The sequence below is a fragment of the Rathayibacter sp. PhB186 genome (assembly GCF_003751825.1).
GTDB lineage: Bacteria > Actinomycetota > Actinomycetes > Actinomycetales > Microbacteriaceae > Rathayibacter > Rathayibacter festucae.
In genome coordinates this window covers 394,305-450,642 of sequence record NZ_RJKO01000002.1, presented here as the reverse complement: position 1 = coordinate 450,642, position 56,338 = coordinate 394,305, and the positions used below count along the sequence as shown (strand labels likewise).

Below are 56,338 nucleotides of genomic sequence, written 5' to 3'. Positions count from 1 at the left end.
GTCGACCGCGTGGTCGATGCCTTCGACGACGGTCTCGTCGTAGGCGATGCTCCCCTCCTGGAACCAGCCGCCCATCAGGCGGTTGAACTCCGGGGCGTGGTCGAGGTACGCCGACAGGGTGAAGCCGCGCAGGGTCAGAGCGCGGGTGATGATGTTGGCCATGTTGTCGGGGCCGGCCGGCTTCTCGGTGCTGTTGTAGCCGGCGATCGCGCCGCAGAGCGCCGCGCGTCCGCCGTCGTTGAAGGCGTCGAGCGCCGCCTCGAGGTGGTCGCCGCCGACGTTGTCGAAGTAGACGTCGATGCCCTCGGGGGCCGCCGCGGCGAGCTGCTCGCGGACGGGACCGGCGTGGTAGTCGAACGCGGCGTCGTAGCCGTACTTCTCCGTCAGCAGCGCGACCTTCTCGGCCGAGCCGGCGGAGCCGATGACGCGCTTCGCGCCGAGCAGGCGTGCGATCTGGCCGGCGGCCGAGCCGACGGCTCCCGCGGCGCCGGAGACGAAGACGGTGTCGCCCTCCTTCAGCCCCGCGATGGTGGTGAGGCCGACGAAGGCGGTGAGGCCGGTCATGCCCAGGACGCCGAGCCGCAGCGACAGCGGGGCGCCGGGGATCTCGGGGACGACGCGGAAGGCCGAGGTCTCGGCCTGGACGATGTCGCGCCAGCCGAGCTGGTGCAGCACGACGGCGCCGACCGGGAAGTCCGGGTCGCTCGACACGGAGACGCGGCCGATCGCACCGCCGGTCATCGTCTCGCCGAGTGCGTACGGCGGGGTGTAGCTCTTGACGTCGTTCATCCGACCGCGCATGTACGGGTCGACGGAGAGGAAGGCGTTCTCGACGCGGATCTCGCCGGCCGCGGGTTCGTCGTACTCGACCTGCGCCGTGCGGAAGTCCTCGGCGACGGGCCAGCCGACGGGGCGGCGGACGAGCTGGATCTGGGTGCTGGTGACGGTGGTCATGGAGCCTTCCGAGGGGTCGTGGGGGTGGGGATCAGGAGGCGGCGAGGCCGATGCCGAGCGCGAGGACCGCGAGCAGTCCGGGTGCCATCTGCGTGAGCGCCGCGCGCCGCTTGCCGGGCGAGGAGAGCAGCAGCACGAGGGCTGCGGCGACCATCGATCCGGTGCCGGTGAAGACGAGGGCGGCGCCGACGGCCGTGGCGCCCGAGGCGAGCACGATCACGCCGACGATCGTCACGATCGCGAGGAACAGGTTGTAGAAGCCCTGGTTGAAGGCGAGCTCCTTCGTCGACTCGGCCTCTCCGGCGGTGGTGCCGAAGGTGGAGCGGGCGCGCGGGGTCGTCCAGAGCAGCGACTCGAGCACGAAGATGTAGACGTGCAGCAGCGCCGCGAGGGCGGCGAGAACGAGTCCGATGACGATCACGACGGGACCTCCTGATTGTGTATCGCTCGGTTCACTACCGAACGGCCTCACTCTATACTGGAACGACCGGTTCACAACAGTCCGGCTGCCCTCGGTAGCGCGACCGGCACCGGATCAGTCAGAACAGGGAGTAGCCGTGGGACGCACGCAGAGCTTCGACACCGACCAGGTCGTCCGGTCGGCGCGCGCCGTCTTCTGGGACCGCGGCTTCGAGGAGGCGTCGCTGCCCGAGCTCGAGGCGGCGACCGGACTCGGCCGCTCCAGCCTGTACCACGCGTTCGGCAGCAAGCGCGGGCTCTTCGACGCGGCGGTGCAGAGCTACCTCGACGAGATCGTGCGGCCGAGGCTGGAACCGCTGACGCGCGACGAGGTCTCGCCGACGGCCCTCGAGGACTACTTCTCGGGGCTGCGGGACGCGCTCGCCGATCCGCGAACCGTGTCGGCGCAGAGCGGGTGCCTCCTCCTCAACGCGGCGGGGGCGCCGATCGCGCGCGACGACGCGGTGCGCGAGGTGATCGCGGAGTACCGGGCGGAGCTGCAGCGGGCGATGCTCGCGGGGGCGGCGGCGCGGTGGCCGGGGGAGTCCGCCGAGTGGCGGGGGCGACAGGCGGGGGTGCTGGTGTCGCTGCTGGTGACGGCGCTGGTGCTGGCGCGGGTCGATCCGGGGCAGGCGGTGGCGACGGCGGAAGCGGCGCTGGGGCTGGTGCGGGGGGACTGACGGCCCCGGGTGCTGACTGCTGGCGTGCTCGTTGCTTCGCGACGTCGCACTCGGCGCGGACGGTGCGGACGCGGTGCCTCGTCGCGGCTCCTTCCCGCGCGCCTGCGGCGCGCCCGCCCGACCCGAGCCAGGAGCCGCGACGAGGCACCGCGACCACCCCTCCGGACGGAGGAGGTGGCGGCACGGTGGGCTGGTAACGGAGAGCGGGCGGACGTTCGGCTCGTGGGGCCGCGTTCGGCTCGGGGCAACCGGCCGTTCTGACGTGCCGAGGTGTGTTCTGCGTGCCGGAGGTGGCCGGGGGGAACCTTCGGCTCGTGGATCGAGGGTCGGCTCGGGGAATCCGGGGGTTTCGGCGTGCCGAGGGTCGTTTCGCGTGCCGGAGGTGGCGGGCGGGACGGTTCGGCTCGTGGAAGGACGTTCGGCTCGCGGAAGCGGGCCGTTTCGGCGTGCCCGGGAGGGTTTCGAGTGCCGGAGGTGGCGGGGCGGTGGGTTCGGCTCGTGGAAGCCTGTCCGGCTCGCGGAATCCGGGGGTTTCGGCGTGCCGGAGGTGGTTTCGCGTGCCGGAGGTGGGGCACGGGCTGCGGGTACCGAGAAGGGCCGGCGGAGGAGTCTCCGCCGGCCCTCAGGGGTGGTGCGTCAGTCGGTGCCCGCGTCGAAGGCGGCGCCCTCGGAGGCGAGGTCGGTGGCGCGGCCGAGGGCGTCGGCGGCGGCGGAGCCGTTGCCCTCGGTGATGGCCTCGGACTCGCCGATCTCGAGGTGGCCGACCAGCTCGGCGGTCGAGCCGCCGACCAGGCCCGCGGCGGCGTACTGCTCGAGGCGCGAGCGGGAGTCGGCGATGTCGAGGTTGCGCATGGTCAGCTGGCCGATGCGGTCCTCGGGGCCGAACGCGGCGTCGCCGACGCGCTCCATCGACAGCTTGTCGGGGTGGTAGCTCAGCGCGGGGCCGGTGGTGTCGAGGATCGTGTAGTCGTCGCCGCGGCGCAGGCGCACGGTGACCTCGCCGGAGACGGCGGAGCCGACCCAGCGCTGGATGGACTCGCGCAGCATCAGCGACTGCGGGTCGAGCCAGCGGCCCTCGTACATCAGGCGGCCGAGACGGCGGCCCTCGGAGTGGTACTGCGCGATGGTGTCCTCGTTGTGGATCGCGTTGAGCAGGCGCTCGTAGGTCAGGTGCAGCAGCGCCATGCCGGGCGCCTCGTAGATGCCGCGGCTCTTGGCCTCGATGATGCGGTTCTCGATCTGGTCGGAGTTGCCCAGGCCGTGGCGGCCGCCGATCGCGTTGGCCTCGAGGACGAGGGCGACCGGGTCGGAGTACTCGACGCCGTTGAGCGCGACCGGCCGGCCGGCCTCGAACCGGACGCTGACCGTCTCGGCGGCGATCTCGACGTCCTCGCGCCAGGCGGCGACGCCCATGATCGGCTCGACCAGCTCCATGCCGCTGGAGAGCTCCTCGAGGCGCTTGGCCTCGTGGGTGGCGCCCCAGATGTTGGCGTCGGTGCTGTACGCCTTCTCGGTGGCGTCGCGGTACGGGAAGCCGCGGGCGACGAGCCACTCCGACATCTCGGTGCGGCCGCCGAGCTCGTTGACGAACTGCACGTCGAGCCAGGGCTTGTAGATCCGCAGGCGCGGGTTCGCGAGCAGGCCGTAGCGGTAGAACCGCTCGATGTCGTTGCCCTTGTAGGTGGAGCCGTCGCCCCAGATGTCGACGCCGTCCTCGCGCATCGCGCGGACCAGCAGGGTACCGGTGACGGCGCGGCCCAGGGGGGTGGTGTTGAAGTAGGTCTTGCCGCCGGAGCGGATGTGGAAGGCGCCGCACTGCAGCGCGACGAGCCCTTCCTCGACGAGGGCGCTCTTCGCGTCGACGAGGCGCGAGATCTCGGCGCCGTACTGCGCGGCGCGCGCGGGCACGCTGTCGATGTCGGGCTCGTCGGCCTGGCCGATGTCGGCGGTGTAGGTGCAGGGCACCGCGCCCTTCTCGCGCATCCAGGCGACCGCGACCGATGTGTCGAGCCCTCCCGAGAATGCGATTCCGACGCGCTCGCCCACGGGCAGACTGTTCAAGACCTTCGACATGGCTCCGATTTTAGGAGACTCGCGGGGGTCCTCGTGACGCGGGCGTTCGCGCGACGATCGTCGGATAGATCCGCACGGGGGGATGGACGGGCGCACGTCGGGCGTGGGAGGGTCCGACTGACCCGCTCGACGACGCGCGGGCACCGCCGCACTCCGAAAGGCTCCTCGTGCCACAGCCTCCTTCCCGCCGCCTCGCGGCGATCACGCTCGCCTGTCTGCTCGCCGCGGGAGGTGCGGCCGCGATCGCGCCCGGCGCCTCCGCTCTCGCGGCCGTCAGCAGCGAGCCGACGTCCACTCAGGCCCCGACGGCCTTCCGCCCCGGGTCCGCCTCCGACGACGCGGTCGCGCGCGGGCCGGTCCGGTACACGAACGCCCTCATCGGCGGCGAGAGCCTCGCGCGCGGCGAGAGCATCACGTCCGAGGGCGGCGAGTACCGCTTCGTGCTGCAGACCGACGGCAACGCCGTGATCTACGACTACAGGGGGTCGACCTGGAGCACCGGGACCCAGGGCCGCGGCGACCGGCTCGACATGCAGACCGACGGCAACGTCGTGATCTACGCCGCCGACGGCCGGGCCGTCTGGAGCACGGGCACCGGCGGAAACCCGGGCGCGCTCCTGGTCATGCAGGACGACGGCGACCTCGTCGTCTTCCGGGCCGACGACTCCGTCGCGTGGTCCTCGTCCGACGGCCAGGCGCCGCCCGCGGTCGCCGACACGCTCAGCAGCGGCAGCGACCTGCGCGCCGGTCAGGAGCTCGTCTCGACCGATGGCCGCTCCCGCGCGGCGATGCAGACCGACGGCAACTTCGTCGTCTACAGCGGCGGCTCCGTGCGGTTCAACGCAGCCACCTCCGGGCCGGGGAACCGCCTCGTGATGCAGTCCGACGGCAACGCGGTCGTCTACGCGAACTACGGCGCTCCGCTCTGGCAGTCGGGTACCGCGGGCAACCCCGGGGCACGCATGGTGATGCAGAACGACGGCAATCTGGTGATCTACGCCGCCTCGGGCCGTCCGCTGTGGTCGAGCAACCCGCCCCCCGCGCCCGTCGTGCGCGACGTGCTGAGCGGCGGCGGCGAGCTCCGCGCCGGTCAGGAGCTGGTGTCGAGCGACGGCGGCTCGCGCGCCGCGATGCAGGGCGACGGCAACTTCGTCGTCTATCGGAGTGACCAGGTGAGCTTCTCGACCGGCACCTCGGGCGCGGGCAACCGCCTCGCGATGCAGACCGACGGGAACGCGGTCGTCTACTCCGCGTCGGGCCGGGCCCTCTGGCAGTCGGGTACCGGCGGCAACTCCGGCGCGCGACTGGTGATGCAGAACGACGGCAACCTGGTGATCTACTCCGGGGACCGCGCGCTGTGGTCGAGCTACACGCCGCCGGTGCTGACCAGCGACACCCTGTTCGCCGGTAGCGAGCTCACCCAGGACCGCAGCATCCGCTCGACCGACGGCCGCAGTGAGGCAGTCCTGCAGGGCGACGGCAACTTCGTCGTCTACAGCAACGGCAGCGCGCGCTGGAGTGCCGGCACCTCGGGCGCGGGCAACCGTCTCGTGATGCAGGGCGACGGCAACGCGGTGGTCTACTCCGCCGGCGGCCGCGCGCTCTGGCAGTCGGGCACTGCGGGCACCTTCGGCCCGCGGATGGTCATCCAGAACGACGGCAACCTGGTCATCTACTCCGTCGACGACCGCGCGGCCTGGCAGAGCAACCAGCCGGCGCCGGCATCTCGTCCGAACGGACCGGTGCGAACCTGCGGCTCGTTCAACAACGACTGGTCCGCCGCGAATGCGTGGTTCCAGACGTATGCGAATGCTGGAAACCTCGATGACGACGGTGACGGCATCCCCTGCGAGACCCTTCGAGGCGCACCGCGTCCCTGACCGGCCGCTCGCTCTGAACGCTCGCCTCCTCTCGTCAGGGGGCGAGCGTCCGCAGTTCCACCGAAGAGGCCGGAGGTCGCGCCGTCACCACGACCTCTCTTCCGACGGGCGGCCGCACGACATCTGTTGGGTAGTTCTACCCAAAAGGATGGACGGGCGGGGAGGGCGCGTGGGAGGCTCCGCCTGGCCCGCTCGACGATGCGCGGGCCTCCTCTGCATCCGCACTGTGAAAGGCGCTTCATGCCACAGCCCCCCGCCCGCCGCCTCGCAGCACTCACGCTCGCGTGCCTCCTCGCGGCGGGAGGTGCCGCCGCGCTCGCTCCGACCGCGTCCGCGCTCTCGTCCTCGGTGGCGGACCCGACGGACACTCCGACTCCGACGCCCACCCCGACGCAGGAGCCGACTCCGACGCAGGAGCCGACTCCGACGCAGGAGCCGACTCCCGAGCCGACGCCGACGCCGACCGCGACGCCCGAGCCGACGCCCACCGCGACGCCGACTCCGACGGCCACTCCGACCGTCACGCCCACCGCCACTCCCACGGCGACGCCCACCGCTACTCCGACCTCGACCCCGCGCCCGACGCGGACGCCGACGCCGACCCCCACTCCGACGCAGCCCCCGGCCGCGGCGACCGACCGCCTCGCCTCCGACTCGACTCTCACCGCCGGTCAGCGGATCGTCTCGCGCAACGGCCAGTTCCGCTTCGTGATGCAGACCGACGGCAACGCGGTCGTCTACGACGCCGCGGGCCGCTCGACCTTCAGCACCGGCACGTCCGGCTCCGGCAACCGCATCACGATGCAGGCCGACGGCAACCTCGTCGTCTACACGACGGCGAACCGCGCGCTCTGGCAGTCGGCCACCGGCGGCAACCCCGGCGCGTTCCTGGTGATGCAGAACGACGGCAACCTCGTCGTCTACCGCACCAACGGCACCCCCGCCTGGGCGACCTCCTACCAGGCCGCTCCGCCCGCCGTCGTCGGCGACACCCTCCGCGGTGGCGCCGAGCTGCGTGCCGACCAGCAGATCACCTCCACCGACTCGCGCTCGCGGGCGGTCATGCAGGGCGACGGCAACTTCGTCGTCTACAGCAATGGCTCCGCACGCTGGAGCGCCGGCACCTCGGGCGCGGGCAACCGCCTCGCGATGCAGGGCGACGGCAACGCGGTCGTCTACTCCGCCGGCGGCGGAGTGCGCTGGCAGTCGGGCACCTCGGGCAACCCGGGTGCGCGCATGGTCATCCAGAACGACGGCAACCTCGTCATCTACGCGGCCTCGGGCCGTGCCGTGTGGTCGAGCTACACCCCGCCCGCACCGCCGGCGCCCGTGATCCGCGACGTGCTGAACGGCGGCGGCGAGATCCGCTCCGGCCAGCAGCTCGTCTCGAGCGACGGCGGCTCGCGCGCCGCGATGCAGGGCGACGGCAACTTCGTCGTCTACCGCGGTGGCGAGGTCCGCTTCTCCACCGGCACGTCCGGCAGCGGCAACCGCCTCGCGATGCAGACCGACGGCAACGCGGTGGTCTACTCGGCTGGCGGCGCTGTGCGCTGGCAGTCGGGCACCTCGGGCAACCCGGGCGCGCGCATGGTCATGCAGAACGACGGCAACCTGGTGATCTACTCGGGCAACCGCGCCGTGTGGTCGAGCTACACGCCGCCGGCGCCGCCCGCGCCGCCGGCTCCGGCCCCGCCCGCGTCGGGTAACGGTCAGAGCCAGCTGAACGGCAACAACAACCTGTACGGCAACCAGAACCTGGTCGCCGGCGAGTTCCGCGCCGCCATGCAGTCCGACGGCGTCTTCGCGGTCTACGGCGCGGGGACCCGCCTGCGCTGGAACGCCGGCGTCTCCGGGGCGGGCAACTACCTCGCGATGCAGACCGACGGCAACGCCGTGATCTACTCGAGCGGCGGATCCGTCCGCTGGCAGTCGGGGACCTCCGGAAACCCGGGCGCCCGCATGGTGATGCAGACCGACGGCAACCTCGTCATCTACAGCACCGGCGGACGAGTGCTCTGGCAGACGAACTCCGCGCGTCCCGCTCGGCCGGGCGCTGATAAGGACTGCAAGGACTTCTCGAGCCCGGCAGCGGCGCAGGCGGAGTTCAACTTCTACTATCTCGACTACGGAGATGTGTATGACCTCGATCGAGATGGCGATCGAAGAGTCTGCGAGTAGCTGAACGATGACGGGGAGGCCCGCTGCCGGGGAGGCGGCGGGCCTTCGTCTTCGTCGCCCGTAGGGTGTGGGCCGATTGGTACCCTGACGGCCGCCTCCTCGATGACCGGTGCCCTGCCCCGAGCATCACCCCTGGCAGCATCGGGTGGTCAATGATGGAGATCAAATAGTCCCGATCCCATGCGAGGATCAGCAGCATTCGGTAAGAAACCCATCATTGATGGCAGCACCGCCGAGTTCAACAAGCTCGCGCCGAACATCAGCGCTTTCCTGGAGAACGCTGACGGCGTGAAGGGCCGCCGCAGGGGCTAAAAGCCCAGCTCATGGCAGCCCCCTAGATGCCCCCGCTCCCGCTGGGACCTTGACGGTTCGTGAGGGAGGGGGCCTCATACTTAATTGAGAGAACCAAACCACTCAAGGATTTCTCCCCAGTTCTCGCAAGCCCAGGTCCATGCCTCTCGCAGAGCAATTGGTCCTACCCACTGCACCACCGTGCCGACGATGGTCCTCCATAGGGAGGGCTCCTCTGTACGGCGGGCTGGTCTTCTTCGTCTTGCTCGGGTATGCTTACCCATGTCAACCTCCAAGGTTGGCTTCGATCTGAATACGAAACGACGAGTTGTAACCTCGTCGGCACCAAAAAGGCCCGCGCCACTTCCTGAGGGAGATGGTTAGCGGGTCTTTTCCGTGCTTATCAATAATACCACATGTAAGACTTATGGTCTATCGCTGGTGAAGTTGTCGAAACGTACCCTGATCTTTTAAAGATGCAAGTCGATAAAGGCCTCTCGTCGGCGATAGGAAACGAAGGAACCCGGCTAGATGCGGGTTCTTCACGATCTCGGGAGCGGACGAGCTCTGGACAGCGCTCGACCTCAGGCCAGCGATCCTCCAAGCTCAGTAACGCTTGACACGCTGACCTCCAGGTGTCGAACGGCGTGTTCACCTCCTTCCAGGCGGTTGCGGCTTCCGGCCACACCTCAGCGGTGAAGCGCGAGCCTCGGATGACGAGGTAGACGAAGTACTCGTCCGCGTCGCTCACACCCGACGCGCTCGGTGATGGCTTAGCGATGCTCTGCGCGGGCGGTCGCCATGCTGAACGGCCTCATCGTCGCTTCAGCTATCGACGCGCAGCGTGAGATGCGCAAGGTCGCGCGGGTCGGAGCAAGCGGATACAGGCGACGCGCGGTGAACTACGTCACCCACCAACGTCTCTGTCAGCCGAGATCTTTCCTGACACCCCGAAGGCAGCAGCAGTGGAGGACGGCGCGAGCTTGTAGACGTCAACGAGAGCCAGGCTTTGCCGCGGTGGAGGGCCCGGAGTAGGAGAGTGTTGCGGGAGATGCGCGACAGCGCGCATTCATGCTGGTCGAGTAGCTCCGCAGGGGCGTATCGAGACCCGGCATCGTCAGCAGGGTGGGTCCGCAGACTCGGCTTCTGGCGGTGCTGGATCTCGATACGCCCGCTGTGCGGGCTACTCGATCAGCATGGTGGTGACCGTGCGGATTGTGGGTCTGCAGGCTCGGCTTCTGGCGGGGGTGGATCTCGATAGGCCCGCTCTGCGGGCTACTCGATCAGCATGGAGCGGGGGGTCCGCGATGCGCGGCTGTCAGGCGGCGGGGGCTCCGGCGCGGAGGCCGACGGCGGGGAGGAGCACGTTGTCGACGAGGGAGATCAGGTAGTCGCGGTCGACGGGCTCGCGCATCAGGAGCACGCGGTAGGAGACCATCGACGGGGTCAGGACGGCGAGCATGTCGACGTCGACGTCGGCCGGGATCTCGCCGCGGTCGATGGCGCGGCGCAGGAGGGTCCGGTTGGCGCGGGCGCGCGGTTCGACGATGGCCTGGCGGACGGCGTCGGCGAGCTCGGGGGCCTTGGAGATCATCGCGACGACGCCCGACATGATCCGGAGCTTGCGCTCGGCGTCCTCGATCGCGCGCGGGCGGATCAGGGCGACCAGGTCGCCGCGCAGGGTGCCGGTGTCGGGGAGCGCGTCCTGGTCGATGTCGGCGCCCTTCAGGCAGGCGACGGCCTCGAGCACGAGCTCGGCCTTCGACTCCCAGCGTCGGTAGAGCGTGGCCTTGCCGGCCTTCGCGCGGGCGGCGACCATGTCGATCGTCATGCCGTCGTAGCCGGTCTCGGCGAGCACGTCGAGGGCGGCGATGAGGATCTCGCCGTCGCGGTTCGGATCGCGGCGGCGGCCGGGGCGTGCCGGGGCGTCGCAGGTGGCGGCGGGGGGAGTGGGCGGCGTCATCGCTGCTTCTCCAATCGGTTCGGGAGGGCCGCGCGAACGGCCCGTGTGAACACCATGCTAATTGAAGAACTCCGCAGTTCCGAAACTACACAGTCTCGTATATGGTCTCCTCCATGTCGCAGACCACATCACTGCCGGACTCCGCCGCCCCTGCGGTTCCGGCCCCGTCCTCCCGCCGCTGGTGGACGCTCGTCGCCGTCGGGCTCGCCCAGCTCATGGTCGTGCTCGACTCCACCGTCGTGAACATCGCCCTTCCCGCCGCCCAGGCCGACCTCGGCTTCTCGGACGGCGACCGCCAGTGGGTCGTCACCGCCTACTCGCTCGCCTTCGGCAGCCTCCTGCTGCTCGGCGGGCGCCTCTCCGACCTGATCGGCCGCAAGCGCACCTTCGTCATCGGCCTGATCGGCTTCGCGATCGCCTCCGCGCTCGGCGGCGCCGCGCCGAACTTCGAGCTGCTGATCGCGGCCCGCGCGCTCCAGGGCGTGTTCGGCGCCCTCCTCGCGCCGACGGCGCTCGCCGTGCTGACCACCACCTTCACCGTCCCGAAGGAGCGCGCCCGCGCGTTCGGCGTCTTCGGCGCGATCGCGGGGGCCGGCGGCGCGGTCGGCCTCCTCCTCGGCGGCGTGCTGACCGAGAGCTTCGACTGGCGCTGGAACCTCTACATCAACGTCGTGATCGCGGTCGTCGCGGTCATCGGCGCGATCGTCTTCGTGCCGACCATCGACCGGGTCGGCCCGCGCCCGCGGCTCGACGTGCCCGGGACGATCCTCGTCTCGGCCGCCCTCTTCGGCCTGGTCTTCGGCTTCGCCAACGCGGAGACCGACGGCTGGGACTCGCCGATGACCTGGGTGCCGCTCGCCGCGGCCGTCGTGCTCCTCGTCGGCTTCGTGCTCCGCCAGCGCAGCACCGAGCACCCGCTGCTGCCACTGCAGATCGTGCTGGACCGCGACCGTGGCGCCGCGTACCTCTCGGTGCTGATCGCCGGCGCGGGGATGTTCGGGATCTTCCTCTTCGTCACCTACTACCTGCAGGTCTCGCTCGGCTACTCGCCGATCCAGACCGGGCTGTCGTTCCTGCCGATGATCGGGATGCTCGTGCTCGCCGCGCAGCTCTCGACCAACCTGCTGCTGCCGCGCTTCGGACCGAAGATCATGGTGACCTTCGGCATGCTGCTCGGCGTGGTCGGCATGCTGCTGCTCACCCGCCTCGACCTCGACAGCGGCTACGCGGCCGACGTGCTGCCGGCGCTGATGGTGCTCGGCTTCGCGATGGGCTCGATCATGCCCGGCTCGATGCAGACCGCCACCCGCGGAGTCGACATGCGCTTCGCCGGCGTCGCCTCGGCGATGGTCAACACCAGCCAGCAGGTCGGCGGCTCGATCGGCACCGCGCTGCTGAACACGCTCGCGGCGACGGCGGTCACCGACTACCTCCTCACGCACACCCCGACCACGGCGACCACCGCGGCGGAGGCCGCGGTGCAGAGCTACGCGGTCGCCTACGGCTGGGGCGCGGGCTTCTTCGCCCTCGGCGCGGTGCTCTCGGTGCTGCTGTTCCGCCGCCGCTCGGCGGGCCTCGCGCTCTCGTCCGGAGCCTCCGCGGAGCCGGTGCTCGCGCACTGACCCGCACCACCGCGCGGCCCCTTCCACGACCGTCCGACAGGGCGGATCGAGGGAGGGGCCGCCTCGTCGTGCGGCCGTGATCGGATCGTGAGAACGGCGTCGGCGGGCCGTCGTGCGCGACTGCCAGGATGAGCGGGCCCGCACTGCCGCGGGCCATCGCACACCCGGGGGAACCACATGATCCTGTCCACTCGAGGCCGCCTCGCGGCCGTCGTCCTCGCCACCACTCTGACCTGCGGCGCCGTCGCCGGTCCCGCGCTCGCAGCTCCGCCGGCGCTGCACGCCGAGACCGCCGCCGCGGCCGTCGCGACCGGCGATCGGCTCGCCGTCGGAGCGACGCTGAAGGCCGGTGAGGAGCTCCGGTCGAACCTCGGCAGCCAGGGCGTCTTCCGCTTCGTGATGCAGACCGACGGCAACGCGGTCGTCTACGACCCGAACGGTGGGGCGTTCTGGGTCAGTGGCACCTCGGGCGCCGGCAACTCGCTCACGCTGCAGCGCGACGGAAACATCGTGATCTACTCCGCGCAGGGCGCGGCGCTGTGGGCCAGCGGCAGCAACGGCCGTGGGGAGCCGTCGTTCCTCGCGATCCAGGCCGACGGCAACCTCGTCTCCTACTCCGCCACGGCGGCACCTCTGTGGGCGAGCCGCGGGGAGACCACCCTCGTCGAGGGTCGGCAGCTCGACCGCGGTCAGGCGCTCGCCTCCGCTGACGGCCGCTACCGCGCCGTCTACCAGAACGACGGCAACCTCGTCGTCATCGGGCAGAGCGGGGTCCGCTGGAGTGCCGGCACGAGCGGCGGCACGCGGCTCGCTCTCGAGGCGGGCGACCTCGTCAGCTATCAGGGCGGAGCGGCGGTGTGGTTCACCGGCACGTCCGGCTTCAACGGCGCCCAGCTGGTGCTCCAGAACGACGGCAACCTGGTGCTCTACTCGAGCTCGTTCCGCGCTCTCTGGTCGAGCGACGGCGGAAGCCCGGCGTACCGCGACTCGCTGGTGCCCGGCGCGCAGCTCTCCGTCGGCCAGTTCCTCCGCTCGCGAGGCGGGGACGTCCGCACGGTGCTGCAGAGCGACGGCAACGTCGTCGTGTACTACGGCAGTCCCTCCGGCGACGTCGCCCTGTGGAGCACGGGAACGTCCGGCGCGGGCAACCGCTTCGTGATGCAGAACGACGGCAACGCGGTCGTCTACAGCGCCTCGGGCCGAGCGCTGTGGTCCTCCGGGACCGGCGGCAATCCGGGATCGGTGCTGACGATGCAGAACGACGGCAACCTCGTGGTGCGCAGCGCCGACGGCCGGGCGCTCTGGGACTGGCAGCCGAACGGGTACGTAGGCATCTCCGGCGCCTGATCAGAGAGGCGTTCGCACGGAGACGGCCGGGGCGCTCCGCAGCAGCGGAGACCTCGGCCGTTCCCCTGCGCAGGGGAGATGTCCGCGTGTTGCGCCGTCGGTCGCCCCGGGTCGGGTGCGTGCGTAGCGTCGGGGGATGCCCGAGACGCTCGACATCGTCCACCTGCGCACGCTCGTGGCGATCGCCGACTGCGGTGGGTTCGGCCGGGCGGCCGTCGCCCTCCACATCAGCCAGCCGACGGTCTCGCAGCACGTCCGCACGCTCGAGCGGCGGCTCGAGCGCACCTTCATCGAGAAGGTCGGGCGCCGGGCCCGCTTCACGCCGGCCGGCGAGCGCCTCCTGGTGCAGGCCCGCCGGATCCTGGCCGTGCACGACGACGCGCTGGAGCTGCTCGACGCGGCGAGCGAGAACCCGCTCGCCCTCGGCCTGACCGAGCCGGCCGCGGAGCAGCTGCTGCCGCGCCTCCTCGAGACGCTGCACCGCGCCTTCGACGACCGGCCTCTCACCTTCACACTCGACCGCTCCAACCACCTGGCGGAGGCGGTGGCCCGCGGCGTCGTCGATCTCGCCGTCATCCTCGGCGTGGGCGGCGACCTGCCGGGCCGCCAGGTCGCGACGCTGCCGCTCGACTGGTACTCGGCACCCGGCTGGCAGCCGCCGGAGGACGCGCCGATCCCGCTCGTCGCCTACTCCGAGCCGTGCGGGATGCGCCAGCGCGCGCTGCAGCAGCTCGGCGCCTTCGGCCACGAGGTGCGGGTGGTCGCCGAGTCGGCGGGGCTGGAGGGAGTGATCGCGGCGGCCCGCGCCGGTGTCGGAGTCGCGGTGCTGCCGACCGCGCACCGCGGCGCGGTCGCCGAGGGACTCGTCGAGCGGCACGACCTGCCGGCGCTCGGCTCGGTCAACCTGCGCCTCGTCTCGCGGCGCGGCCTCGCACCGGACGTCGAGGACACGGCGCTCGCCGCGCTCGCGGAGGTCTTCGGCACCGTGCGGGCGCGGCCGGTCGCGGTGCCCGCGGGCGCGCGAGTGTGATGTCCGTCGCCGGCCGCCGACGCGGGTGTGACGAAGAGTTACCAACGATCGGGATCGCCGATCGGAACGCATCCGGAATCGTCGTTGGACGCCCGGAGCACCCCGCCCGTAGCGTCGGAGCCATGACCTTCCCGCCCGCCCTCACCGCCGCCGCGCCGCTCGGCGCGACCGGTGCAGCGAGCCGCGGGAGCGTCGGCACTCGAATGTCCTCGGACGGGAACCCCTTCGCGCCGGTGCGCGGATGTTCCTGTCCGGTCTCCCGCTGACGCCTCCGCGTCGCCCGACTCCTCCGCCCGACGGCCTGGCCCTCGCCGCCTGTCCCGGCATGTGCGCGCCGCCGCCCGCCGCGCGTCCCTCTCTCCGCGCCCTCCCGCGCTCCTCCGGCGTGCCCGCGCGCCTCCGGTGCGCCTCCGCACCCTCTCGAAAGGACCTCCCATGACCGTCGAGTTCATCTCCGCGATCAACGTCAACCACTCCAACGAGGTCAACGGCCTGGCCGACCCGGCCATCGACGTCGCCTACCTGCGCCGCTACTCCCGGATCCTCGAGGACGGCGGCTTCGACTACACGCTGGTGCCCTACGGCTCGGCCGGGCACGACCCGTTCACGATCGCCGCCGCGGTCACCCAGTACACCGAGCACCTGAAGCCGATCGTCGCGCTGCGGCCCAACACGGTCTACCCGACCGTCGCGGCGAAGGCGCTCGCCACTCTCGACCAGCTCTCGGGCGGCCGGGCCGTCGTGCACTTCATCGCCGGCGGGAACGACCACGAGCAGGCTCGCGAGGGCGACCGGCTGAGCAAGGCCGAGCGCTACGCGCGGCAGGAGGAGTACCTCCGCATCCTCCGGAAGGTCTGGTCGGCGACCGAGCCGTTCGATCACGAGGGCGAGTACTACCGCTTCGAGGACTTCGTCTCGCGGGTGCGGCCGGTGCGCGGCACCATCCCGATCTCGGTCGGCGGCTCGAGCGACGAGGCCTACCGCCAGGGCGGCGCACTCGCGGATGTCTTCGGCCTCTGGGGCGAGCCGCTGGCCGACACCCAGCAGCAGATCGACCGGATCGCGGACGCGGCGCTCGCCGCCGGCCGCGCGGACACCCCGCGCACCTGGGTCACCTTCCGGCCGATCATCGCGCCGACCGAGGAGCTCGCCTGGGAGAAGGCGCACCGGATCCTCGGCATCCTGCAGAGCCGCGGCGGCACGACGAACCCGCGGAAGGGCGAGAAGGGACTCTGGGTGCAGACGCCGAGCGCCACCGGCCCGGCGAACGTCGGCTCGCAGCGCCTCCTCGACATCGCGCGGCGGAAGGACCTGCACGACCGGGCGCTCTGGACGCCGACCGCGACCGCCACCGGGGCGGCCGGCGCCTCCACCGCGCTCGTCGGCACGCCGGAGACGGTCGCCGCGGCGATCCTCGACTACGTCGACCTCGGCGCCGACCTGATCTCGATCCGCGGCTACGACAACCTGAACGACGCGGTCGACTACGGCCGGTACGTCATCCCGCTGGTCCGCGAGGAGCTCGCGCACCGCGAGACGACCGGGCGCCGCGGCGAGGTCGTCGCGCAGCCGCCGCTCGAGGCCGAGCTGGCCGGGGCGATCGCGTGACGCTGCTCACGGGAGCGCCCGCCACGGTGCTCCGCGAGCCGGTCCCGCCCGCGCCCGACCTCACCGATCGCGCGCTGGCGCGGGTCACCGCCCGCCTCGCCGAGACCGCCGAGCACTACGACCGCACCGCCGAGTTCCCCTGGCAGGGGATCCAGGCCGTGCACGAGGCGGGACTGCTCTCCCTCGGCGTCGGCACCCGCTACGGCGGCACGCCCGCCACCACCGTCGACCTCGTCCGCGTCTTCGGCGCGCTCGGCGAGGGCGACCCGGCGGTCGCGCTGATCTCGGCGATGACCGTGCTGCAGCATGCCGCGCAGGACCGCGCCGCGCTCTGGCCGGAGGAGCTCTACCGCTCGGTGCTCGCCGACTCCGCCGAGCGCCCCGTGCTGCTGAACGCGGTGCGCGCCGAGCCCGAGTGGGGCGCTCCGGCCCGGGGCGGCCTGCCCGCCACGACGATCAGCCGCTACGGCGACGGGTGGCTGCTCGAGGGCCGCAAGGGCTTCGCCACCGGCTCGGAGGGGCTGGCGTACCACCTGGTCTGGGCGGTCGATCACGGCGGGGCGTCGGGCGAGCCCGAGCTCGCGCACGCGATCGTGCCCGGCGACGCCCCCGGGGTCCGGATCGAGCGGACCTGGGACCACCTGGGCCAGCGGGCCTCGAGCACGCACGACGTGGTCTACGAGCAGGTCCGCCTGCCGCTGGAGCACTTCCGCGGGACGCCCCGCTCGCAGCTCGCGCCCGAGGCCGGGGCGGCCGGCGGCTTCGGTCTCGCGGTCGCGGCGCTCTACGCCGGCGTCGGACGGGCGGCGCAGAGCTTCTTCGTGCGCTTCGCGAACGACCGGGTGCCCACCTCGCTCGGCCGGCCGATCGCCACGACGGAGCGGATCCGCTCGGTCGCCGGCGAGATCCAGGCGCAGCTGGTGCAGGCCGAGGAGGTGCTGCTCTCGCTGGCCGCGCGAGTGGACGCGGGCGATCCGCGCGCCGCCGAGCGCCTCGTGGTCGGCAAGCTGCTCGCCACCCGCTCGGCCGTCACCGCGGTCGAGACGGCCGTCGCCGCGCTCGGCAACCCCGGGCTCACCCGGCACCACCCGCTCGAGCGGCACCTCCGCGACGTCCTCGCCTCCCGGGTGCACCCGCCGCAGGACGACGCCGCCCTCCTGATCGCCGGCACGCGCTCGCTCGCGGCCGCCGCGCTCTGACAGCCCGCACTCCGACACCCCGCACTCCGACACCCCGCACTCCGACACCCCGCACTCCGACTTCTCTGCACGGGAGACCACCGCCATGACGTTCCACCGCTCACGCCCCCTCCGACGATCGGCCACCGCCGCCGCGCTCGCCCTCGCCTCCGCGCTGGCCCTCTCCGCCTGCTCGGGCGCCTCGGGCGCGGGCACGGCCGCCGACGACGCGACCCCCGTCGACGGTGGCCGGCTCTCGCTCGCCTTCTTCCCCGACAACGCCGCGTTCTCCTGCGTCGACCCGTTCCAGACCTACTGGATCGAGCACCGCACGGTGATCCGCAACGTCGCCGACTCGCTCACCGACCAGGATCCGGAGACCGGCGAGATCCAGCCCTGGCTCGCGACCGACTGGAGTGTCAACGACGCGGGCACCGAGTACACCTTCGACCTGCGCACCGACGTCACCTTCTCGGACGGCACGCCCTTCACCGCGGAGAGCGTGAAGACCTCGTTCGACAACGACAAGGCGACCCTCGCGCAGCTGCCCTCGGCCTACGGAGGCGTCTACCTCGCCGGCTACTCGGGCACGGAGGTCGTGGACGCCGACACCGTGAAGGTCGTCTTCTCCACGCCCAACGCCGCGTTCCTGCAGGGCACCTCGACCACCAACCTGGCGATCCTCGCCGCCTCCTCCTACGAGAAGACGCCCGAGGAGCGCTGCCTCGGCGGGATCGTCGGCTCCGGCCCGTTCACGCTGACCGGCTACACCCCCGGCACCGGCATCACGCTGGACAAGCGCGACGGGTACGCCTGGGGCTCGGCCCTGCGCGAGAACACGGGGGAGGCGCACCTCGACGGGATCGACATCAGCTACGTCGCGGAGGACAGCGTCCGCGTCGGGCAGCTGACCAGCGACGAGATCGACATCGCCTGGCCGCGGAACCCGATCTCGGAGAACGACCAGGCCGTGATCACGGGCTCCGGCGACACGGTCGAGAGCCGCTCGCTGCCGGGCCCCGCGAGCAACTACTACCCGAACGTCGCCGAGGGGAAGATCCTCTCGGACGAGAGGGTGCGGCAGGCCGTGCAGAAGGCGATCGACCGCGACACCTACGCGACGACGGTCTTCGGCTCCGGCTACCCGGCCGCGACCAGCATCTACAACACGACGACTCCGTTCTACGAAGACGAGTCGTCGAAGCTCGCCTTCGACGCCGAGGGCGCGGGCGAGCTGCTGGACGAGGCGGGCTGGAAGCTCGGCGACGACGGCTACCGCTCGAAGGACGGGCGGCGGCTCACGCTCTCGGTGCCGATCGTCACCCAGTTCGGTGCCGGCGATCAGCTGATCCAGGACCAGCTGAAGCAGGTCGGCATCGAGCTCGAGCTGAACGTGATCACCAACGCCCAGCGCGCCGACGTGCTGAACAGCGGCGACTACGACCTGATCTCGACCTACTACACGCGGGCCGATCCGGGAGTGATCCAGTGGATCATCGACTCCCGCTACGCCGGCTCGAAGGCGCAGGCGACGAACGGCCTCGACGCCGAGCAGGCCGCGACCGTGCAGGCCCTGCTCGACGAGGGCGTGCAGACGGTCGACACCGCGGCGCGCGCCGAGGTCTACGGCGAGCTGCAGGACTACCTGATCGACAAAGCATTGGTCTTCCCGTTCGCCGAGCGGGTCCAGCTGGCGGGCGTCTCATCGGCGGTGCACGGCTTCCGCTTCACCTCGGAGGCGTTCGGCGACTTCGCCGACGCCTGGATCCAGCCGTGACCGCGCTCGGCTCGGCCCCCGTGGCCGCGGCACCGGGGGCAGCACCGGGGAGGCCGGGCACCCGCTCGGCCCCCTCGGGCCTCGGCCGCTACCTCCTCGGCCGGCTCGGCCAGGCGGTGCTGGTGCTCTGGGCCGCGTACACGGTGACCTTCGCGGTGCTCTGGCTGCTGCCGAGCGACCCGCTGGCGCTCCTGCTGTCGGCCAACAACGTCGAGGTGGACTCGCTCACCCCGCAGCAGCTCGCCGAGGCTCAGGCCCGCTACGGCCTCGACCAGCCGGTCTGGCAGCAGTACGCGACGATGCTCGCGAACGCGCTGCGGGGCGACTTCGGCACCTCGATCACCAAGGGGATCCCGGTCACCGACCTGATCGCCGAGAAGCTGCCCGGCACCCTGCAGCTCAGCGCCCTGGCGATCGGCCTCGCGCTGATCGGCGGCACCGTGCTCGCCTACCTGGCGGCGTACGTCCGCTGGGCGCCGCTGAAGACGGTGCTCGGCCGGCTGCCCTCCGCGGGTGTGGCGTTCCCCGGCTTCTGGATCGGCCTGCTGCTCATCCAGTTCTTCGCCTTCTCGCTGCACCTGCTGCCCTCCACCGGCAGCGCGACCCCGGCGAGCCTGATCCTGCCCGCGGTGACCATGGCGATCCCCACCTCGGCGATGCTCGCCCAGGTGCTGATCCGCAGCTTCGCGGACGTCGAGGCGGAGGCCTACATCACCACGGCCCGCGCCAAGGGCCTCTCCCGCGGAGCGGTGCAGTGGCGGCACGCCTTCCGCAACGCCTCGCTGCCGACGCTGACGATCCTCGGCATCCTGGCCGGCAACACCGTCACGGGAGCGATCGTCGCCGAGACGATCTTCGCCCGGCAGGGCATCGGCACTCTCGCCCAGGAGTCGGTGCTCACCCAGGACGTGCCGGTCGTCCAGGCGATCGTCGTGCTGGCGGCCGTCGTGTCCGTCGGCATCAACCTCCTGGTCGACCTGCTCTACCCCCTCCTCGATCCGCGCATCACCTCGACACCGAAGGCGAGCCGACCATGACTCTCGAACTCACCCGGCCCGAGGCGCTCGTCGTCCCCGAGCCGCTCACCCGCGCGGCGCACGGCCGGGGTGCCCGCCGCGTGCGGATCCTCCGCCTGCTGCTGCGCCGCCCGGGCTTCGTCCTGGCGCTGGTCTTCGTGCTGTTCGTCCTGGCCTCGGCGATCGCTCCCGCGCTGTTCACCGGCGTCGACCCGACGGCGACCGCGCCGGCCGACAAGCTGCAGGCGCCGAGCCTCGTGCACCTCTTCGGCACCGACGAGCTGGGCCGCGACCTGTTCGCGCGGGTCCTGCACGGCGGGGCGCTGACGGTGCAGGCGACGGTGATCGCCCTCGCGATCGCCCTGGTCGGCGGGCTGACACTCGGCGTGGTCTCCGGCTCCGCGGGTGGCGCGGTGGACGCGGTGATCATGCGGATCGTCGACGTGCTGCTCGCGATCCCCGGGCTGCTGCTCGCCCTGGCGATCGTGACGGCGATCGGCTTCGGCACGCTGCCGGTGGCGCTCGCCGTGGGGATCGGCATCCTGCCCGGCTTCGCGCGCACCACCCGCGCCGAGGTGCTCCGCGTGCGCACGCTGCCCTACGTCGAGGCCGCGCGCACCGGAGGGGCCAGCCGGCTGCGTGTGCTCGTGCGGCACGTGCTGCCCAACTCCTGGGGGCCGGTCGCCGTGCTGGCCGTGCTCGATCTCGGCACCGCGATCATCGCGATCGCCGCGCTGAGCTTCCTCGGCTTCGGCGCGGCGCCGCCCGCAGCGGAGTGGGGGACGCTGATCTCCAGCGGCCGCAACTACCTCGTCACCAGCCCGTGGCTGTCGCTGCTGCCGGGGCTCTTCGTCGGGCTGCTGGTCTTCGCGCTCAACCACGTGGCCAAGAGCCTCGAGGAGGTGCAGCGATGAGCGCCGGGGTGGTCCCCTCCGCAGGGCCCGCCGCGTCCGGCCCGCTCGTGCGGCTCGACCGCCTCAGCGTCGCCTACGGCGAGCGCACGGTCGTGCACGAGGTCTCGCTCGAGATCGCGGCCGGCGAGATCGTCGCCGTGGTCGGCGAGTCCGGCTCGGGCAAGTCGACGACCGCGAACGCCGTGCTCGGCCTGCTGCCCTCCGGCGGCCGGATCACCGGCGGCTCGATCGCGCTCGCCGGCGAGGACGTGACCCGTGCGGCCGAGAAGCGGCTCCGGCATCTGCGCGGCCGGTTCGTCGGCCTCGTGCCGCAGGACCCGATGGTCGGGCTCAACCCGACGCTGCGCATCGGCGCCCAGGTGGCGGAAGCGGTGCGCCTGCGCGGCGTCGACCGCCGCTCCGTCGACGCCGAGGTGCTCGAGGCGCTGCGCCAGTCGGGCATCGACGACCCGGAGCTGCGCGCCCGGCAGTACCCGCACGAGCTGTCCGGCGGGCTGCGCCAGCGGGCGCTGATCGCGATCGCGCTGGCCGGCCGGCCGCGGCTGATCATCGCCGACGAGCCGACCTCGGCCCTGGACGTCACGGTGCAGAAGCGCCTGCTCGACCACCTGCAGTCGCTCGTCCGCGAGCAGGGCATCGCGCTGCTGATCATCACCCACGACCTCGCCGTCGCCGCCGACCGGGCCGACCGCGTCCTCGTGCTGCGCGAGGGCCGGGTGGTGGAGCAGGGCCCGCCCGCGCAGATCCTGGTCGCGCCGCGCGAGGAGTACACCCGCGAGCTGCTCGCGGCGGCGCCGGGACTCGGCGGCGAGCTCGTGCCGCGCTTCGAGCACGTCGAGCCCGCTCCGGAGATCGTCCGGGTCGAGAACGTCGTGAAGGACTTCGCGCTGCCGGGCCGCCGCCCGCCGTACCGCGCGCTCGACGACGTCTCGTTCTCGATCCGCGCGGGGCAGACCCTCGCGCTGGTGGGCGAGTCGGGCTCGGGCAAGACGACCGCGCTGCGGATCGCCCTCGGTCTCGAGCGCGCCTCGAGCGGCCGGGTGCTCGTGGAGGGGGAGGACCTCACCGCGGCGAGCGACCGGCAGTGGCGGCCGCTGCGCCGGCGGATCCAGCTCGTGCAGCAGAACCCCTTCGCCGCGCTCGACCCGCGCTTCACGGCGCTGGAGTCGGTCGTCGAGCCGCTGGTCTCGTTCCGGATCGGCGACCGCGCCTCGCGGCTGGAGCGGGCCCGCGAGCTGCTCGACCGGGTCGGGCTGCCCGGCTCCTTCCTCTCCCGGCTGCCGGCCGAGCTGTCCGGCGGTCAGCGCCAGCGGGTCGCGATCGCCCGCGCGCTCGCCCTCGGGCCGGATCTCGTGCTCCTCGACGAGCCGGTCTCCGCGCTGGACGTGTCCGTGCAGGCGCAGATCCTCGAGCTCCTGGTCGAGCTGCAGCGCGATCTCGGCGTCGCCTACCTCTTCGTCTCGCACGACCTGGCCGTCGTCGCCGAGGTCTCCCACGACGTCGTCGTCCTCGACCGCGGGCGGGTGCAGGAGGCGGGGACCACCGCCCGCGTCTTCGGCTCGCCCGCCGCGGAGTACACCCGCACCCTGCTCGCGGCGATCCCCGGCCGAGCGGCGGTGCGCCCGTGAGCGGCCGCTTCCTCGTGATCGGCGGCGGGGCCGTCGGCTCCGTCCTCGCCGCGCAGCTGCACCTGGCCGGGCAGCCGGTCCTGCTCGTGGCGCGCGGGGAGCACCTGCGGCTCCTCCGCGAGAACGGGCTGCGCGTGCGCCGGCCCGCGGGCGACGAGATCGTCCGGCTGCCCGTCGCCGACGGCCCCGCGGAGGCGGCGCCCGCACGCGGCGACGTCCTCGTGCTCGCGGTGAAGGCGCAGGACGCGGAGGCGGCGCTCGCCGAGTGGGCCTGGACGCCGCTCGCCCGGGGCGGGGCCGGGGCCGAGCTGCCGGTGCTGACCCTGCAGAACGGACTCGCCACCGAGGACAGCGCGCTGCGCCGCTTCGCCGCGGTCTACGGGGTGTCGATCGGCATCGCCGCCAGCTTCCTGGTGCCCGGCGAGGTCGTCTCGCCCTCCTTCCCGACCGTGGGCGTGCTCTGGATCGGCCGGCACCCCGACGCCGCCGATCCGCGCGCGGAGGAGTACGCCGCGATCCTCCGCGGCGCCGGCTTCGCCGCCCGCGCCGTGCCCGACATCGGCGCCTGGAAGGCCCGCAAACTGCTCGCCAACGCGGCCAACGGCCTCGACCTGTTCGAGGGCCCGGCCGAGCAGCGCGCCGCCGCGCGCGACCTGCTCGTCGCGGAAGCGCGCACCGCCCTCGCCGCCAACGGCCTCGCGGTCGCTCCCGACGACGGCACGCGCCTCGCCGTCGATCCCGTTCCCGGCCACACCGCCGGCCGGCTGTCGACCTGGCAGAGCGCCGCCCGCGGCACGAGCAGCGAGATCGACCACCTCACCGGCGAGATCGTGCTGCTCGCGCGGCGTGCCGGCGTGCCCGCCCCCGTCAACGAGCGCCTGCAGCTCCTGCTCGGCCTGCGCGGCCGCGCCGCGGCCGCCGCGCCCCTCCCGCTCGCGGACCTGCTCGCCCCCGTCCCCGTGCTCGTCGAGTAACCCCGTCCTCATGCTGGTCGAGCAGCCCCACCAGGCCAGCCTCATGTTGGTCGAGTAGCCCCGCAGGGGCGTATCGAGACCCACCCCCTCCGAACACTCACCCGCCGGTACGCCCGCCCTACCAAGGAGCCCCCCATGACCCTCACCCACCCGCCCACCACCGCCCCCGCCGCCCGCGCCATCGACGAGCCCGAGGGCATCGCCCCGCGCGGCACCCTCGTCGTCCTCGGCGGCCGCGGCGAGACCCCGGCCGTCTACGAGCGCTTCGGCACCCGCATCGCCCGCGACGCCTACCGCGTCCGCGCCTTCGGCGACGCGACGGCCCCCGGCGTCCGCGACGCCGCGCTCGCCGTCCTCCGTGACCCCGCGACCATCGCGCCGCTCGTGCTCGTCGGCTCCGACGCCGGCGCGGCCGTCGCCCTCGAGCTCGCCGCGACGGAGCCGGTCGACGCCGTCGTCCTCGCCGGACTGCCCGTGCGCGCCGAGAGCGGCGGGGGGATCGGCGAGCGGACCGCCTGCCCGAACCACGCCGGCGTCCTCGAGCGCGAGACCGACTCCGCCGCGCGCGACGCCGCACTGCCGCCCGAGCTGCTCACCGTCGCCGCCAGTGCCGTCACCGTTCCGCTGCTCGCGCTGCACGGCGCGGCCGACGCGATCAGCCCGCTCGCGGAGGCGGTCGCCGTCTACCGCACCGCCCCGCGGGCCGAGATCCACGTCCTCGCCGACGGCCGCCACGACGCGCTGAACGACGCGACGCACCGCTCGGCCGCGGCGACGGTGGTCCTCTTCCTCGAGCGGGTGAAGGCGTCGGCCGCCGCCGCGCCGATCATCGAGCGGATCGCGGAGTGAGCGCGCTCGGCCCCGCCGTCGACCCCACCCCTGTCGAGATCACCGCCGACGTCCCCACCGCCGACCGCTCCGGCTGGTCCCCCGGCGGCACCCCGCTCGGCGTCGTGCGCGCCCGCTCGGTCGACGACGTCCGCGCCGCGCTCCGGCACGCCTCCGCCCACGGCATCCCCGTCGTCACCCGCGGCGCCGCCAGCGGACTCGCCGGCGGCGCCAGCGCGGGGGAGGGCGTCCTCGTCCTCGACGTCTCGGGCCTCGACCGCATCCTCGAGATCGACCCCGTCGACGGCGTCGCCCGCGTCGAGCCGGGCGTCATCACCGCCGATCTCGACCGCGCCGCCGCCGTGCACGGCCTCCTCTACGCTCCGGACCCCGGCAGCGTCGAGATCGCGACGATCGGCGGCACCATCGCCACCAACGCCGGCGGCCTGCGCGGCGCGAAGTACGGAGTCACCCGCGACGCCGTCCTCGCGCTCGACGTCGTCCTGGCCGACGGCTCGCTCGTCCACCTCGGCCGCGACACCGGGAAAGGCGTCGTCGGCCTCGACCTCACCGCGCTCGTCGTCGGCTCCGAGGGCAGCCTCGGCGTGGTCGTCGGCGCGACCCTCCGCCTGCTGCCCCGGCCGCGGGCGACCGCGACCGCCGCCGCCTTCTTCGCCGACGTGGCCGCGGGCGCCGAGGCCGCCGTCGCCCTCGCCCGTGCGGGTCTGCGCCCGAGCGTGCTCGAGCTGGTCGACGACCGCACGCTCGAGGCCATCGACGCCCTGCGCGGCTCGACCCTGGCCGGCCGCGGCGGCGCCTTCCTCCTGGTGCAGACCGACGGCTTCGGCGCCGCCGAGGAGATCGCCGAGGTGCGCGCGGTGCTCGCCGCGACCGCGCTCAGCGTCGAGACCACCCTCGACCCGGCCGAGGGCCTCGCCCTCGCGAGCGCCCGCCGCGACGCCCTGCCCGCGATCGAGGCCCGCGGCCGCGTGCTGATCGAGGACATCGCCGTGCCCCGCTCCCGCCTCGCCGAGGCGATCCGCCGCGTGCACGCCATCGCGGCGGACACCGGCGCCGACGTCTACGTCTTCGCCCACGCCGGCGACGGCAATCTGCACCCGATCATCCGCCTGCGCGACGACTCCGAGCGGTCCCGCCGCCAGGCCGACGCCGCGGCCGAGGCCGTCTTCGCGCTCGCCCTCGACCTCGGCGGCACCGTCAGCGGCGAGCACGGCGTCGGCGCCCTCAAGCGCGACTGGGCCCGCCGCGAGCTCGGCCCCGACGTCGTCGCCCTGCAGCGCGCGGTGCAGCGGGTCTTCGATCCGCAGGGCATCCTGAATCCCGGTACCGCGCTGTGAGCGCACCCCTCGAGAGGACCGACATGACCACCACCCTCCGCTCCGACGTGCTCGTCACCCCCGACGAGCTGGCGGCGGCACTCGCCTCGCCCGAGCCGCCGCTCGTCCTCGACGTGCGCTGGCGCCTCGACCGGCCCGACGGCCGCCCCGCGTACCTCGAGGGCCACCTCCCCGGCGCCGTCTACGTCGATCTCGACCACGAGCTCGCCGCGCACGGCGCCCCCGAGGACGGCCGCCACCCCCTGCCCCCGATCGAGGCCCTACAGGAGTCGGCGCGCCGCTGGGGCCTGCGCCGGGGTCAGGCCGTCGTCGTCTACGACGACCTGAAGAACCTCTCCTCCGCGCGGGCCTGGTGGCTGCTGCGCGCCGCCGGAGTCGCCGACGTGCGCCTCCTCGACGGCTCGCTCCGCGCCTGGACCGCCTCGGGCCGCGCGCTGGAGACGGGCCCCGTTTCGCCGGTCGCGGGCGACGTCGAGCTGGCCTACGGCGCCTTGCCGGTGCTCGACATCGACGAGGCCGCCGCGCTGCCGTTTACCGGCGTACTGCTCGACGCCCGCGCCCCCGAGCGCTACCGCGGCGACGTCGAGCCGATCGACCCCCGCGCCGGCCACATTCCCGGCGCTCTGAACGCCCCCGCGACGGGCAACGTCGACGCCGACGGCCGCTTCCTCGACGCCGCCGCCCTGCGCACCCGCTTCGAGTCCCTCGGCGTCCGCCCCGACGCCCCCGTCGGCGTCTACTGCGGCTCCGGAGTCACGGCCGCCGCCGACGCCGTCGCCCTCACCCTCGCCGGCTTCGCCCCGTCCCTCTACCCCGGCTCCTGGTCTCAGTGGTCGAACACCCCCGCCCGCCCCGTCGCCACCGGCCCGGACGCCTAACCCCCTTCCCGCTGGCCGAGCAGCGCGCAGCGCACCCCATGCTGGTCGAGTAGCGCGCAGCGCGTATCGAGACCCGCCCGCGACCAGACCATCAGCCGAGAGCCCCGCTCACCGCTCATCACTCCGCAGAAGTCGTCGTACCGGCCACTCGGCTACGACAACTTCTGCGGACTCGCGGCCGCAGCCGCGGTCGGCGCCGCCGACTCCTCAAGAGTTGCGGTAGTCGCGCCCGGCTACCGCAACTTCTGCGTACTCGCCGGCGCCGCGTGCGCCTGCGTCGAGTCGGCTCCGCAGGAGTTGTCGGAGCGGGCGCTCGGGTACGACGACTTCTGCGCACTCGCGGCCGCGAGCGCGGTCAGCGCCGCCGACTCCTCAAGAGTTGCGGTAGTCGCGCCCGGCTACCGCGACTTCTGCGCACTCGCCGGCGCCGCGTCCCCCGCGTCGAGCCCGCTCCGCCGCCGACTCCTCCGAAGTTGCGGTAGTCGCGCTCGGCTACCGCAACTTTCGAGGAGTGGGCCGGCCGACCCGAGCGTCAGCCCAGGCGGGAGTGCTCGCCGAGGTGGTGCCAGGTGCGGTTGTGGTACACCAGCGGCGCCGTGGCGTCGGAGTCGTCGGGGACGTGCGCCTCGAGGGCGTGCACGGCGACGATGGTCGACGAGCCGGCCTCCATGCGGTTGATGACGGTGCCGCGGATCCAGGCGGACGCGCCGGGGAAGTACGGCTCGCCTGTGGGGAGCCGCGACCAGATCGAGGTGTCGGCGAACCGGTCGATGCCGCTGGTCGAGCCGAGGCGGGCGAGGTCGAGCTGCTCGGCGCCGAGCAGGTGCACGACGAGGGTCTCCGACGCCTGGATGGCCGGCGAGCTCGACGACGCGGAGGACAGCGAGAAGACGAACAGCGGCGGCTCGGCGCTCACGGAGAAGACGGACGTCGCGGTCAGCGCGACCGGTCCGGTGCCCGGGTCGGCGGTGATCAGCGCCACCCCCGCGGCGTGGTTGCGGAAGGCGAGCTTGAAGTCCGCGGGCGAGAGCCCGGCGAAGGCGGCGTGCGGTCGGCCGTCGGCAGGCGCGGACCCGGCGGACGCGGCGGTGTCGGACGCGGTGGCGAGGTTCTCACGGCTCATCGGAGACTCCAGATCGATCGGGGATGCGGCGCGGAACGGGCCCGTCATCGCGCCGCAGCACGGCCCCTCCAGCCTGTCGCACCGGGCGGGGTCCGTTCGCCTCATTGCGGAGTATGACACTCCCGCCTCCGCCCCCCCCGAAGCCCGCACCGCTCGTCTGATCTGCAGGCGACGCGACGGTGAGAGCCCTCCGACCCGCGCACGGGGGCGGCACAACCCCCGGATCGCCTGCAGATCGAACACCCACCCCCCCACCCCCGTCCGCTCCCCGCGCAACCCGTGGCACCCCCGCCCGCACGCGCGCAGACTCGACACCATGGCCCACCGCCCCCGCGAATCGAGCACCCGCCCCGAGAACAAGAGCTGCGCCTCCTGCGGCCGCGAGATCGAGTGGCGCGCGAAGTGGGCGCGCGACTGGGAGAACGTCCGCTACTGCTCCGACGCCTGCCGCCGCCGCGGCGTCGGCCCGGAGGAGGCGCGCCTCGAGGAGGAGATCCGCACCGTCCTCCTCGCCCGCGCCGCGTCCGCCACCGCCTGCCCGTCCGAGGTCGCCCGCCGGGTCGGCGGAGAGGAGTGGCGGCCGCTGATGGAGCCGGTCCGCCGCGCCGCCCGTCGCCTCGTCGACCGCGGCGAGATCGACATCGTCCAGGGCGGGCAGATCGTCGATCCGTCCCGCGCGAAGGGCCCGATCCGCCTGCGCCGCCGACCCGGGGGACCGCTGTCGCCCGACGGCGGCGCCCGCTAGCCTCGCTGACATGCCCAGCAGCGACGCCGTCGTCCTCACCGTCCCCGGACCGCACGGCGACCGGGAGGTGCGCGTCTCCAGCCCGGGCCGCGTGCTGTTCCCGGAGCCGGGCATCACCAAGCGCGAGGTGGCGGAGTACCTGATCGCGGTCGGCGAGGCCTTCGTCGCCGCCAACGGCGACCGGCCGATCTCGCTGCAGCGCTTCTCCTCCGGCATCGACGGCGACCAGTTCTTCTCCAAGAACCCGCCCAAGGGCGCCCCGGAGTACGTCCGCTCCGTCCCCGTCACCTATCCGAGCGGCCGCGTGCACCCGCAGCTCGTGATCGACGAGCCCGCCGTCGCCGTCTGGGCCGCGCAGATGAACACGCTCGTCTTCCACCCGTGGGCGTCCCGCGCCGAGGACTCCGACCGGCCCGATCAGCTCCGCATCGACCTCGACCCGCAGCCGGGCACCGATGTCGCCGACGCGGTCGTCGCGGCGCACGCGCTCCGCGAGGTGCTGCGCGAGGCGGGCCTGGAGTCGTTCGTGAAGACCTCCGGCAACCGCGGGCTGCACGTGTTCGCGCCGATCGTGGCCGAGCACGAGTTCCTCGACGTGCGGCACGCGGTGATCGCCGCCGGCCGCGAGCTCGAGCGGCGGATGCCCGAGCAGGTCACGACGGCGTGGTGGAAGGAGGAGCGCGGCGAGCGGATCTTCGTCGACTTCAACCAGGCCAACCGCGACCGCACGATGGCCGGCGCCTACAGTCCGCGTCCGCTCGCGCACGCTCCGGTCTCCTGCCCGGTCGAGTGGGAGGAGCTCGACGGGATCGATCCGACCGCGTTCACGATCCGCACCGTTCCCGAGCGCCTGAGCACGACCGGCGACCCCTGGGCGCGGATGCACGACGCCCCCGGCACGCTCGACGCGCTGCTCGGCTGGTGGGAGCGCGACCTCTCCGCGGGCCTCGGCGAGCTGCCGTTCCCGCCCGACTTCCCGAAGATGCCGGGCGAGCCGCCCCGCGTCCAGCCCAGCCGCGCGAAGAAGCCGGCGGCGGAGCCCGCGGAGGACGCCGCCGAGTAGCGTCAGCCCAGCACGTCGCCCAGGTCGTACGCCGTCGGCTGCTCCAGCTGCGCGAAGGTGCACGAGCCGGCGTCGCGGTCCGGCCGCCAGCGCTCGAACTGCACCGTGTGCCGGAACCTCGATCCCTCCATCTGGTCGTAGCGCACCTCGAGCACCGTCTCCGGCCGCAGCCGCACGAACGAGGTGTCGCGGCTCCCGGAGAAGCGACTGCGCTCGCCGTCGCCGCGCACCGCCTCGCCGTCCGCGTCGCGCTCGACGACGTCGGCGAGCTCCTCGATCAGCTCGACCCGCCGGGCGTCGGTGAAGGCGGAGGCACCGCCCACCTGCCGCAGCGCCCCGTCGGTGTCGTACAGGCCGAGCAGCAGCGAGCCGAGCCCGGGCTTCGAGGTGTGCTCGCGGTAGCCGATCGCGATGACGTCGGCCGTCCGGTGGTGCTTGACCTTGAGCATCGTCCGCTTGCCCGGAGCGTAGGGCGCGGCGAGGGGCTTCGCGATCACGCCGTCCAGCCCCGCGCCCTCGAACCGCTCCAGCCAGTCGCGGGCGAGCGCCTCGTCGGCGGTGGTCCGGCCCAGGTGCACCGGCGCGGTCACTCCGTCCAGCAGTGCGGCGAGCGCCTCGCGCCGCGCCGAGTACGGCTCGTCGAGCAGGCTCCGGCCGCCCACGGCGAGCAGATCGAAGGCGACGAGCATCGCCGGGGTCTCGGCCGCGAGCGTCGCGACGCGGCTGGCCGCCGGGTGGATGCGCTGCGAGAGCAGCTCCCAGTCCAGCCGCTGGGCGCCGCCGGGCCCGGTCGCCAGCACGATCTCGCCGTCGAGGACGCAGCCGTCGGGCAGCAGCCGGAGGAACGCCTCGACCAGCTCGGGGAAGTAGCGGGTGAGCGGTTTGGAGCCGCGGCTGCCGATCTCGCAGACCCCGCCGGAGACGGAGACGATGGCGCGGAAGCCGTCCCACTTCGGCTCGTAGGAGTAGCCGCCGTCGACCGCGTCCTGCGCGGGCACCGCGGCGACCGCCTTGGCGAGCATCGGGGCGAGGGGGAGGGGGAACGGGAGGTCCATCCTGTGATCATCCTCGCCGCAGCAGCCCCGGCGCACCCCTCCCGCAGAGGCTCCTCCCCAGGGTCGAGCGCGTGACGAACAGATCACAAGCGCCACCTCCGGTACCTTTCGCGCCAGCGGATACGGAAGACTGCGCCTCATGAGCATGTGGGGACAGCACTCCGGAACGCGCGCCAGACCAGACCGATCGGTGCGTCCGCTCCGAAGAGGAACTGTGACCCTCGAATGTCGGAACGACGCCGGACGGAGCCGCCGCTGATGGCGCGCATCGCCGTCTCGGCCGCCCGGCAGCTGTTCTCGCGCTCGCGGCGCAGCGACTCCCCCGGGGAAGGGGAACCCCCGTACGGAGTCGAGCCCGACGTGACCGAGTACCTGCCGGCTCCGGCGCGCGACGAGGAGGCTCCCCGCCGGGACGCCCTCCTCGAGCAGCACGCCGCTCCGGCGCACGCGGATGCCGGGTACGTCTTCGACGTGCCCGCGCCCGCGATCGGCGAGTACTGCGAGCTCGACGCGGATGCTCTCGAATTCCCCCATCCGGGGGTCGCCTCCTTCGTCCCCGATCTCTCGCGCCCGGTCCGCGGCGGAGGATCGCACAGCGCGTTCCGCAGCCCGCCGCCGCCCGCCCCGGCGCCCGCCGCGCCGTCGCCGATGGTCGACCTCCCGCGGGACTTCGCGCCCTCGGAGGAGGTCGAGGAGCCGCACGCCCACGAGCAGCACGCCGTGACGATCGCGCCCCCGCCCCCGTCGTCGCGTTTCGAGCCGCAGCCCGTCGACGCGCAGTTCTTCGACGCGCCTCCGGCGCCGCCCGCACCCCCGGCCCCGCCCGTCCTCGCCCCGCCCCTCGCGGAGCAGCCGGACGAGCCCACCGCGGAGGAGACCGAGTGGTCCGGGACCGAGGAGCCCGCGGACCTCGAGTTCGACGGCATTCGTCTCGCCGCGCCCCGGCCGCCCGCGGCTCCGCCCGCCGACGCGCAGCCGGTCGACGCGCAGTTCTTCGAGCCGCCGACCTCCGCGCCGTCCGCGGTCCAGCCGCCGGCCCCTGGCGAGGCCGCACCGCCCGTCGCACCTCCGCTCCCGCCGGCGCCGACCGTCGACGCCGCGCTCCTCCGCGGCTTCGCCCTCGCGCCGACCGACACCGACGGCCCCGCCCTCGCGCCCGTCATCGGCGAGGTCTGCGAGCTCGACACCGAGCACCTCGAGTTCCCGCACCCGAACGCCGCCTCCTTCGTGCCGGTCCAGGGCCGCAGCCGCGGCGCCTTCGGGCTGCTCCTGCCCGATCCGGCCCGCCGCTCCGCGCCCGTCCAGCCCGAGCAGCACGTCGAGCCCGAGCCGTACGACGAGCCCGAGCAGCACGACGAGCCCGAGCAGTACGACGCACCCGAGCAGTACGACGCACCCGAGCAGTACGCGCAGGAGTCCTTCGGCGGACCCGAGCAGCACACCGCGCCTCAGCACCGCACCGAGGACCCCGCACAGGACCTCTTCAGCGAGCGCTTCCTCGCTCCCGCGCCGTTCCCCGGCCGCAGCGACTCCGACGGCGACACCCGCGACGACGACGACGCCGACGGCTTCCTCGCGCCGCCCGTGCCCGCCACGGCGCACCAGTGGCACGGCGCTCCCGTCTCCGCCGAGGCCGCGGACGACGAGGGCAGCCCCCGCCCCCGCCGGAAGACCGTCCTGATCGTCGCCGGCATCGGTGCCGCCGTGCTGCTCATCGGCGGCGCGCTCGTCGCCGTCCCGCTGATCACGAACGGCGGCGGAGACGGCGGCAGCGCCACCGGCCCCGTCGCGGCCGCCGCTCCCGGCACCACCGAGGCCGCCGTCGCCTGGGTCGCGGACACGATCGATCCCGCCTCGGTGCTCCTGGTGCAGGACGACCTCGTCGGCGACGTCACCGACGCCGGCTTCCCCGGCGACACCGTCGTGTCGGAGTCGACGCTCTCCGCGGCGGCACCCGACTCGGCCTGGCGCGCGGCCGACTACATCCTCGTCACGCCGAGCCTGCGGGCGAGCGCGACCGGCGAGACCGAGACGGCGCTCGACAACTCGGAGGCCGTCGCGACCTTCGGCAGCGGCGATACCGCCGTGGAGGTGCGCCGCGTCCTCGACCAGGGCACCGATCAGGCCGCCGCCGCGGCCACCGTCCTGACCGCCGCGCGCGCCTCGGCCGGCAGCCAGCTCGCGGCCAACCCCGCGCTGACCACGACCGACGCCGCCCGCGCCCTGCTCGAGGGGGGCCGCGTCGACTCGCGGCTCCTCCTCCTGCTCGGCCAGCAGCTCGCCTTCACCCCGCTCTCGGTCGCCGACTTCCCCGTCGGCACCAGCGAGGTGGACGGCGTCCGCCACCGGATGATCCTGTCCGGCTACAACGGCGCCGCGCTCCCGGCCGACGCCGCCGCGCTGCAGAGCGCGACCACCTGGCTCGGCAGCCAGTCGGGCGACTTCGTCCCGACCTCCGTCGAGTCGACCCCCGAGGGTCTCCTCGTCACCCTCGATCTCGATGAGCCGACCGGGCTGCTCCCGGGCGCTCAGTAGCACGACCCACCCGAAGGACCCGCCATGAACCCGATCCGCCCCCTCCGTCTCGCGCGCGCCGCGCTCGCCCTCGCCGCGGTGTCCGCGCTCGCCGCCCTCGGTGCCGCGCCCGCCTCGGCGGCCGAGGCGCCGCCGGCCACCGGCTGGGTGCGGGTCGCGCATCTCTCGCCGGACACCAAGTCGGTCGACGTCACCCTGACCGCCCTCGGCGGCGGCGGGGCGAGCTTCGAGCTCGACGGCGTGGCCTACGGCGCGGTCTCGCCCTACTGGACGCTGCAGCCGGGCACCTACGTCGTCGCGATGGTCCCGTCCGGCGCCCCCGAGGGCACCGCCCCCGTCATCGAGCAGTCCGTCGACGTCTCGGCCGGCACCCCGCTGACCGTGGCCGCCCTCGGCCGCAACGCCGTGCTGCGCACCACGGTCTTCACCGACGACCTCACCCCGCCCGCCGACGGCCAGGCCCGGGTCCGTGTCGTCCAGGCCTCGACCACCGCGAGCCAGGTGGACGTCGCCACGACGACCGGCACGCTGCTCGCGACCGGCGCCGCCCAGGGCACCGCCACCGGCTACACCAGCGTCCCCGCCGGCCCGTGGAGCCTCGACCTCTCGGCCGGTGCCGTGACCGCGACGGCCGACCTCGACCTCGCGCCCGGCTCCGTCGCCTCGCTCTTCGTCCTCGACGACGCCTCGAACGGCCTCGTCGTCTCGCCCGTGCTCGACTCGGCCGCCATCGGCGACCTGCCCACGGGCGGCATCCAGACCGGAGGCGGCGCCACCGCCGTGCACGTCGCCTCCACCACGTCCGCCGCCGCGCCGCTCGTCGACGGACTCCTCGGCGTGCTCTCGGTCCTCGGCGTCTTCGCCGCGGTCGCCGGTGCCCTCGCCCTGATCGCGCGCCGCTCCTCGGTCGGCACCGGCCGAGCGAGCTGATGCGCCGCCTCGCCGGAGCGGGAGCCGCCCTCGCGGCGCTCCTGCTCCTGGCCGGCTGCGCCAGCGCGGGGGAGGAGTCCGCCCCCGCGGCGACGCCCGCCTCCTCCGCCGCCCCCGCCACCACGGCGCCGGCCACCCCGTCCCCGGGTGACGCGGGCGCGCTGCAGAACCCGGTCGCCGCCGCCGCTCCCGCGCGCTCGGCGGTCACCCCTGTCCGCGTCGTGATCCCCGCGATCGGCGTCGACTCCACCCTCGAGTCGCTGACCCGCGACGACACCGGCTGGATCCAGCCGCCCGTCCAGGTCGACGAGGCCGGCTGGTACCGGGACGGCGTCGTCCCCGGCGACATCGGCCCCTCCGTCATCGCGGGGCACGTGGACTCGCGGATCGGCCCCGGCGTCTTCCTGGACCTCACGGCCCTCGTCCCCGGCGACACGGTCGACGTGATCCTGTCGGACGGCAGCACGCGCACCTTCTCCGTCACCGGCTCGGTCTCGGTGCCCAAGGAGGACTTCCCGACCGAGGACGTCTACGGCCCGAGCCCGACTCCGCAGCTGCGCCTGATCACCTGCGGGGGAGTGTTCGACGACTCCTACGGCCACTACGTCGACAACGTCGTCGTCTCGGCCGACCGCATCGCCTGACGGTCCGCCGTGACGGCGCGCGACTCGGAGGCGGCGCGCCGTTTCGAGGCGTAGCGTCGAGGACTATGAGCACCTCTTGGAAGCGCTGGGTCCCCGCCGCCGCCGTCCCCCTGGTCGTCGTCGCCGCGGCCGTCACCCTGCCCCTGTCCGCGAGCGCGGCCGGGGACCTCCCGGAGAAGTCCGCCGCCGACCTCCTGACCTTCGTCGCCGAGAGCGACACCACCGCCTTCTCGGGCGAGGTCCAGCAGACCTCCGCCCTCGGGCTCCCCGACCTCTCCGCGCTCGGCAGCACCGGCTCCGGTGCGCAGAGCTCGGACGACGCCTCGGCGACGAGCGCGCTGATGGAGCTCGCGACCGGCTCTCACCAGGCCCGCGTCTTCGTCGACGCCGAGCACGGCGCGCGCCTGCAGGTCCTCGACCGCCTCGCCGAGCGCGACGTCGTCGCGACGAAGGCCGACGGCGTCTGGATCTACGACTCCGCCGAGAACTCCGCGACCCACCTGCTGCCGCCCGCCGGCGACACGGCCGCTCCGCCGACCGAGGCTCCCGCCGGCGAGATCCCGACCCCGTCCTCGATCGCCGAGCAGCTGCTCGCCTCGATCGACCCGACGACCACCGTCGCCGTCGGCTCCGACGTCCGCGTCGCCGGCCGTGACGCCTACGAGCTCGTGCTCACGCCGCGCGACAGCAGCACCCTCGTCGGCTCGGTCACCGTCTCGATCGACGGCGAGACCGGCCTGCCCCTCGGCGTGGCCGTCACTCCCGTCGGCGGCACCGCGCCCGCCTTCAGCGTCGCGTACACGAGCATCGACGTCTCGGCGCCCGACGCCGCGATGTTCTCGTTCACGCCGCCCGTCGGCGCGGAGGTCACCGAGAAGGCCGCACCGACGCACGAGCAGGACCCCTCCACCGACGCCACCGACGTCCCGGCCGCGCCCGAGGGCGACTCCGGCGTCACCACCACCGGCACCGGGTGGGGCTCGATCGTCGAGCTGCCGGCCGGCGACGCCGAGTCGCTCGCCCAGCTGGACGCCGTGACCACGGCCGTCGACGGCGGCCGGGTGCTCTCGTCCGCCCTGTTCACGGTCCTCTTCACCGACGACGGACGCGTCCTCGCGGGCGCCGTCCCGGTCGACGCGCTGACCGCCGCCGCCGGTCGGTGACGACCGGCGAGCTCTCGGTCGAGACCCGGGGCCTCACCAAGCGCTTCGGGCGCCAGGAGGCGGTGTCGGGTCTCGACCTCGCCGTCCCGCGCGGCGCCGTCTTCGGCTTCCTCGGGCCCAACGGCTCGGGGAAGACCACGACCATCCGGATGCTCCTCGCCCTGGCCGCGCCGACCGAGGGCGACATCACCGTCCTCGGCACGGCGATGCCGCGCGGCGCCGCCGAGGTCCTGCCGCGGGTCGGCGCGCTCGTCGAGGGGCCGGGCTTCTACCCGTTCCTCTCCGGCCGCGCCAACCTCCGCCGCTTCGACGCGGCCGAGGCCGGCACCTCCGCGCGAAGCCGCGACAGCCGGGCGGAGGAGGCGCTCGCCCGCGTCGGCCTCTCCGCCGCGGCGGGCAAGAAGGTCGGCTCCTACTCGCTCGGGATGAAGCAGCGCCTCGGCATCGCCGTCGCCCTGCTGTCGCCGCGCGACCTGATCGTCCTGGACGAGCCGACCAACGGGCTCGACCCGCAGGGCACCCGCGAGGTCCGCTCGCTCGTGCGCAGCCTCAACGCCGACGGCACGACGGTCCTCGTCTCGAGCCACCTGCTCGCCGAGATCGAGCAGCTCTGCACCCACGCCGCCGTGATGCGCACCGGCCGCCTCGTCGCGCAGGGCGGGCTCGACGAGCTCCGCGGCGACGCGGCCTCTCTCGAGCTGCTCACGCCCGATGTCGTCGACGCCCAGCGCGCCCTCGTCGAGCTGGGGCTCGCACCTCGGCTCGTCCCCGCCGAGCACCCGATCGATCCGCCTCTGGTGGTCGCCGCGATGCCGACGACCGCCGCCCCGGAGTCCGTGGTCGCGTCCCTCGTCACCGCGGGCGTCCGGGTGCGCGGCTTCTCCGTCCGCCGCCCCTCGCTCGAGGAGCGCTTCGTCCAGCTCACCGGGGAGGGCTTCGATGTCGAGCGCTGAGACCACTGCGGCCGCCGCTGCCACCAACACCGGCGCCCCCGCCCGTCCGCGCCGCAGCCTCGGCATCGGCTCGCTCCTCGCCTCCGAGCTGGCCCTGCTCTTCCGGCGCCGCCGCACCTGGGCGCTGCTCGCCGCCCTCGCGGCCATCCCGATCCTGCTGGCGGTCGCCGTGCGGCTGTCCGGCGGCGACGGTGGCGGGCCCTCGTTCGTCGGCGCGATCGCCGGCAACGGCCTGTTCACCGGCTTCGCGGCGATCACGGTCGCGGTCCCGCTCTTCCTGCCGCTGACCGTCGGCGTCGTCGCGGGCGACGCGATCGCGGGGGAGGCGTCGCTCGGCACCCTGCGCTACCTGCTGGTCAGCCCGGTCGGGCGGATCCGGCTGCTCGCGGTCAAGTTCGCCGCCGCGATCGCGTTCTGCCTCGCCGCGGCGCTGACCGTGATGGTCGTCGGCATCCTGATCGGCCTGGCGCTCTTCCCGGCCGGCCCGGTCACCCTGCTCTCGGGCACGACCGTCCCGCTCGCGGACGCCGTCGGCCGCGCGCTCGCGATCGCGGTCTACGCGGCGCTCTCGCTGGTCGGCCTCGCGGCGATCGGCCTGTTCGTCTCGACGCTCACCGACGTCCCGGTCGGCGCGATGGCCGCGACCGTCGTCGTCTCGATCGCGGCGCAGATCGTCGGCTCGCTCTCGCAGCTCGACGCCCTGCACCCGTTCCTGTTCACCGACCGCTGGTTCGACTTCGCCGACCTGCTCCGCGACCCGATCGCCTGGAGCTCGTTCGGCGAGAACGCGCTCCTGCAGCTCGCCTACGTCGCCGTCTTCGGCTCGCTGGCGATCGCGCGCTTCACCACCCGCGACGTCCTGTCCTGAGCCGCCCGGAACGACGGAGGCCGCCCTCCCCGCAGCAGCGGGAGGGCGGCCTCCGTCGTTCCGGGCGGCCGGGCGTCAGCCCTGCGGCGTGATGCCGAAGGTGACGGAGCCGCCCTCGTCCACCTGCGCGTCGAGCACCTTGTCGCCGAGGGCCACGGAGGCGGCGACGTCGAGGAAGACCCGCGCACCGTCCTGCTCCACGACCGCATCGGTGGTCTCCGGGGCCGGCGCGACGGCGACGGCGAAGTTGCGGGCGTCGAGGTCGTCGCCGCTGATGCGGAGTCCGCCCTCGACGGGGGTCTCGGTCTGACCGGTGATGGTCTTGACGACGGTGCTGGCGTTGTCGGTGAGCGTGAGCATCGGGTCGTTCCTTCCGTCCGTGATCGATGAGGGAGCCACGATGCCGAGATCGGCGGCCCGTCTCAACCCGGAGCCGCGGACGTGGAGGGGATGCACACCTCCGCGTCCCTCGCAGCAAGCCGCGGCAAGGTTTGCCTTGACGCGGAAAGTTGCCGCAAGCTACCGTGGCCGTCACGCGCACCCGCGCTCTCGACGACGAGAAGAGGACGACCCCGATGAGCTTCCCCGCCCGCCGCGTCACCCTCAGCGACGTCGCCGCGGCGACCGGCGTCTCCGTCGGCACCGTCTCGAAGGCGCTGAACAACCGCGGCCAGCTGAGCGGCGACACCCGCGGGCGGATCCTCGCCGCCGCCGCCGAGCTCGGCTTCGCGCTGCCGGCCGCCGCGAGCGGGCCGGCCCCGGAGCAGCGGGTGCTCACCATCGGCCTGGTGACCTCCGACGACATCGGCCGCTTCAGCATCCCGGTGATGTGGGGGCTCGAGGACGCCTTCCCCGCCGAGCAGGCCTCGGTGCTGCTGAGCAACTCCCGCGGCGACCGGGTCCGCGAGCGGCACTGCGTCGAGATCCTCGCGGCCCGCGGGGTCGACGCGATCGTGGTGATGACCAACCTCACCGGTCCGCGCCCGGCGCTGCCGGCGACCAGCGTGCCGATCGTCTACGTGATGGGCTCTTCCGACGACCCGGCCGACATGTCCGTCGTCGTCGACCAGACCCAGGGCATCCTGCTCGCTCTGGAGCACGTCGCCGCGCTCGGCCGCCGCGACATCGCCTACGTCGCCGGGTCCCGGCTCGACTACTCCGCCCGGATCCGCGCCGAGGCGGTCCAGGAGCACGCGCCCTCCTTCGGCCTGCGCCTGGTCGGCGACCGCTCGCTCTACGGCAACTGGACCGAGACCTGGGGCCGTCAGGCCGCGCAGATGCTGCGCCAGCGGGTCGAGCCGGTCGACGCGGTGCTCTGCGGCAGCGACGAGATCGCCCGCGGAGTGGCGGACGGCCTCCGCGAGGCCGGCGTGAGCGTCCCGCGCGACGTCGCGATCGTCGGCTTCGACAACTGGGCCGCCGCGGCGATGAACTCCCGTCCCGCGCTCACCACGGTCGACATGAACCTCGAGGAGCTCGGCCGGGCGGCCGGCGCCCGCGCGCTCGAGGCCATCGACGGCCGCCCCCGCGCCGGGATCGAGGCGCACCCCTGCCAGCTGATCGTCCGCGACTCCACCTGATCCCGCGCTCACCCGCCCACCGCACGCACCCGACCGCCCGCTCCGACCGAACGACGAGGGATCGATGACGCACTCTCCTCTCCGCCTGCTCGACCCGCACCTGCCCGACCTGACCCGCCGCCGCGCGCTCGCCCTCGGCTGCGCCGGCCTCGCTGCCGCGCTCGGCCTGACCGGCTGCTCCGCCGTGCTGCCCGAGGCCGACGTCTCGGCGCCCTCGTTCGCCGCCGCCCCGAGCGGCACGATCCGGTTCTGGTGCCGCAGCGTCGCCTTCACTCCGGCCCAGCTGATCGTCGAGAAGTACCACGCGGCGCAGAGCGCGGTGCGGGTCGAGCTGACCGTGCTGCCCGAGGGGCAGATGGTCACCAAGCTCGCCACCGCGATCCGCGCGAACGCCGTGCCCGACGTCGTCGCTCCCGACTCGGTCACCACGCCGGTCTTCAGCTCCCGCGAGGCGCTGACCGACCTCACCCCGCTGATCCAGGCGCTGCCCTACGCCGACCGCCTCAACCGGCCGCTGCTCGACGTCGCCTCCTACGACGGCAAGGTCTACGGCCTGCCCGCCCTCTCCAACGTCTCGCAGCTCTTCTGGAACAAGCGCCTCTACGAGCAGGCCGGCCTCGACCCGGAGCAGGGACCGACCGACTTCGACCAGTACCTGACCCACGCCCGGGCGCTCCAGCGGCTCGACGGCGTCTCCGGGGTGACCTTCACCGGCAACTCCGCCGGCATCCTCGGCTACGTCGTCCAGCCGCACTTCTGGGCCGACGAGAGCCCCTTCTACGACGGCGTCGTCGGCCGCCAGAGCGCGACCGTCGCGGGCAACGAGCCGCTGCGGCGCACCCTGGAGCTCTACCGCACCTTCGAGCAGGAGGGCCTCGCCCAGCCCGGCGCCTCCGCCGACAGCGGCACGGCCTGGGGCAAGGACTTCCTCGACGGCACCGTCGGCCTCTTCCCCGGCTCCTACGACCTGATCGTCGGCGGAGCCACCCCCGAGTTCCTCGGCGACCTCGGCGTCAGCGCGTTCCCCGGCCCCGACGGCGGCGTCTCGCAGTTCTCCGGCGGCGCGGTGCTCTCGATCCCGCGCGGCGCGAGGAACCCCGAGGCGGCCTGGGACTTCATGCGCTTCGTCACCGAGCTCGAGCAGCAGTCCGAGCTCGCCGCGCTCGGCTGGTACCCGGTGCGCGACGACGTGCTCGAGACCGGCTTCGTCGACGAGTTCCCGCTGATGGTCCCCGGGATGGAGCGGATGAACGAGGGCTTCGCCGCCCCGACCACCCTGTACACCCAGCTCACCAACACCGTGCAGTCCCCGTGGCTCGCGATGTTCCGCGGCGCGGTCTTCGGCGACGACGACCTCGACGCGGTCCTCGACCGCGGCCAGGAGGAGACGGCCCGCGTCCTGGAGGTGAACCAGGCATGAGCGTCGCCCTCGGAAAGAAGGACGCCCGCACCGGGCTCCTGATGATCCTGCCCGCCCTCGTGCTCGTCGTCGTCTTCGTCGTCGTGCCGCTGATCTTCGCGGTGGTGATCTCGGTGACGGACTGGCCGCTGGTCGGCACCGTCGGCTTCGTCGGGTTCGACAACTACGCGACCGCCTTCTCGGACACCACGTTCTGGGCGTCCGTGCTCTACACGCTCGGCTTCGCCGTCGTCTCGACGCTGCTCGGCATCGTCGTCGGCTACCTGCTCGCCGTGCTGGTGCGCTCGAACCGGCGCGGGGCGGGGATCATCCGCACCGCCGTCTTCGTGCCCTACGTGATCGGACTCACCTCGCTGAGCTTCGTCGCGCTGCTCGAGTTCCGCCCCGACAGCGGCGCGCTCGACCAGGTGCTGATGGCCCTGGGCCTCACCGACGCACCCACCGCCTGGCTGCTCGACGCGACGAGCGCGACGACGCTGATCGTCCTCCTCGGCGCCTACGTCGGCTCCGGCTTCACGATGATCGTCTTGATGTCGGGCATGCAGGGCATCGACGACGCCCTCTACGAGTCCGCGGCGATCGACGGCGCCGGCCGGTGGAAGCAGGAGTTCCTGGTGACGGTGCCGCTGGTGAAGCGCTACCTCGGGCTGCTCAGCGTGCTCGGCTTCGTCGGCGCGATCCTCGCCTTCACCCAGTTCTACGTGATCACGGGCGGCGGGCCGGGCACCGGCACCCTCACCGTGATGCTCTACGTCTACAACAAGGCCTTCGGCGATCTGCAGGTCGGCTACGCGACCGCGCTGTCGTTCGTGGTCGTCGTCATCGCGGCCGCGCTGACGCTGCTCCAGTTCCGCGTGATGAAGGACGACTGATGCCCCCTCGCACTCCGACGCCCACCCGCCCGCCGGCGCCCGCCGCCGCCCCGGTGCCGGCGCGTCGCCGCAGCACCCCCGCCGCCCGGCTCCGCACCGTCCTCTACGTCGTGCTCGGCACGCTGGTCTCGGTCGCGTTCGTCGCGCCGGTCGCCTGGTCGATCCTGCGCTCGTTCCAGCCCGGCGCGCAGATCGTCGCGCCCGCCGCCGAGCAGTCCTTCTCGAACCTGACCCTCGACAACTACACCGGCCTGCTCGGCTCGATCGGCGCGGGGACCTACATCGTCAACTCGCTGATCATCGCGCTCGGCACCGCCGTGCTCAGCGTGGTCGTGACCACCCTCGCGGCCTACGCGCTGGTGCTCTTCCCGTTCCGCGGCTCGAACGTCGCCTTCGGCCTGATCCTGCTGACGATGATGGTGCCGTTCCAGGCGGTGCTCACCCCGCTCTTCCTCGAGATGAACGCGCTCGGCCTGACCGACACGCACCTCGGGATCATCCTCTTCTACCTCACCTTCAACCTGCCGTTCGGGGTGTTCCTGATGCGCAACTCCTTCGCGCAGATCCCGCGCGAGGTGACCGAGGCCGCGCGGATCGACGGGGCCGGGCCGTTCCGCATCCTCTTCTCGGTGCTGCGGCCGATGATCGTCCCGGGTGTCGCCACGGTCTTCCTCTTCGCCTTCCTCGGCGCCTGGAGCGACTTCCTCGGCGCGCTGACCTTCCTCACCCGGCAGGACCTCTTCACGCTGCCGGTCGCCATCCAGAACATCTCCTCCGGCGCCTTCGGCCAGACCGACTTCGGCTACGTCATCGCCGGCGCGGTGCTGCTGATGATCCCGTGCCTGCTGCTCTACGCCGCCATCCAGAAGTACTACGTCCGCGGTCTCGTCGCGGGCGCCGTCAAGGGCTGAGAGGTCTCCCGTTGCCCCGCACCGCCCCCGCCGTCCGCCCCGTTCGCCGCTTCCCGCTGCGCTCCGTCCGCCTGCTGCCGAGCGCCTTTTCCGACGCTCAGGCCACGGGCCTGCGCTACCTCCTCGCGCTCGACCCCGACCGCCTGCTCGCGCCGTTCCTGCGCGAGGCCGGTCTGCCCGCGGCGGAGGGCTACGGCAACTGGGAGTCGGACGGGCTCGACGGGCACGTCGGCGGTCACGCGCTCTCGGCGAGCGCGCTGATGCTCGCGGCCACAGGCGACGCCGCCGCGCGCGAGCGGATGGAGACCCTGCTCGACGGGTTCGAGCGGGCCCAGGACGCGGTCGGCACCGGCTACCTCGGCGGCGTCCCCGGCGGGCGCGCACTGGGGGAGGAGCTCGCCCGCGGCGAGGTCGACGCCGACCTCTTCACCCTCAACGGCCGCTGGGTGCCGCTGTACAACCTGCACAAGACGCTCTCGGGGTTGCTCGACGCCGCGTCCGCCGGCGGCTCGGAGCGGGCGCTCGCGATGGCCGTGCGGTTCGCGGACTGGTGGCTCGGCGTCTCCGCCGGGCTCGACGACGACGCCTTCGAGGCGATGCTGCACGCCGAGTTCGGCGGGATGAACGAGGCGTTCGCCGATCTCGCGGAGCAGGTGGCCGCCGCGGACCCCGGCGACTCCGAGCGCGCCGCCGCCTACCGCGCCGAGGCCGCGCGCTTCTCGCACCGCGCGCTGCTCGACCCGCTGCTCGAGCGGCGCGACGCGCTCGACGGGCTGCACGCGAACACCCAGATCCCGAAGGCGGTCGGCTACGCGCGCCTCGGCGGCGAGCAGCTGCCGGCCGCGCGCTTCTTCTGGGAGCGGGTCACCGGCGAGCGCACCGTCGCGATCGGCGGCAACAGCGTGCGCGAGCACTTCCACCGCGCGAGCGACTTCACGCCGATGATCCTCGACCGCGAGGGCCCCGAGACCTGCAACACCGCCAACATGATCGAGCTGAGCGGTGTCCTCTTCGAGGCGGGCGGCGAGGAGCGCTACCTCGACTACGTCGAGCGCGCGCAGTACAACCACCTGCTCTCCTCGCAGCGTCCCGACGGCGGCTTCGTCTACTTCACCCCACTGCGCCCGGCGCACTACCGGGTCTACTCGGCGCCGCACGAGGGGATGTGGTGCTGCGTCGGCACCGGGCTCGAGAACCACGCCCGCTACGGCGAGCTGGTCTACGCCCTCGTCGGCGACGAGTCGCGCGACGGTGACCATGCGCAGACCGGCGACGACCTGCTGATCGCCCTCTACCTGCCCTCGACCCTCGACGCCCCGGAGCACGGGCTGCGCGCGCGGATCGACACCGCCTTCCCGCAGGCGGACGACGTGACCATCACCGTGGACCTGGAGCGCGCCGGCGCCGTGCGGCTCCGCCGGCCGTCGTGGGCGGAGTCGATGACCGTGACGGTCGACGGCGCAGCGCTCGACACCGCGGCCGTCGAGGGCTTCGTCCGCACCGCCGTCCTGGCGCCCGGCCGCCACGAGATCCGGATCGTCTTCGCGCTCGGCTTCCGCGCCGAGCCGCTGCCCGACGGCTCCGCCTGGTCGGCGTTCTCCTACGGCCCCGTCGTGCTCGCGGCGAGGACCGACGACGCCGACCTCGACGGACTGATCGCCGACGGCCGGCGGATGGCGCACGTCGCCGCGGGCCCGCTCCGCGACCTCGCCACGACCCCGGTCGTGACCGGGGGAGTCGGCGCCGTCGCCCTCCTCGACCGCGCGACCCTGACCGCCGAGCTGCGCACCGACGCCGGCCCGGTCCGCCTCGAGCCGTTCTCCGCACTGCACGACAGCCGCTACACGCTCTACTGGCCCAGCGGCTCCGACTCCGCCGCGCGCCGGGCCGAGCTTGCCGCGCTCGACCGCGAGGCCGCCTCCGCAGCCGCGGTGATCGACTCCGTGACCGCGGGCGAGCAGCAGCCCGAGTCGGACCACGCCTTCGTCGGGCACCGCAGCCGCGCGGGCGGCGCCGACGGCGTGCACTGGCGCAGCGCCGAGGGCCCGGACGGCTGGTTCGGCTACACCCTCGTCGATCCGTCGCAGCGCGCCGCCGTGCTCCGCGTCCTGCTGCGCGACCGCGACGGCGACGGCGAGCACGAGCTCCGGATCGACGGCCGCCCGCTCGGCGAGCCGCTCGCCGTCCGGACGCTCGACGACGCCGTCGAGGTGGAGTACGCGATCACCCCGTCGACGGGCGAGGACGGTCTGGTCGAGTTCTCGCTGCACGCCGTCGGCGCCGGGCCGACGGGCGATCTGCTCGCGGTGTCGCTGGTGGCGGAGCCGGCGGGAGCGGGAGAGTAGGGCGATCCGGCGCGCCCGCGCCCTGCGAGACTGTCCGGATGCACCCTGCCGACGCCTGCCCGTGCGGAAGCCGCCGCCACTACGCCGACTGCTGCCGCCCCGCCCACCTCGGCGAGACGCCCTCGCCGACCGCGGAGCGCCTGATGCGCAGCCGCTACAGCGCGAACGTCCTCGGCAGCGCCGGCTACCTGCTGTCCAGCTGGCACCCGTCCACCCGCCCGAAGCGCGTCGACCTCGACGACGACGTCCGCTGGCGGCGCCTGCAGATCGTCGACACCTCGTTCGGCGGCGAGGACGACGCGGAGGGGCTCGTCGAGTTCCGCGCCTCCTACCGCTCCTCCGAGGGGCCGGGGCTGGTGCACGAGCGCAGCCGCTTCCTCCGCGAGGACGGCCGCTGGTACTACGTCGACGGCGATCTGCTCGGCGACGGATCCTGACCACCCCGGCCGTGCGGAGCGCGAGCGGCCTACCCTGGGGAGATGGCCAAGGACTTCCGCCGGGCGGACCACGCGTCCCGCTACGAGCTGCACCAGGACGGGGCGCTCGTCGGCGTCCTCGACTTCCACGAGAACGACGAGAGCGTCTCGCTCGTGCGCTCCTTCACCTCGCCGCCGCACCGCGGCCAGGGGCTGGCCGGTGAGCTGGTCGCCTTCGCCGTCGACGACATCGAGGCGACGAGCGGCCGCAGCATCGTGCCGATGTGCTGGTACGTCGGACAGTGGTTCGACCAGCACCCCGAGCGGGCGCACCTGCTCACCCGCGGCGCGCAGGCGTAGGCCGAGGCTCTAGGTCCTGACGATCGGCTCGACCCCGGCGAGGTCGGGCCCGAGCCCGATGTCCACGAGCCGGATCCGGCCGACGTAGGAGCGCGCGGGCTCGAGCAGCAGCCCCGCCTTGATCGCCCCGAAGGTCACGGTCACGTCGGCGGGCAGGACGGTCTCGTCCGGTACCGCGCCGTCGTCGGGCCCGATCCCGCTCGGCAGATCCACGGCGACCACGACGGGCGCGTCCTCGCGTCGTCCGAGCGCCTCGATCACCGTCGCCACCACCTCGCGCGGCCGCCCGCGCAGCGCGGGCTCCGCCGTGCCGATGCCGAGGATGCCGTCCACGATCACGTCCGCGCGGGCGACCGCGGCCGCGAGGGCGGCCGGGTCGTCGGCCGCGACGCGGCCGCAGCCGTCGTCCAGCGCGACGGCGAGTCCGCGCTGGTGCGCCCGGTCGGCGGTCAGCACGAGCGACACGTCGCTGCCGGAGGAGGAGATCTCGGCCGCCGCGTACAGCGCGTCCCCGCCGTTGTTCCCCGGCCCGACCAGCACGAGCACGCTGCCCGCGCCGCGCCGGTCCCGGCGCGTGCTGAGCGCGGCCCGCAGCTCCCGCGCGAGCCCGTCCGCTGCCCGCTGCATCAGCGGCTCTCGACGCGCCAGATGCGGCGCCTCGGCGGCCCGCACCTGCGCGGAGGAGTATCCCTCGGCCATCCCTCCACTGTGCGCCCCGCCGGCCCGCACAGCAACCCGCCCCACCCCATTCGCAGCCCGACCGCCCCCTCCGGTCGAGCACCCGAGTCACGCCGGTCGACCAGCCCGGGCCAGGCCGCTCGAGCAGCCCGACCCGTGCTGGTCGAGTAGCCCCGCAGGGGCGTATCGAGACCCACCGTCACCCGAAGGACGGGTCTGCAGACAGGCCTTCTGACGCTGGAGGATCTCGATACGCCCGCTCCGCGGGCTACTCGATCAGCATGCGGAGAGCTCTGCTGGCGGATTCAACGGCACGACGTCCCGCCGCATGCTGGTCGAGTAGCCCGCAGGGCGTATCGAGACCCGCGCCGCCGGGAGCGGCCTGCCCTGCATGCTGGTCGAGTAGCCCGCAGGGCGTATCGCGACCCGCCCGCCGCGACCCGCCCCCGCGCTCACCCCGCCAGCACCGCCCGGTCCGCCTCCTCGACGATCGCGCGCATCGCCGCCTCAGCCGCCTCACCGTCGCCCTCGGCCACCGCAGCGGCGACCGCCCGGTGCAGCCCCACCGCCTCCGAGTCCGCCTCGCGCGGCATCAGCGCGTGCCGCGTGCGCCCGGCGAGCACCGCCGCGACGAGGTCGCCGAGCTGCGCGAGCATCGGATTCCCCGACGCCGCCAGCAGCGTCCGGTGGAAGACGACGTCGGCGGCGAGGTAGGCCGCCTGATCGGCCGCCCGAGCGTGTTCGGACATCCCGCCCGCCGCCTCGGCGAGCGCGATCCGCTGCCCGGCCGTCGCGTGCTCCGCCGCGAGCCGCGCCGCCAGCGGCTCGACACCGAGGCGCAGCTGGCTCAGCCGATGCAGCTGCACCTGCCGATCCGGCCCGTCGAGGCTCCAGCCGATGACCCGCGGATCCAGCGCGTTCCAGCACTCCGGCGGCTGCACCCGCGTCCCCGCCCGCCGCCGCGAGACCACCAGCCCGAGCGACTCCAGCACGCGCACCGCCTCGCGCATCACCGAGCGGGAGACCCCGCGGCGCTCCGCCCGCTCGTCCGCGCTGAAGGCGCTCCCGGGCGCCAGTGCGCCCTGCACGATCTGCGACCCGAGCTCGTCGAGCACCGCCTCGTGCAGCGAGCGCGGTCCGTCCATGCCCTCAGTATTCCGGCGCTCGCCTCGCCCGACCAGCTATTCGTCGGACATAATCGAGGTCATGACCGCATCGGCCAGTCCCTCCGCCACTCCCGTCCGCGCCCTCGTCGTGATGGGCGTCTCCGGCAGCGGCAAGTCCACGATCGCCACCCTGCTGGCCGACCGCCTCGGCTGGACCTTCGTCGAGGGCGACGAGCTCCACCCCGCCGCGAACGTCGCGAAGATGGCCGAGGGCGTCCCGCTCGACGACGAGGACCGCGCCCCCTGGCTGACGACGATCGCGGCCCGCGTGGACGCCCTCGTGAGCGGCGGCGACTCCGTCGTCGTCACCTGCTCCGCCCTGCGGCGGCGCTACCGCGACGTGCTCCGCCGCGACGACCTCGTCTTCGTGCACCTCGCCGGCACCCGCGAGCTGATCGCCGACCGCCTCGGGGCGCGCACCGGCCACTTCATGCCGCCCGCCCTGCTGGATTCGCAGTTCGAGGCCCTGGAGCCGCTCGGCGACGACGAGCGGCACGTCACCGTCGACCTCGCGGCCGCCCCCGAGGACGAGATCGCGCAGATCGTCGAGACCCTGGGCCTGCAGGCCGCCTAGCCCAGCAGTCCCTCGAGGCTCGCCGCCGGCAGCCCGAACGCCTCGGCGACCGCCGCGTTCACGACCTGCCCGTCGTGCGTGCTGAGCCCCTTCGCGAGCGCCGGATCCGCCGCGAGCGCCGCCTTCCAGCCGCGGTCCGCCAGCGCGACGACGTAGGGGAGCGTCGCGTTCGTCAGCGCCCGCGTCGACGTCTCCGGCACCGCGCCGGGCATGTTGGCGACGCAGTAGTAGACGCTGTCGTGCACCGCGAAGACCGGGTCGTCGTGCGTCGTCGGCCGCGATCCCTCGAAGCAGCCGCCCTGGTCGATCGCGATGTCGACCAGCACCGAGCCCGGCTTCATCGTCGCCACCATCTCGTCCGTCACGAGCTTCGGCGCCCGCGCACCCGGGATCAGGACCGACCCGATCACCAGGTCCGCCTCCGCCATCTGCGCCGCGATCTCGTACGTCGAGGACGCGCGCGTCTGGATCCGCCCGTCGAAGCGCGCCTCGAGCTCGCGCAGCCGGGGGATCGACAGGTCCACCACGGTCACGTCGGCGCCCATGCCGAGCGCGTTCGCCGCCGCGTGCTCGCCGGCCACGCCGCCGCCGATCACGACGACCTTGGCCTTCGGCGTCCCGGGCACTCCGCCGAGGAGGGTGCCGCGCCCGCCGGCCGCCCGCATCAGGTGGTAGCCGCCGACGGTGATCGAGAGCCGCCCGGCGACCTCGCTCATCGGCGAGAGGAGGGGCAGGTGGCGATCGGGCAGCTGCACGGTCTCGTAGGCGATCGCGGTGGTGCCGGCGGCGAGCAGCGCATCGGTGCACGCGCGGGAGGCGGCGAGGTGCAGGTAGGTGAAGAGGATCTGCCCGGAGCGCATCCGCGGGTACTCCGCCTCGATCGGCTCCTTGACCTTGACCACCAGGTCGGCCTCGCCCCAGACCTCGTCCGGCCCCGCGACGATCCGGGCGCCGGCGGCGGCGAAGTCCTCGTCCGAGACCCGCGAGCCGAGCCCGGCGCCCGCCTCGACCAGCACCTCGTGCCCGCGCCGCACCAGCTCGTGCACTCCGGCGGGCGTCGCCGCCACGCGGTTCTCGTTGTTCTTGATCTCGGTGGGGATGCCGATGCGCATGACTGCTCCTTCGCGGTGGACTGCCCCTATCGTGCGAAGATCATGTTTCGAACGGGAGAACATCCGCAGGATCGTCGAGAATCGGAATGTTCACCGCAGGATCCGCGATCAGAAGGAGCCGTGCCGCCATGAGACCGCAGGATCTGCACGACCTCGGCGACCTCGATCCGATCGACCGGACCCTCGTCCGCCTGCTCCGCGCCGATGCCCGCACCCCGAACAGCCGCCTCGCCGAGCAGGCGGGCATCGCGCCCTCCACCTGCGTCTCGCGGGTGCGCTCCCTCGTCGAACGCGGCATCATCACCGGCTTCACCGCCGAGCTCGACCCCGCGGCCCTCGGGCTGACCCTGCAGGCACTGATCAGCGTCAACATCCGCGCCGGTCAGCGGCAGGCGATCACCCGGTTCGCCGAGGAGATCCGCGCGCTGCCCGAGGTCGTGCAGCTGTTCTTCCTCGGCGGCTCCGAGGACTTCCTCCTCCACGTCGCCGTGCGCGACTCGAACGACATCCGCGACTTCGTGGTGTCGAACCTCTCGGCGCATCCGGCGGTCGCCTCGACCCGGACGAGCCTGGTCTTCGACCATCACCGGAAGGGACCGGCGCTGCCGGAGTGACGCGGTGCGCATCAGAGGATGCCGACGCTCAGTGCGCGCCGAGCCTCGGTGTGCGTGGGGCTCAGTGCGCGCCGGGGCTCAGGTCGCCGCCGCCGCGCTGGGTCAGCCCGGGGATCCGCCGCGCGAGCCCGGCGATGTGCTCCTCCGCGATCTCGATCCGGGTGTCGCGCAGGCGCTGGCGCAGCAGCGCCTCGACGTCCTCCTCGGGCCGCAGCTCGGCATCGCCGGCGACCTGCAGCAGGATGCCGCGGAGCTTCTCGTCCAGGGGTGCGTCGTCGCTGCCGTGCTGAATCGGGTGGTCCTGCGATGCGTTCGTCATGTCCCCATGCTGCCACCGTCCGCGCGGCCCGCACGGCAGGATGGCCGCATGCCGTTCTCCCGCGCCGAGCTCGCCTCGTACCGCGACCGCACCGTCGAGGACCTGCTCGACGGCGACGTCCGCCTCCTCTTCGTCGGCATCAACCCCGGCCTCTGGACGGCCGCGACCGGCGCGCACTTCGCCCACCCCGGCAACCGCTTCTACCCGGCCCTCGCCGCCGCCGGCATCCTCGACCGCGTGCTCCGCGTCTCCGAGGGGATGACCGCCGAGGATCGCCGCGCCCTCGCCGACCGCGGCGTCGGCATCACCAACCTCGCACCCCGCGCCACCGCCCGCGCCGACGAGCTCACGCCGGAGGAGCTGCGCGCCGGCGCCGAGCGCCTGGTCCGCACCGTCGAGCGCGTCCGCCCCGCCGCCGTCGCGATGGTCGGCATCACCGCCTACCGCGCCGCCTTCGGGCGGACCAGGGCGCGCCAGGGGCGGCAGGACGAGCCGATCGCCGGCGCCCCGCTCTGGGTGCTGCCCAACCCCAGCGGCCTGAACGCGCACGACACCGTCGCGTCGCTGGGGCTGGCCTACCGCGAGCCGGCCGTCGCCGCCGGAATAGTCCCCGACCCTCGGAGGTTGCAAAGTGCATGAGTACGCATGAAATTAAGTTCGGTGTCGACACCTTCGGCGACGTCACGGCCGCGGCCGACGGCACGCTCCTCTCGCACGGCCAGGTCCTGCGCGACGTGGTGGCGGAGGGCGTCCTCGCCGACGAGGTCGGCCTCGACTTCTTCGGCGTCGGCGAGCACCACCGCGCCGACTTCGCCGTCAGCGCCCCGGACGTCGTGCTCGCCGCGATCGCCGCGAGGACGGAGCGCATCCACCTCGGCTCCGCGGTCACCGTCCTCTCCTCCGACGACCCCGTGCGCGTCTACCAGCGCTTCGCCACCCTCGACGGGCTCTCGAACGGCCGCGCCGAGGTCATCCTCGGCCGCGGGTCCTTCACCGAGTCCTTCCCGCTCTTCGGCCTCGACCTCTCCCAGTACGAGGTGCTCTTCGAGGAGAAGCTGGAGCTGTTCCACGAGCTCGTGCAGGGCGGCCCGGTCACCTGGCAGGGCACGGTCCGCCCGGCCCTGACCGAGCAGAGCGTGTACCCGACGATGGAGGGCGACCGCCGCCTGCGCACCTGGATCGGCGTCGGCGGCAGCCCCGAGTCGGTCGTCCGCGCCGCGCGCTTCGGCTTCCCGCTGGTCCTCGCGATCATCGGCGGCGCCCCCGCCCGCTTCCGCCCCTACGTCGACCTCTTCGGCCGCGCCCTCGACCAGCTCGAGCAGCCGCGCCTGCCCGTCGCCGTGCACTCGCCCGGCTTCATCGCCGACACCGACGAGGAGGCGCACGAGCTCTACTTCGGCCACTACAAGGGCATGCTCGACTCGATCGGCCGCGAGCGCGGCTGGGCCCCGCTCACCCGCGAGCGCTTCGCCGAGGAGGCGGGACCCGACGGCGCGCTGCACCTCGGCTCTCCCGAGACGGTCGCCCGGAAGATCGCGAACACGGTCGGCGCCCTGGGCATCGACCGCTTCGACCTCAAGTACAGCGCCGGCACCCTGCCGCACGCCGCCATCATGCGGAACATCGAGCTCTACGGCACCCGGGTGATCCCGCGCGTCCGCGAGCTGCTCGCGGACCGCTGACCCGAGTCCGGACGCCGACCCGCACCCGGGCGCCGTGGAGCGTGCGCACTGCGCGCTCCCACCGGGCGCCCGGGCGGCGTCGATATGCTCGGAGACCGGGCGTTCACCCGCCGCCCCCGACCCTCCGGAAGCACATGCCAGACAGCCACGCCGCCCGCACCCCCTACGAGGTGCTGGGCGTCCCCGCGAGCGCGTCGGAGGACGAGCTCAAGCGCGCCTACCGCCGCCTGCTCCGCGAGACCCACCCGGACACCGGGGGAGACGCGGCCTCGTTCCACGCCGTGCAGGTCGCCTGGGAGCGGATCGGCAGCGCCGGCGCCCGCGTCGACTACGACCGCGGAGCGCCCGCCCCCGGAGCCTCCTCGCACGCGCCGTACACCGGCTCGCCCCGCCAGCAGACCGCGTCCTCGGTGCGCGCCCGCTCCTACGGCCACCCGGGTGGCGCCGCTCGCGAGTACTACCTCCGCCTCGTCCGCGAGTGGGTCGGCCGCGGCGTCGAGATCGACGACCCCTTCGACCCGGCGCTGGTGCGCTCCGCCCCCCGCGAGGTCCGCTCCTGGCTGGCCAAGGCCCACGCGGAGGAGGCGACGGCCTCCCTGGTCGGCGCCCTCGGCATCGCCTTCACGATCTGGAACGACGTCGCCGTCGGCGACGGCGGCGTCAAGATCGACCATCTGGTGCTCGGCCCGTCCGGCCTCCTCGCCCTGACCTCGGCCGACTGGGGCGAGCCCGTCCGCCTGCGCAAGGGCGAGGTCGAGGGTGCCGGCCTGGCCGAGGACGAGAAGCCGCTCGCCTCGCTCTCGAAGGCCGCCCGCCGCCTCGGCCGCGAGCTCGGCGTCCGCTTCTCCGCGAGCGTGATCGTCGTCCCCGACGACGCCCTCGAGCAGCCCTACGAGCAGGTCGAGCGGGGTCGCCACGCGGGAGACGTGCTCCTCCGCCGCTCCCTCCTCCCGCAGCTGCTGCGCTCCGGCACCGACGACCCGCGCCTCGGCGGCTACGGCGAGTCCTTCGAGGTCCGCACCCGCGTCCAGAACCGCGTCCGCTTCGTCTGACGCGCGACGCCGCTAGCCCGCCCCCGCACGGCGGGCAAGGGGCTGTCGGCAGCACCCGTCCCCGCCCGACGATGGAGCCGAACGATGGACGCCTGCCCTCCGGCACGGCGACGACGACGACGACGAGCGGAACGAGGCGGACGATGGTGCGATTCGGCTACACCCTGATGACCGAGCAGAGCGGCCCGAAGCAGCTGGTGGGCTACGCGGTCGATGCCGAGAGGCACGGCTTCGAGTTCGCGGTCTCGAGCGACCACTACTCGCCCTGGCTGACTGAGCAGGGCCATGCCTCCTACGCCTGGACCATGCTCGGCGCGGTCGCGCAGGCGACCTCGACCATCGAGCTCGCCACCTACGTGACCGCGCCGACCATCCGCTACCACCCCGCCGTGATCGCGCAGAAGGCGGCGACGCTCGCGATCCTCTCCGACGACCGCTTCCTCCTCGGCCTCGGCTCGGGCGAGAACCTGAACGAGCACGTGGTCGGCGAGGGCTGGCCCGCCGTCTCCGCACGCCAGGACATGCTCGAGGAGGCGGTGCACATCATCCGCGCCCTGCACACCGGCGAGCTGGTCACCTGGGAGGGCGACTACTTCCGCGTCGACTCCGCCCGGATCTGGGACCTCCCGGACAAGCCCGTGCCGATCGGCCTCGCCGTCTCGGGCGAGAAGTCGATCGAGCGCTTCGCCCCGCTCGGCGACCACCTGATCACCACCGAGCCCGAGGCCGAGCTGATCTCGCAGTGGACCGCCGTCCGCGGCGCCGACGCCGCTCCGTCGCGCTCGATCGGGCAGATCCCGATCTGCTGGGCGCCGGACAAGGAGCAGGGGATCGCCCTGGCGCACGAGCAGTTCCGCTGGTTCGCGGGCGGCTGGTCCGTCAACGCCGACCTGCCCACCCCGGCCGGCTTCGCCGGCGCCAGCCAGTTCGTGCGCCCGGAGGACGTCGCCGAGTCGATCGCCTGCGGCCCGGACCTCGACGAGCTCGCCCAGAGTGTCGTCCCCTTCATCGAGGCCGGCTTCACCGACATCGCCTTCGTCCAGGTCGGCGACGCCCTGCAGCAGCGCTTCCTCGACGAGGTCGCGGAGGACCTCCTCGAGCGGGCGCGCGCGCTCGCTCCCTGAGCGCCGAGACTCCCTCTCCCTGCTGATCGAACAGCTCAGGCAGCGGCCCGCCTTCATGCTGATCGAGTAGCCCGCGGAGCGGACGTCTTCATGCTGATCGAGTAGCCCGCGGAGCGGGCGTCTTCATGCTGATCGAGTAGCCCGCGGAGCGGGCGTATCGAGATCCACCACCGTCCGCACCTGAGCCTGCATACCGCCGTGCTGGTGACGGCGGGTCTCGATACGCCCCTGGCGGGGCTACTCGACCAGCATGACGCGGCGCAGCCGCGTCCCTTTCGCTCACCACCGAGACGCGAAGCGGCTTCGCCGCTCGATACGCGGCTGCGCGGCGACTCGACCAGCACGAGACGGATGCGACCCGTCCACGTCACCCTGTGACGACGATCGTGACGGTGCGGACGGTGTTCGTCGTGCCGGTGTCGCTCGCGGTGAGGGTGTGGCTGCCCGGCGTCGCGAGCGCGGGAGGAAGAGTGACCTCGGTGACGAAGGCGCCGTGCTCGTCGGTGACGACGGAGGTGAAGCGTGCTCCGCTGTCGAGCCGGAATCCGACGCTGGTGGTGATCGGCCAGCCTGCACCCGTGAGGGTCAGCGTCGGACTCCCGGCGGAGATCGTGGTGCGCAGAGCGGTCACGGAGGGCCCTGACGCCGGCGCGGGCGCGGCGGGCCGATCGAGATCGACGGCGAGGCTGATCACCTCGCCGTGACGAGCGGCGACGATCTGCGTCCGTCCGCCGGCCGCCTCCGGGGAGAGGGTCAGTGTGAAGGCGCCGTCGGCGCCGGTGGTGACGGGGTCGGAGAGGTCCGGACCGTCGCCGTACCCCTCGGACATCCCCGGAGGCAGATGCCGCAGGACGACGGAGGTGCCTGCGGGGACGATTCCGGTGACAGTGCGTCCGTTCACGTGGAGGTCGTCGAACGCGAGTGGGACGGTCGTCGCGGCACCGGCGGTGCTGATGCTGAGCAGGTGCTCGGTGCGCGTGTACTCCCCGCTGTCGGTCGGAGACGTCCACAGCCGGTACTCGCGGGTCGTCCCCGGTCCCTGGAACGGGGTCGGCCCGGAATCGCAGCGCCAGAGGCCCTCCTGGTCGACCTTCTGCGCACCGCAGACGACGGCGCCCGTCGCCTCGTCGGTGACCCTCACGAACGTGACCGCCGTCCCCGTGCCCTTCAGCAGGGACACCGTCTGCTCCGCCGAGCGCCCGCCGGTGGTGGTGAAGGCGGTCGGCAGGTCGGTGCGGGTGATCGCATGGACCACCTCGACGGGGTCGACGGAGGGGACGACGAGGGCGTTCTTCGACGGGTCGAACAGGCGCAGGCTGTTCTCGGCGTGCTCGTACAGGTCCAGGGTCTCGTTCGTGATCGACCCGAACTGCGCCTCCGCGGCGCCGTGATAGGCGTCCGGGTCGATCGGACGCGTGTTCACCGAGGGCAGCTCGTCCACCGAGACCGTGTGCTTGACGGACCCGCACTGGGTCAGGCCTCCCTTCTCGTTCACCGACTCGACCCACTGCGCACGGAAGTCGGTGAAGGTCTTCCCGGCGTTGACCTCATCGGTGAGCACGCGGATCGTCTTGCGCAGGTCCTGGAAGCCCGCCTGCCAGGTCAGCTGGAGCGCCTCGTTCGCGGCGACCTGGATGTCGTCGATCGCGCCCTGCACGGACGGCGGCAGCGTCTCCGCGGTGTACCCCTGCGCGACCGCATCCAGCACGATCCGCGACTGCGCGAACCGGGCCCGGTAGGCGATCTGGTCCTGCGCCAGCCGCACCGCGGTCAGCTCCTTCTCGGCCGCGACCCGCGTCATCCGCGACAGCGCCTCGTGTGCCGGCCACTGGAACGCGTCGATCAGCTTCTGCCCCGGTGACTCGCACTCCGCGGGGTCCGACCCGCGCAGCCACAGATCGAGCATCGCGATCACCAGCGCCACCGGACCCAGCTCCGGGAACGCCAGTGCCACCAGACCCACGACCGCCTCCGCCAGCTGGAACCCGTCCTCCGTCTCGGCGAAGTTCCGCAGGTTCAGCACCGTCCCCAACCCCACCGCGAGCGGACCCATCTCCGGGACCACCACTGAGGCCACCCCCGAGACCGCGACCGCGTCCGTCAGCGCGTCCGAGTCCCCGCTGAACGCATCGACCAGTCCCTTCACGGCGAACACCGCGTTCGCGATGCCCTCGCCGCTCCCGACCGAGCCCCGCATCAGCTCGGACGCCGTCGCCTCGAACCCCTTCCACACGCTCGCCCGCGCCTCAACAGGCACGTACTCCCCGCCGAACCGCTCCGCCAGCGCCGCCATCCGAGCCGCCGCAGCGTCGTCCGCCAGACCCGCCTCCGGCGCCAGGCCCTTCCCGGAAGGCGACTGCTCCTGCCCGGGCGGGCCCGTCTCCGCAGCCGGTCTCTC

The 56,338-nt window shown here is 73.4% G+C and carries 49 protein-coding genes (2 of these 49 only partly in view); 37 read left to right on the top strand and 12 right to left on the bottom strand.

Annotation, left to right across the window (positions count from 1 at the left end; all coding sequences use genetic code 11):
- Positions 1 to 954, bottom strand: partial view of an NADP-dependent oxidoreductase gene (locus tag EDF45_RS09735; RefSeq protein ID WP_123735944.1) — the 5' portion only. It extends 57 nt beyond the left edge of the window; only the first 954 of its 1,011 coding nucleotides appear in the window; the start codon lies at positions 952 to 954; its stop codon lies beyond the left edge, outside the window.
- 31 nt (positions 955 to 985) lie between these two features.
- A complete protein-coding gene (locus tag EDF45_RS09730) occupies positions 986 to 1,375 on the bottom strand; it encodes a DUF1304 domain-containing protein (protein ID WP_123446072.1) in 390 nt (129 codons plus the stop codon).
- 136 nt (positions 1,376 to 1,511) lie between these two features.
- On the opposite strand from EDF45_RS09730, the gene EDF45_RS09725 reads away from it, so the two are divergent.
- Entirely contained in the window at positions 1,512 to 2,093 is a 582-nt protein-coding gene (locus EDF45_RS09725; RefSeq protein WP_123735943.1) for a TetR/AcrR family transcriptional regulator, read from the top strand.
- Between the two features lie 636 nt (positions 2,094 to 2,729).
- Here the strand turns inward: EDF45_RS09725 and argG are convergent.
- Complete coding sequence (gene argG, locus EDF45_RS09720; protein WP_123446074.1) at positions 2,730 to 4,166, bottom strand: argininosuccinate synthase; 1,437 nt, start codon at positions 4,164 to 4,166, stop codon at positions 2,730 to 2,732.
- Between the two features lie 167 nt (positions 4,167 to 4,333).
- Here argG and EDF45_RS09715 point away from each other — a divergent pair, with 167 nt between their 5' ends.
- Positions 4,334 to 6,046 carry a hypothetical protein gene (locus tag EDF45_RS09715; RefSeq protein ID WP_123735942.1) on the top strand — a complete coding sequence of 571 codons (1,713 nt, stop codon included), beginning with the start codon at positions 4,334 to 4,336 and terminating at the stop codon, positions 6,044 to 6,046.
- A gap of 240 nt (positions 6,047 to 6,286) precedes the next feature.
- Positions 6,287 to 8,224: a hypothetical protein gene (locus EDF45_RS09710; RefSeq protein WP_123735941.1), complete on the top strand. Its 1,938-nt coding sequence runs from the start codon at positions 6,287 to 6,289 to the stop codon at positions 8,222 to 8,224.
- Between the two features lie 1,609 nt (positions 8,225 to 9,833).
- Here EDF45_RS09710 and EDF45_RS09705 read toward each other — a convergent pair.
- Positions 9,834 to 10,478, bottom strand: coding sequence for a TetR/AcrR family transcriptional regulator (locus EDF45_RS09705; RefSeq protein WP_123735940.1), 645 nt, complete (start codon positions 10,476 to 10,478; stop codon positions 9,834 to 9,836).
- Positions 10,479 to 10,591: 113 nt separating this feature from the next.
- On the opposite strand from EDF45_RS09705, the gene EDF45_RS09700 reads away from it, so the two are divergent.
- The 13 genes from EDF45_RS09700 to EDF45_RS09640 all read left to right on the top strand — a co-directional run bounded on the left by EDF45_RS09700 (position 10,592) and on the right by EDF45_RS09640 (position 26,636).
- Positions 10,592 to 12,100, top strand: coding sequence for an MFS transporter (locus tag EDF45_RS09700; RefSeq protein WP_185020140.1), 1,509 nt, complete (start codon positions 10,592 to 10,594; stop codon positions 12,098 to 12,100).
- Between the two features lie 177 nt (positions 12,101 to 12,277).
- Positions 12,278 to 13,447, top strand: coding sequence for a hypothetical protein (locus EDF45_RS09695; RefSeq protein WP_123735938.1), 1,170 nt, complete (start codon positions 12,278 to 12,280; stop codon positions 13,445 to 13,447).
- A 136-nt stretch (positions 13,448 to 13,583) separates the two neighbouring features.
- The gene (locus tag EDF45_RS09690; RefSeq protein WP_123735937.1) at positions 13,584 to 14,477 is read left to right on the top strand and encodes a LysR family transcriptional regulator; all 894 of its coding nucleotides are present in this window, start codon (positions 13,584 to 13,586) and stop codon (positions 14,475 to 14,477) included.
- 435 nt (positions 14,478 to 14,912) lie between these two features.
- Entirely contained in the window at positions 14,913 to 16,085 is a 1,173-nt protein-coding gene (locus EDF45_RS09685) for an LLM class flavin-dependent oxidoreductase (protein WP_123735936.1), read from the top strand.
- Entirely contained in the window at positions 16,082 to 17,284 is a 1,203-nt protein-coding gene (locus tag EDF45_RS09680; RefSeq protein ID WP_123735935.1) for an acyl-CoA dehydrogenase family protein, read from the top strand. The genes EDF45_RS09685 and EDF45_RS09680 overlap by 4 nt, the downstream gene beginning before the upstream one ends.
- Before the next feature lie 85 nt (positions 17,285 to 17,369).
- Complete coding sequence (locus EDF45_RS09675) at positions 17,370 to 19,040, top strand: ABC transporter substrate-binding protein (protein ID WP_123735934.1); 1,671 nt, start codon at positions 17,370 to 17,372, stop codon at positions 19,038 to 19,040.
- The gene (locus tag EDF45_RS09670) at positions 19,037 to 20,077 is read left to right on the top strand and encodes an ABC transporter permease (protein WP_260312108.1); all 1,041 of its coding nucleotides are present in this window, start codon (positions 19,037 to 19,039) and stop codon (positions 20,075 to 20,077) included. Before EDF45_RS09675 ends, EDF45_RS09670 begins: the two co-directional genes overlap by 4 nt.
- Complete coding sequence (locus EDF45_RS09665) at positions 20,074 to 20,970, top strand: ABC transporter permease (protein ID WP_123735933.1); 897 nt, start codon at positions 20,074 to 20,076, stop codon at positions 20,968 to 20,970. The genes EDF45_RS09670 and EDF45_RS09665 overlap by 4 nt, the downstream gene beginning before the upstream one ends.
- A complete protein-coding gene (locus EDF45_RS09660; RefSeq protein ID WP_123735932.1) occupies positions 20,967 to 22,598 on the top strand; it encodes an ABC transporter ATP-binding protein in 1,632 nt (543 codons plus the stop codon). Before EDF45_RS09665 ends, EDF45_RS09660 begins: the two co-directional genes overlap by 4 nt.
- Complete coding sequence (locus EDF45_RS09655; protein WP_123735931.1) at positions 22,595 to 23,572, top strand: ketopantoate reductase family protein; 978 nt, start codon at positions 22,595 to 22,597, stop codon at positions 23,570 to 23,572. Before EDF45_RS09660 ends, EDF45_RS09655 begins: the two co-directional genes overlap by 4 nt.
- Before the next feature lie 135 nt (positions 23,573 to 23,707).
- Positions 23,708 to 24,421, top strand: a complete 714-nt coding sequence (locus tag EDF45_RS09650; RefSeq protein WP_123735930.1) for an alpha/beta hydrolase — start codon at positions 23,708 to 23,710, stop codon at positions 24,419 to 24,421.
- The gene (locus EDF45_RS09645) at positions 24,418 to 25,758 is read left to right on the top strand and encodes an FAD-binding oxidoreductase (protein ID WP_123735929.1); all 1,341 of its coding nucleotides are present in this window, start codon (positions 24,418 to 24,420) and stop codon (positions 25,756 to 25,758) included. The genes EDF45_RS09650 and EDF45_RS09645 overlap by 4 nt, the downstream gene beginning before the upstream one ends.
- Positions 25,759 to 25,781: 23 nt before the next feature.
- Entirely contained in the window at positions 25,782 to 26,636 is an 855-nt protein-coding gene (locus EDF45_RS09640; RefSeq protein WP_123735928.1) for a sulfurtransferase, read from the top strand.
- Between the two features lie 532 nt (positions 26,637 to 27,168).
- Here the strand turns inward: EDF45_RS09640 and EDF45_RS09635 are convergent.
- On the bottom strand, positions 27,169 to 27,759 hold the full coding sequence (locus tag EDF45_RS09635; protein WP_123736014.1) for a flavin reductase family protein: 591 nt from the start codon (positions 27,757 to 27,759) through the stop codon (positions 27,169 to 27,171).
- A gap of 316 nt (positions 27,760 to 28,075) precedes the next feature.
- Here EDF45_RS09635 and EDF45_RS09630 point away from each other — a divergent pair, with 316 nt between their 5' ends.
- Together EDF45_RS09630 and ligD are read left to right on the top strand one after the other, a co-directional pair.
- The gene (locus EDF45_RS09630) at positions 28,076 to 28,504 is read left to right on the top strand and encodes a DUF2256 and DUF3253 domain-containing protein (protein WP_123735927.1); all 429 of its coding nucleotides are present in this window, start codon (positions 28,076 to 28,078) and stop codon (positions 28,502 to 28,504) included.
- 10 nt (positions 28,505 to 28,514) lie between these two features.
- Positions 28,515 to 29,567 carry a non-homologous end-joining DNA ligase gene (ligD, locus tag EDF45_RS09625; RefSeq protein WP_185020139.1) on the top strand — a complete coding sequence of 351 codons (1,053 nt, stop codon included), beginning with the start codon at positions 28,515 to 28,517 and terminating at the stop codon, positions 29,565 to 29,567.
- Positions 29,568 to 29,569: 2 nt separating this feature from the next.
- Here ligD and EDF45_RS09620 read toward each other — a convergent pair whose 3' ends face one another.
- Positions 29,570 to 30,622: an ATP-dependent DNA ligase gene (locus tag EDF45_RS09620; RefSeq protein WP_123735926.1), complete on the bottom strand. Its 1,053-nt coding sequence runs from the start codon at positions 30,620 to 30,622 to the stop codon at positions 29,570 to 29,572.
- 258 nt (positions 30,623 to 30,880) lie between these two features.
- Here EDF45_RS09620 and EDF45_RS09615 point away from each other — a divergent pair, with 258 nt between their 5' ends.
- The 6 genes from EDF45_RS09615 to EDF45_RS09590 all read left to right on the top strand — a co-directional run bounded on the left by EDF45_RS09615 (position 30,881) and on the right by EDF45_RS09590 (position 37,715).
- On the top strand, positions 30,881 to 33,157 hold the full coding sequence (locus EDF45_RS09615; protein ID WP_123735925.1) for a hypothetical protein: 2,277 nt from the start codon (positions 30,881 to 30,883) through the stop codon (positions 33,155 to 33,157).
- 24 nt (positions 33,158 to 33,181) lie between these two features.
- Positions 33,182 to 34,087 (top strand): DUF4397 domain-containing protein, encoded by a 906-nt coding sequence (locus EDF45_RS09610; protein ID WP_123735924.1) that lies wholly within the window; start codon positions 33,182 to 33,184, stop codon positions 34,085 to 34,087.
- Positions 34,087 to 34,731 carry a class F sortase gene (locus tag EDF45_RS09605; protein WP_123735923.1) on the top strand — a complete coding sequence of 215 codons (645 nt, stop codon included), beginning with the start codon at positions 34,087 to 34,089 and terminating at the stop codon, positions 34,729 to 34,731. Before EDF45_RS09610 ends, EDF45_RS09605 begins: the two co-directional genes overlap by 1 nt.
- Before the next feature lie 65 nt (positions 34,732 to 34,796).
- A complete protein-coding gene (locus tag EDF45_RS09600) occupies positions 34,797 to 35,894 on the top strand; it encodes a hypothetical protein (RefSeq protein WP_123735922.1) in 1,098 nt (365 codons plus the stop codon).
- Positions 35,891 to 36,847: an ABC transporter ATP-binding protein gene (locus EDF45_RS09595; RefSeq protein WP_123735921.1), complete on the top strand. Its 957-nt coding sequence runs from the start codon at positions 35,891 to 35,893 to the stop codon at positions 36,845 to 36,847. The genes EDF45_RS09600 and EDF45_RS09595 overlap by 4 nt, the downstream gene beginning before the upstream one ends.
- Positions 36,834 to 37,715 (top strand): ABC transporter permease, encoded by an 882-nt coding sequence (locus tag EDF45_RS09590; protein WP_123735920.1) that lies wholly within the window; start codon positions 36,834 to 36,836, stop codon positions 37,713 to 37,715. The genes EDF45_RS09595 and EDF45_RS09590 overlap by 14 nt, the downstream gene beginning before the upstream one ends.
- Before the next feature lie 75 nt (positions 37,716 to 37,790).
- On the opposite strand, the gene EDF45_RS09585 is transcribed toward EDF45_RS09590, so the two are convergent.
- Positions 37,791 to 38,075, bottom strand: a complete 285-nt coding sequence (locus EDF45_RS09585) for a hypothetical protein (RefSeq protein ID WP_123446096.1) — start codon at positions 38,073 to 38,075, stop codon at positions 37,791 to 37,793.
- Between the two features lie 215 nt (positions 38,076 to 38,290).
- On the opposite strand from EDF45_RS09585, the gene EDF45_RS09580 reads away from it, so the two are divergent.
- From EDF45_RS09580 to EDF45_RS09550, 7 genes are all read left to right on the top strand, one after another.
- Positions 38,291 to 39,295: a LacI family DNA-binding transcriptional regulator gene (locus EDF45_RS09580; protein ID WP_148060254.1), complete on the top strand. Its 1,005-nt coding sequence runs from the start codon at positions 38,291 to 38,293 to the stop codon at positions 39,293 to 39,295.
- A 64-nt stretch (positions 39,296 to 39,359) separates the two neighbouring features.
- Positions 39,360 to 40,715 carry an ABC transporter substrate-binding protein gene (locus EDF45_RS09575; protein WP_123735918.1) on the top strand — a complete coding sequence of 452 codons (1,356 nt, stop codon included), beginning with the start codon at positions 39,360 to 39,362 and terminating at the stop codon, positions 40,713 to 40,715.
- Positions 40,712 to 41,587, top strand: a complete 876-nt coding sequence (locus EDF45_RS09570) for a carbohydrate ABC transporter permease (RefSeq protein WP_123735917.1) — start codon at positions 40,712 to 40,714, stop codon at positions 41,585 to 41,587. Before EDF45_RS09575 ends, EDF45_RS09570 begins: the two co-directional genes overlap by 4 nt.
- Entirely contained in the window at positions 41,587 to 42,498 is a 912-nt protein-coding gene (locus tag EDF45_RS09565) for a carbohydrate ABC transporter permease (protein WP_123735916.1), read from the top strand. Before EDF45_RS09570 ends, EDF45_RS09565 begins: the two co-directional genes overlap by 1 nt.
- An 11-nt stretch (positions 42,499 to 42,509) precedes the next feature.
- Positions 42,510 to 44,843, top strand: a complete 2,334-nt coding sequence (locus tag EDF45_RS09560; RefSeq protein WP_260312100.1) for a glycoside hydrolase family 127 protein — start codon at positions 42,510 to 42,512, stop codon at positions 44,841 to 44,843.
- Between the two features lie 38 nt (positions 44,844 to 44,881).
- On the top strand, positions 44,882 to 45,280 hold the full coding sequence (locus tag EDF45_RS09555; RefSeq protein WP_123446101.1) for a YchJ family protein: 399 nt from the start codon (positions 44,882 to 44,884) through the stop codon (positions 45,278 to 45,280).
- Between the two features lie 42 nt (positions 45,281 to 45,322).
- On the top strand, positions 45,323 to 45,619 hold the full coding sequence (locus EDF45_RS09550; RefSeq protein WP_123706542.1) for a GNAT family N-acetyltransferase: 297 nt from the start codon (positions 45,323 to 45,325) through the stop codon (positions 45,617 to 45,619).
- Between the two features lie 9 nt (positions 45,620 to 45,628).
- Here EDF45_RS09550 and EDF45_RS09545 read toward each other — a convergent pair whose 3' ends face one another.
- Together EDF45_RS09545 and EDF45_RS09540 are read right to left on the bottom strand one after the other, a co-directional pair.
- Complete coding sequence (locus EDF45_RS09545; protein WP_123735915.1) at positions 45,629 to 46,318, bottom strand: NAD(P)H-hydrate epimerase; 690 nt, start codon at positions 46,316 to 46,318, stop codon at positions 45,629 to 45,631.
- A 431-nt stretch (positions 46,319 to 46,749) separates the two neighbouring features.
- Entirely contained in the window at positions 46,750 to 47,442 is a 693-nt protein-coding gene (locus EDF45_RS09540; protein ID WP_123735914.1) for a FadR/GntR family transcriptional regulator, read from the bottom strand.
- A 61-nt stretch (positions 47,443 to 47,503) separates the two neighbouring features.
- On the opposite strand from EDF45_RS09540, the gene EDF45_RS09535 reads away from it, so the two are divergent.
- Positions 47,504 to 48,037, top strand: coding sequence for a gluconokinase (locus tag EDF45_RS09535; protein ID WP_123735913.1), 534 nt, complete (start codon positions 47,504 to 47,506; stop codon positions 48,035 to 48,037).
- On the opposite strand, the gene ald is transcribed toward EDF45_RS09535, so the two are convergent.
- Entirely contained in the window at positions 48,034 to 49,149 is a 1,116-nt protein-coding gene (gene ald / locus EDF45_RS09530) for an alanine dehydrogenase (RefSeq protein WP_123446106.1), read from the bottom strand. The genes EDF45_RS09535 and ald overlap by 4 nt on opposite strands.
- A 128-nt stretch (positions 49,150 to 49,277) precedes the next feature.
- Between ald and EDF45_RS09525 the strand changes: the two genes are divergently transcribed.
- Positions 49,278 to 49,763 (top strand): Lrp/AsnC family transcriptional regulator, encoded by a 486-nt coding sequence (locus tag EDF45_RS09525; protein ID WP_123446107.1) that lies wholly within the window; start codon positions 49,278 to 49,280, stop codon positions 49,761 to 49,763.
- Between the two features lie 61 nt (positions 49,764 to 49,824).
- Here the strand turns inward: EDF45_RS09525 and EDF45_RS09520 are convergent, their stop codons facing one another.
- Positions 49,825 to 50,082 carry a hypothetical protein gene (locus tag EDF45_RS09520; protein WP_123446108.1) on the bottom strand — a complete coding sequence of 86 codons (258 nt, stop codon included), beginning with the start codon at positions 50,080 to 50,082 and terminating at the stop codon, positions 49,825 to 49,827.
- Between the two features lie 48 nt (positions 50,083 to 50,130).
- Between EDF45_RS09520 and EDF45_RS09515 the strand changes: the two genes are divergently transcribed.
- The 4 genes from EDF45_RS09515 to EDF45_RS09500 all read left to right on the top strand — a co-directional run bounded on the left by EDF45_RS09515 (position 50,131) and on the right by EDF45_RS09500 (position 53,940).
- Positions 50,131 to 50,721 carry a mismatch-specific DNA-glycosylase gene (locus EDF45_RS09515; RefSeq protein WP_123735911.1) on the top strand — a complete coding sequence of 197 codons (591 nt, stop codon included), beginning with the start codon at positions 50,131 to 50,133 and terminating at the stop codon, positions 50,719 to 50,721.
- Positions 50,718 to 51,764 carry an LLM class flavin-dependent oxidoreductase gene (locus tag EDF45_RS09510; RefSeq protein ID WP_123735910.1) on the top strand — a complete coding sequence of 349 codons (1,047 nt, stop codon included), beginning with the start codon at positions 50,718 to 50,720 and terminating at the stop codon, positions 51,762 to 51,764. Before EDF45_RS09515 ends, EDF45_RS09510 begins: the two co-directional genes overlap by 4 nt.
- Positions 51,765 to 51,898: 134 nt before the next feature.
- Positions 51,899 to 52,816: a J domain-containing protein gene (locus tag EDF45_RS09505; RefSeq protein WP_123735909.1), complete on the top strand. Its 918-nt coding sequence runs from the start codon at positions 51,899 to 51,901 to the stop codon at positions 52,814 to 52,816.
- A 143-nt stretch (positions 52,817 to 52,959) separates the two neighbouring features.
- On the top strand, positions 52,960 to 53,940 hold the full coding sequence (locus tag EDF45_RS09500) for a TIGR03557 family F420-dependent LLM class oxidoreductase (RefSeq protein ID WP_123446112.1): 981 nt from the start codon (positions 52,960 to 52,962) through the stop codon (positions 53,938 to 53,940).
- Between the two features lie 367 nt (positions 53,941 to 54,307).
- On the opposite strand, the gene EDF45_RS09495 is transcribed toward EDF45_RS09500, so the two are convergent.
- A protein-coding gene (locus EDF45_RS09495; protein WP_123735908.1) for a hypothetical protein crosses the window boundary here: on the bottom strand, positions 54,308 to 56,338 show its 3' portion. Its footprint extends 1,359 nt past the window's final position; 2,031 of the gene's 3,390 nt are visible here — the last part of the coding sequence; the start codon falls outside the window, past its right edge; it ends in the stop codon at positions 54,308 to 54,310.

Excerpts from the sequence above, each read along its gene's own strand:
- EDF45_RS09540 (WP_123735914.1), bottom strand. The coding sequence starts at position 47,442 with ATGGACGGACCGCGCTCGCTGCACGAGGCGGTGCTCGACGAGCTCGGG.
- EDF45_RS09600 (WP_123735922.1), top strand. The coding sequence starts at position 34,797 with ATGAGCACCTCTTGGAAGCGCTGGGTCCCCGCCGCCGCCGTCCCCCTG.
- EDF45_RS09555 (WP_123446101.1), top strand. The coding sequence starts at position 44,882 with ATGCACCCTGCCGACGCCTGCCCGTGCGGAAGCCGCCGCCACTACGCC.
- EDF45_RS09535 (WP_123735913.1), top strand. The coding sequence starts at position 47,504 with ATGACCGCATCGGCCAGTCCCTCCGCCACTCCCGTCCGCGCCCTCGTC.
- EDF45_RS09505 (WP_123735909.1), top strand. The coding sequence starts at position 51,899 with ATGCCAGACAGCCACGCCGCCCGCACCCCCTACGAGGTGCTGGGCGTC.
- EDF45_RS09665 (WP_123735933.1), top strand. The coding sequence starts at position 20,074 with ATGACTCTCGAACTCACCCGGCCCGAGGCGCTCGTCGTCCCCGAGCCG.
- EDF45_RS09565 (WP_123735916.1), top strand. The coding sequence starts at position 41,587 with ATGCCCCCTCGCACTCCGACGCCCACCCGCCCGCCGGCGCCCGCCGCC.
- EDF45_RS09510 (WP_123735910.1), top strand. The coding sequence starts at position 50,718 with ATGAGTACGCATGAAATTAAGTTCGGTGTCGACACCTTCGGCGACGTC.
- EDF45_RS09515 (WP_123735911.1), top strand. The coding sequence starts at position 50,131 with ATGCCGTTCTCCCGCGCCGAGCTCGCCTCGTACCGCGACCGCACCGTC.
- EDF45_RS09635 (WP_123736014.1), bottom strand. The coding sequence starts at position 27,759 with ATGAGCCGTGAGAACCTCGCCACCGCGTCCGACACCGCCGCGTCCGCC.
- EDF45_RS09610 (WP_123735924.1), top strand. The coding sequence starts at position 33,182 with ATGAACCCGATCCGCCCCCTCCGTCTCGCGCGCGCCGCGCTCGCCCTC.
- EDF45_RS09520 (WP_123446108.1), bottom strand. The coding sequence starts at position 50,082 with ATGACGAACGCATCGCAGGACCACCCGATTCAGCACGGCAGCGACGAC.
- EDF45_RS09570 (WP_123735917.1), top strand. The coding sequence starts at position 40,712 with ATGAGCGTCGCCCTCGGAAAGAAGGACGCCCGCACCGGGCTCCTGATG.
- EDF45_RS09650 (WP_123735930.1), top strand. The coding sequence starts at position 23,708 with ATGACCCTCACCCACCCGCCCACCACCGCCCCCGCCGCCCGCGCCATC.
- EDF45_RS09695 (WP_123735938.1), top strand. The coding sequence starts at position 12,278 with ATGATCCTGTCCACTCGAGGCCGCCTCGCGGCCGTCGTCCTCGCCACC.
- EDF45_RS09525 (WP_123446107.1), top strand. The coding sequence starts at position 49,278 with ATGAGACCGCAGGATCTGCACGACCTCGGCGACCTCGATCCGATCGAC.
- EDF45_RS09660 (WP_123735932.1), top strand. The coding sequence starts at position 20,967 with ATGAGCGCCGGGGTGGTCCCCTCCGCAGGGCCCGCCGCGTCCGGCCCG.
- EDF45_RS09675 (WP_123735934.1), top strand. The coding sequence starts at position 17,370 with ATGACGTTCCACCGCTCACGCCCCCTCCGACGATCGGCCACCGCCGCC.
- EDF45_RS09575 (WP_123735918.1), top strand. The coding sequence starts at position 39,360 with ATGACGCACTCTCCTCTCCGCCTGCTCGACCCGCACCTGCCCGACCTG.
- EDF45_RS09620 (WP_123735926.1), bottom strand. The coding sequence starts at position 30,622 with ATGGACCTCCCGTTCCCCCTCCCCCTCGCCCCGATGCTCGCCAAGGCG.
- EDF45_RS09585 (WP_123446096.1), bottom strand. The coding sequence starts at position 38,075 with ATGCTCACGCTCACCGACAACGCCAGCACCGTCGTCAAGACCATCACC.
- EDF45_RS09550 (WP_123706542.1), top strand. The coding sequence starts at position 45,323 with ATGGCCAAGGACTTCCGCCGGGCGGACCACGCGTCCCGCTACGAGCTG.
- EDF45_RS09545 (WP_123735915.1), bottom strand. The coding sequence starts at position 46,318 with ATGGCCGAGGGATACTCCTCCGCGCAGGTGCGGGCCGCCGAGGCGCCG.
- EDF45_RS09615 (WP_123735925.1), top strand. The coding sequence starts at position 30,881 with ATGGCGCGCATCGCCGTCTCGGCCGCCCGGCAGCTGTTCTCGCGCTCG.
- EDF45_RS09705 (WP_123735940.1), bottom strand. The coding sequence starts at position 10,478 with ATGACGCCGCCCACTCCCCCCGCCGCCACCTGCGACGCCCCGGCACGC.
- EDF45_RS09605 (WP_123735923.1), top strand. The coding sequence starts at position 34,087 with ATGCGCCGCCTCGCCGGAGCGGGAGCCGCCCTCGCGGCGCTCCTGCTC.
- EDF45_RS09640 (WP_123735928.1), top strand. The coding sequence starts at position 25,782 with ATGACCACCACCCTCCGCTCCGACGTGCTCGTCACCCCCGACGAGCTG.
- EDF45_RS09630 (WP_123735927.1), top strand. The coding sequence starts at position 28,076 with ATGGCCCACCGCCCCCGCGAATCGAGCACCCGCCCCGAGAACAAGAGC.
- ald (WP_123446106.1), bottom strand. The coding sequence starts at position 49,149 with ATGCGCATCGGCATCCCCACCGAGATCAAGAACAACGAGAACCGCGTG.
- EDF45_RS09690 (WP_123735937.1), top strand. The coding sequence starts at position 13,584 with ATGCCCGAGACGCTCGACATCGTCCACCTGCGCACGCTCGTGGCGATC.
- argG (WP_123446074.1), bottom strand. The coding sequence starts at position 4,166 with ATGTCGAAGGTCTTGAACAGTCTGCCCGTGGGCGAGCGCGTCGGAATC.
- EDF45_RS09710 (WP_123735941.1), top strand. The coding sequence starts at position 6,287 with ATGCCACAGCCCCCCGCCCGCCGCCTCGCAGCACTCACGCTCGCGTGC.
- EDF45_RS09700 (WP_185020140.1), top strand. The coding sequence starts at position 10,592 with ATGTCGCAGACCACATCACTGCCGGACTCCGCCGCCCCTGCGGTTCCG.
- EDF45_RS09685 (WP_123735936.1), top strand. The coding sequence starts at position 14,913 with ATGACCGTCGAGTTCATCTCCGCGATCAACGTCAACCACTCCAACGAG.
- EDF45_RS09500 (WP_123446112.1), top strand. The coding sequence starts at position 52,960 with ATGGTGCGATTCGGCTACACCCTGATGACCGAGCAGAGCGGCCCGAAG.
- EDF45_RS09580 (WP_148060254.1), top strand. The coding sequence starts at position 38,291 with ATGAGCTTCCCCGCCCGCCGCGTCACCCTCAGCGACGTCGCCGCGGCG.
- ligD (WP_185020139.1), top strand. The coding sequence starts at position 28,515 with ATGCCCAGCAGCGACGCCGTCGTCCTCACCGTCCCCGGACCGCACGGC.
- EDF45_RS09590 (WP_123735920.1), top strand. The coding sequence starts at position 36,834 with ATGTCGAGCGCTGAGACCACTGCGGCCGCCGCTGCCACCAACACCGGC.